Raw genomic sequence first — 57,671 nt, 5'->3', positions numbered from 1 at the left:
AAAGAGATTCTTCAGGCCACGCTGTCGGCGGATTACCGCGCGATCGTGGCCCAGCTTTGAGGTTGTGACAGCGCAATGACCAGTTTGCATGCCGATGAGGCCTTTCTCGACCATTACCAGTTGAGCCACGATCCGTTCGCGCCCCGTGTGCCCGGCTTCAAGTTCTTCCCGGCCCAGCGCAAGCCCGTGCTTGGCCAACTGCACCACCTGGCGCGCTACAGCCAGCTGATGCTGGTGGTCAGCGGCCCGCTGGGCAGCGGCAAGTCGCTGCTGCGCCAGGCCCTGGTGGCCAGCACCAACAAGCAGGCTGTGCAGAGTGTGGTGGTGTCTGCCCGCAGTGCCAGCGATGCTTCCAGCATGCTTGCCCAGGTCGCGCAGGACCTGGGTGTGGCCCAGCCCGAAGTGCAGGCGATCCTGTCCAAGGTGGTGCAGCTGGCACTGACCGGGCAGGAAGTGTATTTGCTGGTGGACGATGCGGAACAACTCGACGAGTCGGCACTCCAAGCGTTGCTGGAGTTGGCGGCGGGGGTACCGGAAGGGCGCCCGCACGTGTTCCTGTTCGGTGAGCCTTCACTGATTGCCGGGCTGGACGAGCTCAATGTCGAGGAAGAACGCTTCCACATCATCGAGCTTGCCCCCTACAGTGAAGAAGAAACCCGCGAGTACCTGGAGCAGCGCCTGGAAGGGGCTGGCCGGGGCATCGAGGTGTTCAGCCGTGAACAGATCGTCGATATCCATGAACACTCCGACGGCTGGCCTGGCAACATCAACCAGGTCGCCCGTGACACTTTGATCGAAGCCATGATCGCCAGCCGTTCGACGGTCAAGCGACCATCCATGGGGTTCAAGATGCCTAAAAAACATGTGCTCGCGCTGTCCGCTGTGGTCGTGGTCGCTGTTGCGGCCGCAGTGTTGATGCCCAAGAAAGGCGACAAGCCACCCGCTGAGGCGCCAGCCGCCCAGGCCCAGTTGCCGCTTGGCGACGGCAAGCAGGGTGCCAATATCGAGTTCTCCGGCTCTTCCCAGCCGATGCCGTTGCCACTGGTTGGCCAGTCCCAGCCTGTAATGCGCGAACCGCTGGCCCAGGCCGCGGGCATGGGTGAGGGTGAAGAAGGCAGCCCGGCGGGTGACACTGCCCTGCAGCCTGGCAACCCGCCGCCAACCGTGACCACCATTGCGCCGCCGCAAGGCGTGCCCGCTGGCCCGGCACCTGTGCCTGCACAGCCTGTGGCTACTGCGCCGGTACAGCCGGTTGCGCCTGCGCCCAAGCCTGTTGCAACCCAGCCTGCGAAGCCGGTTGCACCTGCCAAGCCTGCACCCGCGCCTACCCAGGTCGCCGTGGCCAAGCCGGCCGCCAAGCCTGCCGAAAAACCTGCCGCCAGTGGCAGCGGCAACAGCGGCTGGTACTCCGCGCAGAAACCGGGCAATTACGTGGTGCAGATCCTGGGCACCAGCTCCGAGGCCTCGGCCCAGGCGTTCGTCAAGAGCCAGGGTGGCGACTATCGCTACTTCAAGAAAAACCTGCAGGGCAAGCCGCTGTACGTAGTCACCTATGGCAGCTTCGCCAACCGCGATGCAGCGGTTGCGGCAATCAAGAACTTGCCAGAGAAGGTCCAGGCTGGTAAACCTTGGCCACGTACCGTCGGCAGCGTCCAACAAGAGCTGGCCACGGCCCGCTGATACCTTCCGGGCGGCATCACCCCGCCGCCCAGTTGCTGAGCGATTACTGACTTTCGAATAGCCTGCTGCGTTTGAACGCGGCAGGCTTTTCTGTCCCAGACTGCCGGCCACAAGCCCCTAGTTGCAGTCATGGCTGAAACGCTTCAGACTCGAGCCAAGCCGTTATCACGGCGCATGGCGCAAAAACATTCAAAATTGCGACATAAATTTTCAATGGTGAGACATGAAAATTTGTGGGCATCGCTGTCGCTGTGCAACAATGGTTTTCCATGACCACCGCAAAAAAGCTGGCGTTTGATCGGCGTGGATGGTAAGTGGTTGTTAAAAAAAGAGATTTGCCTCCGTTGAGAGGTGAACCTGGTGAGAATGTGTCTATGAAAACAGGTCTGTACCATCCCGAAGAATTCAAGGACAACTGTGGTTTTGGCCTGATCGCCCATATGACGGGCGTACCGAGCCACCACCTTCTGCAAACCGCCATGCAGGCGCTGACTTGCATGACTCACCGCGGCGGTATCAACGCCGACGGCAAGACCGGCGACGGTTGCGGTCTGCTCATGCAGAAGCCCGATCAATTCCTGCGAGCCGTGGCCCAGCAACACTTCGCCGTCGAACTGCCCAAGCAGTACGCCGTCGGCATGGTGTTCTTCAACCAGGACCCGGTCAAAGCCGAAGCTGCCCGCGCCAACATGGACCGCGAAATCCTCGCCGCTGGCCTGAAACTGGTCGGCTGGCGCAAGGTACCGATCGACACCAGCGTACTCGGCCGCCTGGCCCTGGAGCGCCTGCCGCAGATCGAGCAGGTGTTCATCGGCGGTGAAGGCCTGAGCGACCAGGAATTTGCTATCAAGCTGTTCAGTGCCCGTCGCCGTTCGTCGGTGGCTAACGCCCACGACAGCGACCACTACATCTGCAGCTTCTCGCACAAGACCATCATCTACAAAGGCCTGATGATGCCGCGCGATCTCGCGGCGTTTTATCCAGACCTGGGTGACGAGCGTCTGCAAACCGCGATCTGCGTGTTCCACCAGCGCTTCTCCACCAACACCCTGCCGAAATGGCCGCTGGCTCAGCCATTCCGCTTCCTCGCCCACAACGGCGAGATCAACACCATCACCGGCAACCGCAACTGGGCCATGGCCCGTCGCACCAAGTTCGCCAATGACCAGATCCCCGACCTCGAGGAGCTCGGCCCGCTGGTCAACCGCGTCGGTTCCGACTCGTCGAGCATGGACAACATGCTGGAGCTGATGGTGACCGGTGGCATCGACCTGTTCCGCGGCGTGCGCATGCTGGTGCCGCCAGCCTGGCAGAACGTCGAGACCATGGACGCCGACCTGCGCGCCTTCTACGAATACAACTCCATGCACATGGAGCCGTGGGATGGCCCGGCCGGTATCGTCATGACCGAAGGCCGCCACGCGGTGTGCCTGCTCGACCGTAACGGCCTGCGCCCGGCGCGCTGGGTGACTACCACCAATGGCTACATCACCATCGCCTCGGAAATCGGCGTATGGGGTTACCAGCCTGAGGAAGTGCTGGCCAAGGGCCGTGTCGGCCCGGGTCAGATCCTCGCCGTGGACACTGAAACCGGCCAGATCCTCGACACCGACGCCATCGACAACCGCCTGAAGTCGCGCCACCCTTACAAGCGCTGGCTGCGTCAGCACGCTACCCGCATTCAGGCGACGCTGACCGACGACCAGGGCGCGGCCAGCTACGACGCTGACCAGCTCAAGCAATACATGAAGATGTTCCAGGTCACCTTCGAAGAGCGTGACCAGGTGCTGCGCCCGCTGGGTGAGCAGGGCCAGGAAGCCGTTGGCTCGATGGGTGACGACACGCCGATGGCCGTGCTGTCGCAGCGTGTGCGTTCGCCTTTCGACTTCTTCCGCCAGCAGTTCGCCCAAGTGACCAACCCACCGATCGACCCGCTGCGCGAAGCCATCGTGATGTCGCTGGAGATCTGCCTGGGCGCCGAGCGCAACATCTTCCAGGAGTCCCCGGAGCACGCTTCGCGGGTCATCCTCAGCTCGCCGGTCATCTCGCCCGCCAAGTGGCGTTCGCTGATGAACCTGGAGCGCGAAGGTTTTGACCGTCAGCTGATCGACCTCAACTATGAGCAGAGCGTCGGCCTGGAAGCGGCCATTCGCAACATTGCCGACCAGGCTGAAGAAGCCGTGCGCGCTGGCAAGACCCAGCTGGTGCTGAGCGACCGCTACATCGCCCCGGGCAAGCTGCCGGTGCACGCTTCGCTGGCCGTTGGCGCGGTACACCACCGCCTGACCGAACAGGGCCTGCGTTGCGACAGCAACATCCTGGTAGAAACCGCTACTGCCCGCGACCCGCACCACTTCGCCGTGCTGCTGGGCTTCGGTGCCTCGGCCGTTTACCCGTACCTGGCGTATGAAGTACTGGCTGACCTGATTCGTACCGGCGAAGTGCTGGGCGACCTGGACGAAGTGTTCAAGTACTACCGCAAGGGCATCTCCAAGGGCCTGCTGAAGATCCTGTCGAAGATGGGTATCTCCACCATCGCCTCTTACCGCGGTGCGCAACTGTTCGAAGCCATCGGCCTGGCCGAGGAAGTGGTCGGCCTGAGCTTCAAGGGCGTGTCCAGCCGCATCAAGGGCGCGCGCTTCGTAGACCTGGAAAGCGACCAGAAGCTGCTGGCGGCCGAAGCCTGGAGCGCGCGCAAGCCGATCCAGCAAGGTGGCCTGCTGAAGTTCGTCCACGGTGGCGAGTACCACGCCTACAACCCGGACGTGGTCAACACCCTGCAAGCCGCCGTGCAGCAGGGCGACTACTCCAAGTTCAAGGAATACACTACGCTGGTCGACCAGCGCCCGGTGTCGATGATCCGTGACCTGCTCAAGGTGAAAGTGGCCGACCAGCCACTGGCGCTGGAGCAGATCGAGCCGCTGGAGGCCATCCTCAAGCGCTTCGACTCCGCTGGTATCTCGCTGGGCGCACTGTCGCCAGAGGCTCACGAAGCGCTGGCCGAGGCCATGAACCGCCTGGGCGCGCGTTCCAACTCCGGTGAAGGCGGTGAAGACCCGTCGCGCTACGGCACCATCAAGAGCTCCAAGATCAAGCAGGTGGCCACTGGCCGCTTTGGTGTGACCCCGGAATACCTGGTCAACGCCGAAGTGCTGCAGATCAAGGTTGCCCAGGGCGCCAAGCCGGGTGAAGGCGGCCAGCTGCCGGGCGGCAAGGTCAACGGCCTGATCGCCAAGCTGCGTTATGCGGTACCGGGCGTGACCCTGATCTCGCCGCCGCCGCACCACGATATCTACTCGATCGAAGACCTGGCGCAGCTGATCTACGACCTCAAGCAGGTCAACCCGCAGGCGCTGGTATCGGTCAAGCTGGTGGCGGAAGCCGGCGTCGGCACCATTGCCGCTGGCGTTGCCAAGGCCTATGCCGACCTGATCACCATCTCCGGTTATGACGGTGGTACCGGTGCTTCGCCGCTGACCTCGATCAAGTACGCCGGCGCCCCGTGGGAACTGGGCCTGGCCGAAACCCACCAGACCCTGCGCGGCAACGACCTGCGCGGCAAGGTACGGGTACAGACCGACGGCGGCCTGAAAACCGGCCTGGACGTGATCAAGGCGGCCATCCTCGGCGCCGAAAGCTTCGGCTTCGGTACCGCGCCAATGATCGCCCTGGGCTGCAAGTACCTGCGCATCTGCCACCTGAACAACTGCGCCACCGGCGTGGCCACCCAGAACGACAAGCTGCGCAAGGACCACTACATCGGCACCGTCGACATGGTGATCAACTTCTTCACCTTCGTCGCTGAAGAAACCCGTGAGTGGCTGGCCAAGCTGGGCGTACGCAGCCTGGGCGAGCTGATCGGCCGTACCGACCTGCTCGAAATGCTGCCAGGCGATACCGAGCGCCAGCAGTACCTGGACCTGTCGCCGCTGCTGGGCAGTTCGCACATTCCGGCAGACAAGCCGCAATTCTGTGAAGTCGACAAGAACCCACCGTTCGACAAGGGCGAGCTGGCCGAGAAGATGGTGGAAATGGCCCTGCCGGCGATCCGCGATCAGGCCGGTGGCGAGTTCAGCCTCGACATCTGCAACTGCGACCGCTCCATCGGCGCCCGTATCTCTGGCGAAATCGCCAAGCTGTACGGCAACCAGGGCATGGCCGCCAACCCGATCACCTTCCGCTTCAAGGGTACTGCGGGCCAGAGCTTCGGCGTGTGGAACGCCGGTGGCTTGAACCTGCACCTGCAAGGCGATGCCAACGACTACGTTGGCAAGGGCATGACCGGTGGCAAGGTCACCATTGTGCCGCCAGCCGGCAGCCCGTTCGAAACCCAGCACAGCGCCATCGTCGGCAATACCTGCCTGTACGGTGCCACTGGCGGCAAGCTGTTTGCCGCGGGCACTGCGGGCGAGCGCTTCGCTGTGCGTAACTCCGGCGCCCACGCTGTTGTCGAGGGCACTGGCGATCACTGCTGTGAGTACATGACCGGCGGCTTTGTCTGCGTCCTCGGCAAGACCGGTTACAACTTCGGTTCTGGCATGACTGGCGGCTTCGCCTACGTGCTCGACATGGACAATAGCTTCGTCGACAAGCTCAACCACGAGCTGGTGGAAATCCAGCGTATCAGTGGTGAAGCGATGGAGGCCTACCGCAGCCACCTGGCGCGCGTCCTTGGCGAGTATGTGGAAGAAACCGGCAGCGAGTGGGGGCGTGAGCTCTCGGAGAACCTGGACGACTACGTGCGGCGCTTCTGGCTGGTGAAGCCGAAGGCAGCCAACCTGAAGCAACTGTTGTCCAGCACCCGTGCCAACCCGCAGTAAAAACAGCTGCAAGTGGCAAGCCTCAAGCTGCACGTAAAGGCAGTACGAGGTTTGCCCGGCTTAAGTGATCGTCTTGCGGCTTGCAGCGTGTAGCTTGCAGCTGCTGTAAAGAGGTTTTGAAAAATGGCTGAACGTCTGAATAACGACTTCCAGTTCATCGAAGTGGGCCGCAAGGACCCGAAGAAAAAGCTGCTGCGCCAGCGCAAGAAGGAGTTCGTGGAAATCTACGAACCGTTCAAGCCGCAGCAGTCCGTAGAGCAGGCGCACCGCTGCCTGGGTTGCGGTAACCCGTATTGCGAATGGAAGTGCCCGGTGCACAACTTCATCCCCAACTGGTTGAAGCTGGTGTCCGAAGGCAACATCCTGGCTGCGGCCGAGCTGTCGCACCAGACCAACACCCTGCCGGAAGTGTGTGGCCGCGTGTGCCCGCAAGACCGTCTGTGTGAAGGTGCCTGCACCCTGAACGACGGCTTCGGCGCGGTGACCATTGGTTCGGTGGAGAAATACATCACCGACACCGCCTTCGCCATGGGCTGGCGCCCGGACATGTCCAAGGTCAAGCCAACCGGCAAGCGCGTCGCCATCATCGGTGCCGGCCCGGCTGGCCTGGGCTGCGCCGACGTGCTGGTACGCGCTGGGGTAACCCCGGTGGTCTTCGACAAGAACCCGGAAATCGGCGGCCTGCTGACCTTTGGCATCCCTGAGTTCAAGCTGGAAAAGACCGTGCTCAGCAACCGCCGTGAAGTGTTCACCGGCATGGGCATCGAGTTCCGCCTGAACACCGAGGTGGGCACCGACATCACCATGGAGCAGCTGCTCGCCGAGTACGACGCAGTCTTCATGGGCATGGGTACCTACACCTACATGAAGGGCGGCTTTCCGGGGGAGGACCTGCCGGGCGTGCATGACGCGCTGGACTTCCTGATCGCCAACGTCAACCGCAACCTGGGCTTCGAGAAGTCGCCGGAAGACTTCGTCGACATGCGGGGCAAGAAGGTTGTGGTGCTGGGCGGTGGTGACACCGCAATGGACTGCAACCGCACGTCGATCCGCCAGGGCGCGCAAGCGGTCACCTGCGCCTATCGCCGTGACGAGGCCAACATGCCGGGTTCGCGCAAAGAGGTGAAAAACGCCAAGGAAGAGGGCGTGAAGTTCCTCTACAACCGCCAGCCCATCGCTATCGTCGGTGAGGACAAGGTGGAAGGCGTGAAGGTGGTCGAGACCCGTCTCGGCGAGCCGGATGCCCGTGGCCGCCGCAGCCCTGAGCCGATACCGGGTTCCGAGGAGATCCTGCCGGCCGATGCCGTGGTGATCGCCTTCGGCTTCCGCCCAAGCCCGGCGCCGTGGTTCGAGCAGCATGGCATCCAGCTGGACAGCCAGGGCCGCGTGGTAGCCCCGGAGAAGGGCAAGTTCAAGCACCAGACCAGTAACCCGAAAGTGTTTGCCGGTGGCGACATGGTGCGCGGTTCGGACCTGGTGGTAACCGCCATCTTCGAAGGGCGTACGGCTGCCGAAGGTATCCTGGACTATCTGGAAGTCTGATCCATTGTTGGGGCCGCTTTGCGGCCCATCGCGGCACAAGGCCGCTCCTACAGGAGATATGCGATTCCCTGTAGGAGCGGCCTTGTGCCGCGAATAGGGCTGCAAAGCAGCCCCCAGGGCATTTTTGTATACAAAAACGCTTGATCTGTGGCATCCAATAGACAAAACGCATGGCCATGGCCGTGCCTTTTGCGCTGGCGTCTGAGAAAATGCCCGCACTATTTTTCCGGATGCCGACATGACTGCCCTGAAGAACGACCGTTTCCTGCGTGCACTGCTCAAGCAACCTGTAGACGTCACCCCGGTGTGGATGATGCGCCAGGCCGGGCGCTACCTGCCGGAGTACCGCGCCAGCCGCGCCAAGGCCGGTGACTTCATGAGCCTGTGCATGAACCCGCAGTTTGCCTGCGAGGTCACCCTGCAGCCGCTGGAGCGCTACCCGCTGGACGCGGCGATCCTGTTCTCGGACATCCTCACCATCCCCGATGCCATGGGCCTGGGCCTGTACTTCGAAACCGGCGAAGGCCCGCGTTTCAAGAAGGTCATCAGCACCCCGGCCGACATCGAAGCGTTGCCGATCCCCGACCCGCAGAAAGATCTGGGCTATGTGATGGACGCGGTCAGCACCATCCGCCGTGAGCTCAATGGCCGCGTGCCGTTGATCGGCTTCTCCGGCAGCCCGTGGACCTTGGCCACCTACATGGTCGAAGGTGGCTCGTCGAAGGACTTCCGCAAGACCAAGGCCATGGCCTACGACAACCCGCAAGCCCTGCACCTGCTGCTGGACAAACTGGCCCAGTCGGTCACCAGCTACCTCAACGGCCAGATCCTCGCCGGCGCCCAGGCTGTGCAGATCTTCGACACCTGGGGCGGCAACCTGTCTGCGGCGGCCTATCAGGAATTCTCCCTCGCCTACATGCGCAAGATCGTCAGCGGCCTGATCCGCGAGCACGAAGGACGCAAGGTGCCGGTGATCCTGTTCACCAAGAACGGCGGCCTGTGGCTGGAAAGTATTGCTGAAGCCGGTGCCGACGCACTGGGCCTGGACTGGACTTGCGAAATCGGCGATGCCCGCCGCCGCGTGGGCGACAAAGTAGCCTTGCAAGGCAACATGGACCCGACCGTTCTATACGCCAAGCCGGAAGCCATCCGCCAGGAAGTGGCGCGCATCCTGGCCAGCTACGGCCATGGCACCGGTCATGTGTTCAACCTTGGCCACGGCATTACCCCGGAAGTCGACCCGGAGCATGCTGGCGTGTTTATCAATGCCGTTCACGAGCTGTCGGCGCAGTACCACCAGTGAGTTGAATGCTGAAAACAAAAAGCCCGGCCCTGTGCCGGGCTTTTTGTTGCATTAAGTTTTGATTCAGCGAACGTCGTTAATCTGGTCCCATCGAAACCGAAACAGGACCCGATCCTCATGAAAGCACATTACTTCGCCCTGATCCTCGCCCCTCTGTTCAGCACCGCTGCACTGGCCGCAAGCTATACCGGCCCCGGCGCCCAGTCGGTCACCACCGTGGCAGCTGCCAACGACGCTGCCGATGACACGCCTGTGGTGCTGCAGGGGTATGTGAGCAAGAAGATCAACAACGACGACAAGTACGAGTTCAAGGACAACACCGGCACCATCACCGTTGAAATCGACGACGAAGACCTGCCACCGACGCCCTTCAACGACAAGACCAAGGTGAAGCTGACCGGTGAGGTGGAAAAGCACCTGATGAGCCGGGAAGTGGATGTGGATATTGTCGAGATCATCAACTGATCTGAGGGCCCAATCGCCGGCAAGCCAGCTCCCAAAGGTACTCCACAGGTCATGAGCCTTGTGGGTTCCTGTGGGAGCTGGCTTGCCGGCGTTTGGGCTGCAAAGCAGCCCCATGCTCAGGCTGTCTTGGGTGGTAACTTGCTCAGGTGCAACGCCACCAGCAACGCTACGGCCAACAAGCTGCCAATGAACAGCCCGATCCCGTTCCACCCCCATTGATGCCAGAACACCCCGCCCGCCGTACCCGCCACGCTGGACCCTGCGTAATAGCTGAACAGGTACAGCGACGATGCCTGCCCCTTGGCCTTCAACGCCCGGCGGCCAATCCAGCTGCTGGCCACCGAGTGCGCGCCAAAGAAGCCGAAGGTGAACACCAGCATGCCCACGATCACCATCGCCAGCGGGCTGGCCAGGGTCATCAGCAAGCCACCCGCCATCACCACGATACTGGCCCAGAACACCTTGCGCCGGCCCAGCTTGTCCGCCAGCGCGCCGACTTGTGCCGAGCTGTAGATACCGGACAGGTAGACCACCGACAGCAAGCCCACCAGCGCCTGGTTCATGTGGTAAGGCTCGGCCAGCAAGCGGTAGCCGATGTAGTTGAACAGGGTGACGAAGGCGCCCATCAGCAGGAAGGCTTCAAGGAACAGCCAAGGCAGCCCTGCATCCTTGAAGTGCATGACAAAACCGTCCAGCAGGCTGCGCGGGCTCATCATCTGCGGGCGGAAGTTGCGCGATTCGGGCAGCACCTTCCAGAACACCAGTGCGGCGACCAAGGCCAGGCCACCGATGGTCAGCATGGCCGTGTGCCAGCTGACGAAGTCGATCAGCACACCGGTAATCAGCCGGCCGCTCATGCCGCCAATGGCGTTGCCGCCGATGTACAGGCCCATGGCCAGGCCGATGTGCTGTGGGTGGATTTCTTCGCTCAGGTAGGTCATGGCCACAGCAGCCAGGCCGCTCAGTGACAGGCCAACCAGTGCGCGGGTGGCCAGTACCAGTTCCCAGCTTGGCATCACCGCGCTGGCCAGAGTGGAGAGGGCGGCGCAAACCAGGGCAAAGACCATCACCGGCTTGCGCCCGATGCGGTCAGAAATGGGGCCGGTGATCAACAGGCCGAACGCCAGCATGGCGGTGGACACCGACAGTACCAGGCTGCTCTGGGCCGCGTTGATGGAAAACTCCTTTGACAGCAGCGGCATCATCGGCTGCACGCAGTACAGCAGGGCGAAGGTGGCGAAGCCGCCGCTGAACAGGGCCAGCACGGTCTTCATGAAGGCGGGGGTGCCTTTTTCGATCCACATTTCGTTCAGTAGAGCAGGTTCTGGCTCGGCGGGAAGGGGGGCTACAGCAGTTTTCACGGGCGAGTACCTCTGGCGCAATGAAAAAAGCATATAGCTGGCTAATGATTAGATCCAATATATTGTTCGACCTATTTAAGACTTTTTTCGAATCATTCGGAGCTGATCATGGAGCTGCGTCATCTGCGTTACTTCATCGCCGTGGCCGAAGAACTGCACTTTGGTCGTGCCGCCCAGCAACTGGGTATTTCCCAGCCGCCCCTGAGCCAGCAGATCCAGGCCCTGGAACAGGAACTGGGTGCCAGGCTGTTCGAGCGTACCAACCGTCGGGTGGAACTGAGCGAGGCAGGGCGGCTGTTCCTCGAAGAGGCCCGTCAGGTGCTGGCGCAGGTGGAGAAGGCCGCCGACGTGGCTCGGCGCGCGCAGTTGGGTGAGCTGGGCGAGATGAAGATCGGCTTTACCTCGTCGGCCCCGTTCACCTCGAAGATTCCCAAGGCCATTCATGCCTTCCGCCAGCGCTTCCCGGCGGTGCACCTGAACCTCAAGGAAATGAGCAGCCGCGATGTGGCCGAAGGGGTGTTCGACGAATCCATCGAAGTGGGGCTGATGCGGCCGATGCCGTTGCCGGAAGGGTTGGTGGCCACCGAGTTGTTCCGCGAGCCGCTGGTGGCGGTCATCAACGCATCGCATCCGCTGGCTGAAAGCACTGAGCAAGGGGTGCACATGGCGGCGCTGGCCCACGAGCCGTTCGTATTCTTCCCGCGCAGTTATGGCAGCGGCCTGCATGCCCAGTTGCTCAGCCTGGCGCGGCAGGCAGGCTTCAGCCCGCACTTTGCCCAGGAGGCCGGGGAGGCGATGACCATCATCGGCCTGGTGTCGGCGGGGCTGGGGGTGTCGGTGTTGCCGGCGTCGTTCCAGCGTATGCGCATCGAAGGCGTGGTGTACCGCACGCTGCTGGATGAGGGGGCGATGTCGGCGGTGTGGCTGGTGCAGCGCGAGCGCGGCAATTCGGTGATGGCCAAGGCGTTTGCCGAGCTGTTGACGGGGCAGGTGGTCGGCCAGGGGTAATGCAGGCCAAATGGCGCTGGCCATTGCCGCAGTGCCGCCACATACTCGGGCATTCGTTGAAACACGGAGGTCAATCATGCGGCGCGTGGTGTTCAATCAGAAAGGTGGCGTGGGCAAGTCGAGCATCGCCTGCAACCTGGCGGCGGTCAGTGCCAATGAAGGCTATCGGACCTTGTTGATCGACCTGGATGCCCAGGCCAACTCGACCCAGTACCTCACCGGCCTGACCGGCGAGGACATCCCCATGGGTATCGCCGACTTCTTCAAGCAAAGCCTGTCCAGCGGGCCGTTCAGCAAGAAGAACAAGGTCGATATCTACGAAACCCCGTTCGACAACCTGCACGTGGTCACGGCCACTGCCGAGTTGGCTGACCTGCAGCCCAAGCTTGAGGCCAAGCACAAGATCAACAAGCTGCGTAAGTTGCTCGACGAGCTGGACGAGGACTACGAGCGTATCTACATCGATACCCCGCCGGCGCTTAACTTCTACGCGGTTTCCGCGTTGATCGCCGCTGATCGTGTGCTGATCCCCTTTGACTGCGACAGCTTCTCGCGCCAGGCCCTGTACGGCCTGCTGGCCGAGATCGAAGACCTCAAGGAAGACCATAACGAAGACCTGATGGTCGAAGGCATTGTGGTCAACCAGTTCCAGTCGCGTGCCAGCCTGCCGCAGCAGATGCTCGACGAACTGCTGGCCGAAGGCCTGCCGGTGCTTCCGGTGTACCTGGGCAGCTCGGTGAAGATGCGCGAATCGCACCACGCCAGCCTGCCGCTGATTCACCTGGAGCCGCGGCACAAGCTGACACAGCAGTTTGTCGAGTTGCATTCGTTGCTCGAAGAGAACGCTTAAACCCCTTGGCTACGCACCCACTCCAGCAACGACTGGAGTGGAAACGCCCCGGCCTGGCGGCTGATTTCGCGCCCGTTCTTGAACAGCAGCAGGCTGGGGATCGAGCGGATGCCCAGTTGCCCGGCGAGGTTGCGGTTGGCTTCGCTGTCGAGCTTGGCCAGGCGGCAGCGGCCGGCAAGTTGGCGGGCAGCCTGTTCGAAGGTGGGGGCGAAGGATTTGCACGGGCCGCACCAGTCGGCCCAGATGTCGACCAGCAGCGGCAGGTCGCCTTTGATCTGGCTGGCGTAGCTGGTTTCGGTGAGCTCGAAGGGGGTGCTCAACAGCACCTCCTGTTTGCAGCGGCCGCATTTCGGGGCATCGCCCAGGCGCTCGGCGGGCAGGCGGTTGAGGCCGTTGCAGTGGGGGCAGGGGATTACCAGTGGGTCGGACATATCAATTCCTTGTGTTGTTTGTTCGGGCCCTATCGCCGGAAAGCCAGCTCCCACAGGGGGACCGCTTGCCTCAAGTCTGGCACTTTACCTGTGGGCGCTGGCTTGCCGGCGATAGGGCCGGTAGAGCAATCATCAATCAGGAAGAGCAGCTGATTTCCAGGTGCTTGCCCCATTCCGGCGGCCGCTCGGCGTAGGCCTGCATCCCGGGCTGTTCCTCGAAGGGTCTGGTCAGTACCTGGTGCAATCGCCGCACTTCACTGTAGTCCCCCGCTTCAGCCGCTTCGATGGCTTTTTGCGCCAGGTAGTTGCGCAGCACATACAGCGGGTTCACCGCATGCATCCGTTCACGGCGGCCTTCGGCATTGCCGGGTTCACGTTCACAGCGGGCCAGGTAATCTGCACCCCAGGCATCGAAGCCGGCCAGGTCGATGAAGTCGTCGCGCACCACTTTCAGCGCATCGGCCACCGGCTGCTCACCGAGTTTTCGGAAGAACAGGTTGTAGTCCACGCCGCCACGCTGCATGCACTGCAGCAGGCGTTCGACCAGCGCCATGTCGTCGTCATCGGCAGTGGTCAGGCCCAGACGCCGGCGCATCAGGTCCAGATAATGGGCCTGGTACAGCGGCAGGAACAGCCCCAACGCTTCCTTCAACGGCTCAACTTCGATCACGGTGGTCAGGGCCTGGGCCAGCGCGCTGAGGTTCCAGTGGGCGACGGGAACCTGGTTGGCGTAGCTGTAGCGGCCACGGTCGTCGGAGTGGTTGCAGATGAAGTTGGCGTCGAAGTCGTCGAGGAAGGCGTACGGGCCGAAGTCGAAGGTGATGCCCAGGATCGACATGTTGTCGGTGTTCATCACCCCGTGGCAGAAGCCATAGGCCTGCCAGCGGGCAATCAGTTCGGCGTTGCGCTCGACGATGGTGTGAAACATGGCCAGGTACGGTTGTTCGGCGTCACGGCATTCGGGGTAGTGTTGCTCCAGTACATGGTCGATCAGCACGCGCTGCTGCTCGGGCTGCTTGGTGTAGTAGAAATACTCGAAATGGCCGAAACGCACATGGCTCTGCGCCAGGCGCGTGAGCATGGCGGCGCTTTCGCGGGTTTCACGCCACACCGCGGTGCTGGAGCCGATCACGCACAGCGCCCGGCTGCTTGGGATGCCCAGTGCGTGCAAGGCTTCCGAGGCAAGGAATTCGCGTATCGACGAGCGCAGCACGGCGCGGCCATCGCCCATGCGTGAGTAAGGGGTCTGGCCGGCGCCCTTGAGGTGCAGGTCCCAGTGCTCGCCTTTGTCGTTGAGTACTTCGGCCAGCAGCAGGCCGCGGCCATCGCCCAACCGTGGGTTGTACGAGCCGAACTGGTGGCCGGAATAGACCATCGCCCGTGGGTCGGCTTCTTCCCACAGCTTGTGGCCGCTGAACAGCTCGGCGAACACCGGCTGGTCGGCCTGGGCGGGGTCGAGCTCAAGCAAGGCCATGGCGGACTCGCTGGCTACCACCAGGCGTGGGTCTGCAATGGGCTCGGGCAGCACCTGGGTGGAGAACGCATCGCCCAGGCGGGCGAAGCGGTTGTCGAAGGTGAGTTGGTCGAGGGCTTTCACGGGCTGCTCCTGAGATTCAGCACAGAATAAAGCATTCGAGCCCACTCAGGCCTGTGCAGTGCCATCCGGTTTAGGTTGCTCCAGCGGAATCAGCTGCTGCTTGCCGCCCTTCTGGTCCATCAGGAACACCTCGACCTGGCGTACCGAGATCTTGATGTTGTGGGCCTTGAACTCGCGGTTGATGTAGCGGTTGATCTCGTCCAGCGTCGGGTTGCGGTCGCCCAGGTCGCGCACGTGCATGCGCAACTCGTGGTCCAGCGAGCTTTCACCAAAGTTGAGGAAGTACACGATCGGTTCCGGGTCCTTGAGCACGCGCGGGTTTTCGTGTGCGCCCTTGAGCAGCAGGTCGCGTACAAGGTCCAGGTCCGAGCCGTAGTCGATGCCCAGCTTCAGCGTTACCCGGGTGACCGTGTCGGTCAGCGACCAGTTGATCAGTTGGCCGGTGATGAAGGTCTTGTTGGGGACGATGATGTCCTTGCGGTCGAAGTCGGTGATGGTGGTGGCGCGGATGCGGATCTTGCTCACCGTGCCCGACAGGTTGCCGATGGTGATGGTGTCGCCAATGCGTACCGGGCGCTCGAACAGGATCATGATGCCGGAGATGAAGTTGGCGAAGATTTCCTGCATGCCGAAGCCCAGGCCCACCGACAACGCGGCCACCAGCCATTGCAGCTTGTCCCAGCTCACCCCCAGGGTCGACAGGGTGCTGACGATACCGATGCCGACAATGGTGTACGACAGCAGCGTGGTGGTGGCATAGGCGCTGCCCTGGGCCAGGTTCAGGCGTGACAGCACCAGCACTTCCAGCAGGCCCGGCAAGTTACCGGCCAGGGCGAAGGTGATGCCGACGATCACCAGCGCACCCAGCAGGTCGCCAAGGCTTATCGGCACCATGCTGGCGGCGGCGCCGGTGCCGCTGGTGTATTCGTACAGGACGAAGTTGTTGAGGTAGGCGAACACCGAGATCAGGTCTGCCCACACCCAGTACAGGCCGGCGATGAAGCCGCCGAGCAGGGCCAGGCGGATCAGGCGCAGCGACTGCTGGTTGACCTGCTCGATGTCCAGCGTCGGCTCTTCGGTGATGACTTCGCCATCCAGCCCTTCCTTGGCCGCTGCCCGTTTGCTGAGCGCGCGCTGGTAAGCCAGGCGCCGTGCCGCCACCGACAGCCCGCGCACGAACGCCGCCTCGATCACCAGCCAGAACAGCAGCAGGTACAGGGTGTAGATCAGTCGGTCGGTGAGCTTCAAGGCGGTGTAGTAGTAGCCGAAACACACGGCGACGAACAGGGCGATGGGCAGTGCGGTGAACGCTACGCCCACGGCCCTGCGGAACAGCGAGGTGTCGCGGTGCGCGGGGCTGCTGAGCAGCAGGCGGCTGAGCAGCCAGGCCATCAGTGCGTAGCAGGTCAGCACCACGCCGATACCCAGCACATCGTCGGCCAGCGCCGAAGGCTGGTGCTCGGCCACCGCCACCACGCCCACCAGCGCCAGCACCACGGTGCCCAGGCGGCGTACCCAGCCACGCAGGAACTCGACCTGCGGCTTGTGCCAGCGGAAGTGGATTTCGGCCACGCCACCGGGGGCCAGGATGCGGTAGGCGGTGTAGAACACCAGCCAGGCCTGGGCCAGTTGCCAGAGGGCGGCGCCGAGGTTGGCGTTTTGCCCGCGGGCGTCGATCTGCAGGGCGTAGCTGCACAGCGCCAGGCCAAGGCTGACCGGCATCGCCAGGAGGATGTTGATAAGGATCGCCTGGGGCGTGTGCCACTGGCTGTCACGGCGGAAGTGGCCGATGTCCTGGTGCACCTTGCCCAGCCGTTGGTACAGGTACTTGCGCCGCCACAACAGGGCGCCGATTACCAGCAACAGCGGCAGGAACAGCAGCGGGCGCTGGCTCAGGCCGTCGGCCAGCTCTTTCAGGCCCGAACCCCACGGCAGGTTGGCGACCTGGTCGGCCAGGCGCTGGGGTACATAGCTCAGCCAGTCCCAGTCCAGCGGCTTGTTGCTGGGGATCCAGAACATCTGTTCGTCGAGGGTGGTGCGCAGGCTCTGCGCGGTGCCCAGCAGCTGCTTCTGGTTGAGTTGCAGGGTGATCGACTCGTTGAGCAGTGCCGACAGTTCGCGGTTCAGGCGCTCGAGCAGATCGCTGCGGGTGATCGCCACCTCCAGCAGGGCTTTGCGCAAGGCCGGGGTGACGTCTGCCTGCGGCTGGGTGGCCAGCAGTTTGTCGACGTAGGTGACCGGGCTGCTCATTTGTTCGCGTTGCTGGTTGATCTCGAACTGGTACAGGCGGATATCGGCGATCTGATCGGCCAGGTCACGGTCGAGCTTGAGGTGCGGTAGCGCCTGCTTCTGTTTGTAGAGGATCTTCGACAGCAACAGGCTGCCCTTGAGTACGCTGATCTGCTCGTCCAGCGCCTGATCGGCCTGGGTCAGGCTGTCGAGTTGCTGCTTGGTGCGCAAGTTCTGTTGGGTCAGCTCGTTGAGGCGGTCGGTGCTTTTGAGCAGGTAGTCGGAAAGCTTGAGGTTGGCCGCGCTCTCGCTGGCCAGCAGGCTGCTGCCGCCGGCTTTCTGGGCCTCGATTGATTGCTGGGTGACCGCCTCTTGCGACTGGGCCAGCCGTTTATCGTTGATCAGCGTCTGCAGGTCCTGGATTTCCTGCTCCAGGCGCGCGGCACGCTCGATCAGCAGGTCGTGGCGGGCGTTGCCCAGGTCTTGCAGCAGGCTGTTGCCAGCCAGTTCCTGGCGGCGCAGCAGGGTAAGCGCGTTGAGCGAGGCCAGTTCGGCGTTCAGCTGGTTGCGCTGGTCGGCGTTGATCGATTTGCCGCCATCCTTGCCGGTTTTGAGGATGCTGTTGATCTGCTGGGTACGGGCCTGGCTGTTGCTGATTTCGGCCTGGGCGCGTTCCGGGCGGGTTTGCGAGTTGATGATCAGGCTGTTGGCTTCGGACAGCGCTTTCTGCAGCTCGCCCTGCAGGGTGTTGCGTTCGCTGAGCATTTGCTCGAGCTGTGGCACGCTGAGGGCGGCGTAGCGTTGAGCGACAGGCTGCGCCTTGCTTTCCTTGAGCCTGGCGAGCTCCTTCTGGCTGTCACTGGTTTCCTTGGGGGCACTGGTCAGCTGCTGCTTGAGCGCGGCGAGCTTCCTTTCGTTGTCTTCCTTGCTGGCAAGCAGGCTCAATGTCTGTTCGAGCACTTGCTGCAGGGCCTTCTGGTCAGCCTCGGGCAGTTTGCGCTCGGCGATCTTGTCGAGGCTGTTCTGGATGCTGGCGGTGGTCGGGGCCTCTGCCGCGGTGGCCGCAAAGGAAAGGGACAGGCACAGCCCGAGCAGGGCTGTGCGAAGGTACACGCGCAGGGACATAGGCAGACTACTTGTGGATCCGGCTGAAACGAAGTTTAGAGGAACAATCCTGGTCCGGGTCGCGTTCCTTCGGGGAATCTGACGCCTACTTTCTGGATCTTGTTCCCGTCCATGGTTGCCACGGTCCAGATCGTGCCATGCCAATCGACCTGGTCACCTACTACTGGAGCGCCTCCGACCTTCTGTCGGATGAACTGCGCCAGCGGCATTTTCGCGTCCAGGCCATCGAGTTTCAGGCCGTAAAGCGCTGCCACGGCACCCAGTTCGGCATCGCCTTCGAGCACGAAGTCGCCAAAGAACCGCAGGTCCAGGCCACGCTGTGGCGCCTGGCTGAACAGCTTGCCCAGGGCCGGCAGGTTGTGCTCGTGGCCGATCACGCAGAGCATGTCGCCTACTTCCAGCACGGTACTGCCTGATGGGTGCAGCAGTTGCTCGCCACGGAACAGGGCGGCAATCCGCGTGCCTTCGGGCATCTTCAGCTCGCGCAGGGCGGCACCGATGCACCATTTTTCGGCGCCCAGGCGGTAGACGAACATTTCCCACTCGCTGGTGATGTGCACTTCCAGGGCTGAGCGGGAGATCGGTGCCGGGTCTGGCGGCACGGTCACTTTCAGCAGTTTGGCCATCCACGGCAGGCTGGTGCCTTGCACCAACAGCGACACCAGCACGATGAAGAACGCCAGGTTGAAGAACAGCTGGGCGTCTGGCAGGCCGGCCATCAGCGGGAACACCGCCAGAATGATCGGTACCGCGCCGCGCAGGCCTACCCAGGAGATAAAGCCCTTTTCGCGGCCATGGAAGGCCTTGAACGGCAGCAGTGCAGCGACCACCGACAGCGGCCGCGCCACCAGAATCATCCACAATGCCAGGCCTAGCGCCGGCAAGGCGATGGGCAGCAGGTCGTGGGGCGTGACCAGCAGCCCCAGCACCAGGAACATGCCGATCTGGGCCAGCCACGCCATGCCGTCGAGCATGTGCAGGATACCGTGGCGGCTGCGGATAGGCTTGTTGCCCAGCACCAGGCCGCACAGGTACACGGCGAGGAAGCCGCTACCGTGCAGGGCGTTGGTCAGCGAAAACACCACCAGCCCGCCGGCTACCACCAGGATCGGGTACAGGCCACCGGCCAGGTTGATGCGGTTGACCAGCTGCAGCATCACCCAGCCGCCACCCAGGCCCAGCAGCCCGCCAATGCCGAACTCGCGCAACAGGTGGCCCAGCAAGCTCCAGTGCAGGCCGGTCTGGCCGCTGGCGATCATGTCGATCAGGGTGACCGTGAGGAAAACCGCCATCGGGTCATTGCTGCCCGACTCGATCTCCAGGGTGGCGGTAACCCGCTCGTTCAGGCCTTTGCCGCCCAGCAGCGAGAACACCGCAGCGGCGTCGGTTGAGCCGACGATGGCGCCGATCAGCAGGCCCTGGATCAGGCTCAGGTTGAATAGCCAGGCGGCGACCAGGCCGGTGAGGGCGGTGGTGATCATTACCCCGACCGTGGCCAGCGACAGCGCTGGCCACAGCGCCACGCGGAAGCTTGCTACCCGCGTGCGCAAGCCACCGTCGAGCAGGATCACGGCCAGTGCCAGGTTGCCCACCAGGTAGGCGGTCGGGTAGTTGTTGAAGATGATGCCGCCACCATCGACACCGGCGACCATGCCGACGGCGAGGATGATGACCAGAATGGGGATGCCCAGCCGCGACGACAGCGAACTGACCAGGATACTTGCACCCACCAGCAATGCGCCGATCAAGAACAGGCTGTTGATGGTGCTTGCATCCAAAGGCAGGTACTCCGAGACAGCGGCGGGAAGGGACGTGGTAGCGCGTTTTTCAGCAAAAGCTAGCAGGTCGCGTGCCAATCGATTCTAACCCGAGGCCAGCGCAGGCTGTAAAGCGATACCGCATCGTCGCTGCAGCTTGCGGCTGCAATGGTGCGCCCACTATGAGGCAGCCGCGTAACATGAACGTCAAAGCACCCATTTCTCTCGCCCAGGTGGCCCAGCGCCTGCTCGGGCAATTTCCTGATTTGCACAACTTGGCGCGCCAGGCGGCGGGCCATGTGCTTCGCCGCCAGCTAGGTTACTGGCTGGATCCGGACGGGCTTTACTGGCACGAGTTCCAGTCGGCGGCCAGCAGTTCGTCGAGCTTCACTGGCTGGTGCCACAACGGGCCGCCACTGCGGTCCTTGAGCCTGACCGAGCTGGTCATCCAGCGATTCAGCCCGCAGCAGCAGGCCAGTGCTGACGAGCTGAGTATTTACGGTGGCTTCTACCGGGTCGATGCCAGCCACAGGGTCTATGACGAGCGCAACGAGGTGCGGCTCGACCCACAGGAGGTCTTGGCGGCGTTCTGGCGGTTGGATTTCGCGGGGCGCTACACCGAGGCACTGCGCCAGTTTCGCTCGCGCCATGGCGAAGACTATTGTGTCTTGGCCCGCGCCCGCTTCCTTGCCGCTGTGGGCCGATCTACGTTGAGCGAACCTGAGCGCCAGGAGCTGGTAGTGGCAACGGTCGCTGTACCCGGTTTGCCGAGTACCGTGCAAGGCTTGCGACAGGACCAGCAAGCGAATGCCCAACATGGATGGAGCGCACTGGCCATCGGCGATATCAGCGCCAGGATGCTGTTCCTGCATAAGCTGAAGACTGGCAGGTTGTGCCTCTATCTTGCCGATGCACAGGATGTCGTGCAGGTATTCGACGATCGCCACGCGTTTCAGGAATGGATGGCTGACCAGGCAGCCACGGATGCGGGGCGAGAGCGGCTGGTCAGGTTGTTCGTCGGGGACGGGGTACTGGCGCAGTCGTTGCGCCCGCGTTTACGCAATTACTTCAAGTTGCTCGCGCAGTCGCGGGGCGACACCATGCTTTCCGGGTCGGCCATTGCAGGGGACCTTTTCGTCCATCTGCGCGATGCGGTCATGGATGATCTGGCCAGCGATGCTCATGAGCGGCTGACCACCAACGCCCAACTGCGCAAGGCCGATTGGCTGGCGGGCTTGCAAGCAGCGAGTTTTATAATCGCGCCGATGACGCCGCTTGGCTGGCCAGTGATATTGGCATCGCTCGGTCTGGGCACCGCAAGTCTGGCTCTGCACCTGGACCGAGCAATCAATGGCAAGCAGGCCTGGCGCACAGCAGCATGGTGGTCAGTACTGACGGATATTCTGTTCATTCTGCTTGATATAGCCATGATGCGTGCCAGCGAGCTGTTCACCGATGGCCACGTCCCCCCGCGTGTGGCAGGTCAGGCGCAAGCCTCTGCCGCCAAGGTCGACTGGGGGACTTACATGGCCCCGGCGGCAGACGAAATGCTGGCTACGTCGGATAAGGCGCTGGCGCGGCAGAAAGCCCTGTTGGGCGCGGTGCCGTGCGCTGATCTCGATGCCGTGGGGGCCAATGGCGAGTATCTGGATGCATTCAGTGAGCCGTACCCCGTCTATCGCGATGAGCAGGGCTTTGGTTCGCCCGCCATTGCCGAGTACACCAGCTCGCCGGAGCGCTACAACAACCTGTGGCGGGGCATGCCGCTAGAGGGCAGTCGCGCCGAAAATATCCAGCGCAGCCACGACCTTGCCCGCGCACTGGGGCAAATTGGCGTCAGTAATCAGGTGAGGCTGTACCGGGCGGCTTCCAGCCTGCGGGGCGGGGGGGTTCAGGTATCCGGTGAGGGTGCCATTGAAGTGGGTGATGTGCTGGTGACCACCGACTTCACGTCATTCACGGAAAACCCCTATGCCCTCTGGGAGGTTTTCAACGACCCTCAGACCCAGGTCAGTGGCCGGAGTGCTTTTGATGAAAATGCGTTGGTGTATGTATTGGAACCGGGCGAGGACATGCAGGCGACGCCGATCGGGCCCTTTTCAAGGCGGCCAGATGAGGCAGAGTCTTTGATGATGCCCGGGCGCTACCTGCAAGTGGAAAAGGTGACGGCTGTTCAAGGGCACAACTATCGCTTTACGGAGGTGTGCCTGAAGGCACTGGCGCAGGCGCCAAGCGGGAATACCGTGCGTGAGATGCGCACCGGAATGTTGTTCGACCGCCAGGCACTGGCTGTGCGACTGGGCAGTGGGGATGACTCGTTGATGCGCACCTTCTTTGCGGTGCCCACCTGAGCAAAAGTGAAAGGGGCCGCTGTGCGGCCCCTGATCAAGGTTTCAACCCTGCTTCACTTCACGCATCGGCTTGCCTTTCACCGGCGCATCACCTGCCACATAGTACTTGGCAGTGCTGCGCGGCAGCGGCTTGCGGCCACGGATCTTGTCCGAGATCTTTTCGGCAATCATGATCGTGGTGGCGTTGAGGTTGCCGGTGATGATCAGCGGCATGATCGAGGCATCGACCACACGCAGGCCTTTCATGCCATGCACGCGGCCTTCGCCGTCGACCACTGCCATGTCGTCGGTGCCCATCTTGCACGAGCAGGACGGGTGGAAGGCGGTTTCGGCGTGCTCGCGGATGAACTTGTCCAGCTGCTCGTCGGTTTGCACGTCGGCGCCCGGGCTGATCTCGCGGCCACGGTACGGGTCCAGCGCCGGCTGGGCCATGATCTCGCGGGTCAGGCGGATGCCGTCGCGGAATTCCTGCCAGTCCTGCTCGGTGGACATGTAGTTGAACAGGATGCTCGGGTGCTGGCGCGGGTCTTTCGACTTGGCCTGGATGCGACCACGGGCAGGCGAACGCATGGAACCCATGTGCGCCTGGAAGCCGTGTTCCTTCACGCCGTTGGAGCCGTTGTAGTTAATGGCCACCGGCAGGAAGTGGTACTGAATGTTCGGCCACTTGAATTCAGGGCGGGTACGGATGAAACCGCCAGCCTCGAACTGGTTGCTGGCGCCGATGCCGGTGCCGTTGAACAGCCACTCGGCACCGATGGCCGGCTGGTTCCACCACAGCAGCGATGGGTACAGCGATACCGGCTGGGTGCAGGCGTACTGCAGGTACAGCTCAAGGTGGTCCTGCAGGTTTTCACCAACACCCGGCAGGTCGTGTACAACCGGGATGTCGAGGCTTTCCAGCAGGTGACGCGGGCCGACGCCGGAGCGCTGCAGCAGCTGCGGCGAAGCGATGGCGCCGGAGCTGACGATCACTTCCTTGCGGGCACGGGCTTCAACACGCTCTTCGCTGTCGCCAACCAGGTAGGTCACGCCAACGGCGCGCTTGCCGTCGAACAGGATACGGTCGCTCAGGGCATGGGTGACGATGGTCAGGTTCGGGCGCTTCTTGGCCTGGTCCAGGTAGCCACGGGCGGTGCTGGAGCGGCGGCCGTTCTTGGTGACCGAACGGTCCATCGGGCCGAAGCCTTCCTGCTGGTAGCCGTTGAGGTCTTCGGTGCGCGGGTAACCAGCCTGCACGCCGGCCTCGACCATGGCGTGGAACAGCGGGTTGTTGCCGGCCTTTGGCGTGGCAACGCTGACCGGGCCTTCGCCACCGTGGTAATCGTTCGGGCCGATGTCGCGGGTTTCGGCTTTACGGAAGTACGGCAGGCAATCCAGGTAAGTCCAGTCTTCCAGGCCTGGCAGCTCTGCCCAGCCGTCGAAGTCCATGGCGTTGCCGCGGATGTAGCACATGCCGTTGATCAGCGACGAGCCACCCAGGCCCTTGCCACGGCCACATTCCATGCGGCGGCCGTCCATGTGCGGCTCCGGGTCGGTCTCGTAGGCCCAGTTGTAGCGGCGGCCCTGCAGCGGGAAGGCCAGGGCGGCTGGCATCTGGGTACGGAAGTCGAAGCGGTAGTCGGGGCCACCGGCTTCCAGCAGCAGTACGGTGACGCCGGCGTCTTCGGTCAGGCGGGTAGCCAGGGTGTTACCGGCCGAACCGGCACCGACGATGATGTAATCGAATTCTTGGGACATGAAAGTACCCTCGTGTTGGCGGTGATCAGGGAGCGGGAACGCCCGTGCACAGCGGCACGGGCGTGGCTAGACAGGGCTTAGAAAACCGAGTTGTAGCCGCCCAGCTCTACCTGGACCGACTTGATGCGAGTGTATTGAGCCAGCGAGCTGACGCCGTTCTCACGGCCGACGCCCGACTGCTTGTAGCCACCGACCGGCATTTCGGCCGGCGATTCACCCCAGGCGTTGATCCAGCAGATGCCGGCTTCCAGCTTGTGGATGATGCGGTGTGCGCGGGTGATGTCGTTGGTGCACACACCGGCGGCCAGGCCGTACTCGGTGTCGTTGGCACGACGGATCACTTCTTCTTCGGTCTCGTAGGACAGAATGCTCATGACCGGGCCGAAGATCTCTTCCTTGACGATGGTCATGTCGTCGGTGCAGTCGGTGAACACGGTCGGGGCCACGAAGGCGCCCTTGGCGAAGTCACCTTCGGTCAGACGCTCGCCGCCGCACAGTACGCGGGCGCCTTCTTCTTTACCCTTGGCGATGTAGCCCAGCACGTTTTCCATGTGGGCGAAGCTGACCAGCGGGCCGAAGTTGGTGTTTTCGTCTTCCGGGTTGCCAACACGGATGCGGGCAACGCGCTCGGCGATCTTGGCTTCGAAAGCAGCTTTCATTTCAGCCGGGATGAACACGCGGGTGCCGTTGGTGCACACCTGGCCCGAGCTGTAGAAGTTGGCCATCATGGCGATGTCGGCGGCCTTGTCCAGGTCGGCGTCGGCGCAGATGATCAGTGGCGACTTGCCACCCAGTTCCATGGTGACTTCCTTCAGCGAGGAGCTGGAGGCGCTGGCCATGACTTTCTTGCCGGTGGTGGTGCCGCCGGTGAAGGAGACTTTTTCGATGCGCGGGTGCTCGGTCAGCCAGGTGCCGACTTCGCGGCCGCTGCCGGTCAGAACGTTGAACACGCCATTTGGCAGGCCGGCTTCGGTGTAGATCTCGGCCAGTTTCAGAGTGGTCAGCGAGGTGACTTCCGACGGCTTGAAGATCATCGCGTTGCCGGCGGCCAGGGCCGGGGCGGATTTCCACAGGGCGATCTGGATCGGGTAGTTCCAGGCGCCGATACCCACGGTCACGCCCAGCGGCTCGCGGCGGGTGTAGACGAAGGACGATTCGCGCAGCGGGATCTGCTCGCCTTCGATGGCCGGCACCAGGCCTGCATAGTATTCCAGCACGTCGGCGCCGGTGACGATGTCGACGTAGCGGGTTTCGGAGTACGACTTGCCGGTGTCCAGGGTTTCCAGCTGGGCCAGCTCATCGTTGCGCTCGCGCAGGATGTCGACGGCGCGGCGCAGGATGCGCGAACGCTGCATGGCGGTCATCGCAGCCCAGACTTTCTGGCCACGCTCGGCGCTTTCGACAGCTTTCTCGACGTCAGCCTCGGTGGCACGTTGCACGTGGGCGAGGACTTCGCCGGTAGCCGGGTTGATGGCTTCGAAAGTGGCATCGCTGCCAGCGTCGACGTAAGCGCCATCAATGTAGAGTTTTTGCGTTCCGAAACGGGCCATAGTGTCCTCGCAAGTGCAGTGTGTGGTTTGGCTTGCGCGTCACGCTCCTGCTGGGTTGGCAAGGGCCGTGCGTGCTTGTTCAGCGGCCTGGTCGTTTGTGCCCAGGGTGTGCTGTTTAGCCAGTTGTAGATCCATGTATTCGTAAGCAATCCGTATCGCCTGGCCGGTGTCGAATGCATCACCCGACAGGGCGCCACGCAGCCACAGGCCGTCGATCAGGGCTGCCAGGCCGCGGGCTGCCTTACGCGCATGGTAGAGCGGCAGGGCGCGGCGGAACTGGCAGCACAGGTTGGAATACAAGCGGTGGTCGTTGATCCGCTGCAACCTGTGCAAATCGGGCTGGTGCATGCTGGAAGCCCAGAAGGCCAACCAGGTTTTCATTGCCGGGCCGTTCACCTGGCTGGCATCGAAGTTGCCCTCGATGATCACTTTCAGGTGAGCGCGCGGGCTGTCGTCCGTCAGGGCCTGACGGCGTGCTCTGACGCCTTCGTTGAGCATGCTCATGATGTAACCCATCGTCGCTGCTATCAGGCCGTTCTTGTCCCGAAAGTAGTGACTGATGATGCCGTTCGACACACCGGCCAAACGGGCAATCAGCGCAATGCTGGCGTCCCCCAGACCGACCTGATCGACCGCCTGCAACGTGGCTTCGATCAACTGCTGGCGGCGGATGGGTTGCATACCGACCTTGGGCATCTTGCTATCTCCTCAGGCCTGCGAGCAGACGACGGGCGGCTGACTCGGCGAAGGCCAGTCTATTTTGTTTTGATTGAACGTTCAATCAATAAAGAATAAGCTCTGCGACAATTTGTGCCATTGACAGTTTTTCAGGCGGTCAAGAAGGCACGGATTGACACCCCAGGAAATCGCGTAACCCCCGGAATACAAGGCGTTGACGGGCATGAGCGATGCGAAATGCAGATTCTGCCGTACGGCCACTGGCCCTGCGACAGGCCCTTGGAGCGGGCTGGGTGATCTGTGACGAATGCGCGCACCTCTGCGGATGCGTGGGCATTTTCAGCAGGTCACCTGTCTGTTTTTTTGCAACGTATCGATTCGGGATCACGGTTTCCAGGGTGCTTTTATAACACCTGACGCAGTGGGGATATTCCACCAATTGCTCGGGAAAGAATGATTAGCCTCCACAAAGCCGTACTGCCCGGAGCATTCGTGCAATGAGTTCTGCCTCACTTACCAAGCCCCCCGCCGAGAGGGTACGGGTCAACCGCGTAGTGTTCTTCACCTCCGCGCTGATGATCCTTGTTCTGACTGCCTTGCTGATCGCTGTACCCGATACCGCCGGCCAGGTGCTGGGCGTGGCCCAGAAATGGCTGACGCGTACCTTTGGCTGGTACTACATGCTGGTGATCTGCGGTTACCTGCTGTTTGTCGTCTACCTGGCCTTCTCCGATTACGGCAAGCTCAAGCTGGGTGGCAAGGACGACCAGCCTGACTTCAGCTACGGCGCCTGGGCCGGCATGCTGTTCTCTTCCGGCATCGGCATCTCGCTGCTGTACTTCGGCGCTTCCGAGCCGCTGGACCACTACTTCAACCCACCGGAAGGTACCCCGGCCAGCCTCGAAGCTGCGCGCCAGGGCCTGCAGCTGACCTTCCTGCACTGGGGCCTGCATGGCTGGGCGATCTACGCCCTGGTCGGCCTGGCCGTGGGTTACTTTGCCTACCGTCACAACCAGCCGCTGGCACTGCGCTCGGCGCTGTACCCGCTGGTGGGTGAGCGTTGGGTCAAGGGTGCTGCCGGCAACGCGGTGGACATCTTCGGCATGTTCGTGACCCTGCTGGGCCTGGTGACCAACCTGGGGATCGGCTCGATGCAGGTGTCCTCGGGCCTTGAATACCTGTTCGGCATGGAGCACAGCCAGACCAACCTGTTGGTGGTGATCCTGGTCATGGCGGGCGTGGCTACCGTAGCGGCGGTATCGGGCGTGGAAAACGGCATTCGCCGGCTGTCCAACCTGAACATCCTGCTGTTCAGCGGCTTGCTGCTCTTCGTGCTGCTGGCGGGCAACACCCTGCACCTGTTCAACGGCTTTGTGCAGAACGTTGGCGACTACCTCAACGGCATCGTGCTGAAAACCTTCGACCTGTACGTGTACGAAGGCGAAGCCGGCAAGTCCGAGCGCTGGCTGGGCCTGTGGACCGTGTTCTACTGGGCCTGGTGGATCTCCTGGGGCCCGTTCGTCGGCATGTTCATTGCCCGTATCTCCAAGGGCCGGACCGTTCGCCAACTGGTCAGCGGCGTGCTGTTGATCCCGCTGGGCTTCACCTTGGCCTGGCTGTCGATCTTCGGCAACACCGCACTGGACCTGGTGATCAACCAGGGGGCGGTGGAGCTGGGCAAGACAGCGCTGGAACAGCCGTCAATGTCGATCTACCAGCTGCTGGAATACTTCCCGGCGGCGAAGATCGTGATTGGTGTGGCGGTATTTGTCGGCTTTGTGCTGTTCCTTACCCCGGCCGACTCCGGTGCGGTGATGATGGCCAACCTGTCGTGCAAAGGCGGCAAGGTCGACGAAGACGCCCCGCACTGGATGGTGGTGTTCTGGTCGGTGGTCATCACCCTGGTCACCATCGGCCTGCTGTTTGCCGGCAACTTCGAAGCCATGCAGACCATGGTCGTGCTGGCGGGCCTGCCGTTCTCGGTGGTGCTGGTGCTGTTCATGTTCGGCCTGTACAAGGCCATGAAGCAGGACGTTGCAGTAGAAAGCGAACGCGCCGAGCTGGCCGCCCGTGGCCGTCGCGGTTTCAGCGAGCGCCTGACCCAGCTGGAGCTGCAACCGACCCAGGCTGTGGTGCAGCGCTTCATGGACAAGCAGGTCAGCCCGGCGCTGAAAGAAGCGGCCGCGCAGTTGCAGACCCTTGGCTTCGAGGTGGAAACCCGCGTTGGCCAGTCGCGCAACATGATGGGCCTGCGGGTGATAATGGACGAGGGTAACCCGTTCGTTTACGAAGTGAGCCTGGACGGCTATATGGCCGCGCCGAGCGAGGCGCCGGTTGAAGGCGAACCGGAAGTGCGTCAGCGCTACTACCGTGCCGAGGTGTACCTGCACGATGGCAGCCAGGAGTATGACCTGATGGGCTTTGCGCCAGAGCAGATCGTGCGTGATGTGCTGGATCAGTTCGAAAGCCACCGCCAGGTGCTGGGGCGTGTGTACAGCTGATTGCTGTTGATGCAAACAAAACCCCGCTCACTGAGCGGGGTTTTTTATTGGGGCTGCAAAGCAGCCCCAGCTTCTCAGCGATTGGTGTAGCGGCCATTCTTGCCATGCCCAGGCATCGCCAGGTTGCTGCGCAAGGCGATCATCTGGCTGAGCCTGATCAGTTCGATGCCCTGGCCCTTGAGCTGTGGCAGTGCCCGTTCCAGCACTTCGAGGGTTTGTGGGTAAGGATGCCCGATCAATACTGCCGACCCTTGCTTGCGCGCCAGGGCGATGCCTTGCTGCAACTGCCCAGTGATCGCCTCGGTAGTGCGCACATCGTCGAGGAACACATCACGCGAAACGTGGGCCAGGCCAATGCGCTGGGCCTCGGCTGCGGCCACGGTGGCGGCGCTGGTGCGGCTGTCGACGAAGAACAGGTGGCGTTGCTGCAGTTCACCCATCAACCAGGCCATCGGTTCGCGCTGCGCCGTCATGCGGCTGCCCATGTGGTTGTTGATGCCGGCGGCGTAGGGCACCTTCGCCAAGGCAGCCTCCAGGCGGCGGGCCAGTTCGTCGATGGTGATGCCCGGGTGCCAGGCATAGGGCCCGGTGGCCGGGTCCATGGGCATGTGCAGGATCACCGTCTTGCCGGCCTTGTGGGCTTGGCGGGCGAAGTCGCTGGCGTGCGGGGTGTCGGGCATGATCGCCATGGTCACCGGCCCAGGCAGGGCAAGGGTTCGGCTGTCACGGTCGGGGCTCTGGCCCAGGTCGTCGATGATGATGCTCATGTAGGCCTTGCCGGCCGGCGCCGCTTGCGCGACCCCGGCCAACAGGCAGAACAACAGACACAGCAGGTAACGCATCGTGTGGATCATTTGCCCGAGGTGATGTTCAGCCCTTTGAGCAGGCTCAGGGCCTGGCTCAGCTGGAAGTCATCGTCCTGCGGGCGTTCTTTGCGCTTGCTGCTGCCGGTCGGTCGGTCGGCGCCGCCGTTGCCGTTGCCCAAGTGGCCCTGCAGGTCGGCTTCCTTGAAGTTTTCGCTGTCGACTTCGGCGGTGAGCTTGGCCGGGCGCACTTCGATGTCCGGCACGATGCCCTGGGCCTGGATCGAGCGGCCGTTGGGGGTGTAGTACAGCGCGGTGGTGAGCTTCAGGGCGCGGTCGTTGGCCAGCGGCAGCACGGTCTGCACCGAGCCTTTGCCGAAGCTGTCGGTACCCATCAGCACGGCGCGCTTCTGATCCTGCAGGGCACCGGCGACGATCTCGGAGGCCGAGGCACTGCCGCCGTTGATCAGCACCACCAGTGGCACGCCTTCGCTGGCGTCGGCCGGGTCGGCCGAGAAGCGCAATTCGGAGTTGGCGATACGGCCCTTGGTGTAGACGATCAGGCCCTTGGTCAGGAAGTGGTCGGCCACTTCTACCGCCGACTGCAGCACGCCGCCCGGGTTGTTGCGCAGGTCCAGCACTACCCCGCGCAACTTCTTGCCGTTGTCCTTGCGCAGCTTGGCCAGCGCCTTGCCCACTTCGTCGCCGGTCTTGACCTGGAACTGGGTGATGCGGATGTAGCCGTAGTCGTTCTCCAGCAACTGGCTCTTCACGCTCTTGACCTGGATGACCGCGCGGGCCAGCGTCACGTCGAACGGATTGCCGCCGTCGCGCACCAGGGTCAGGGTGATCTTCTCGCCGATCTTGCCGCGCATCTTGTCGACCGCTTCGGTCATGGTCTGGCCACGGGTCGGGGCGCCGTTGATCTTGACGATCAGGTCGCCCGCCTGCACACCGGCACGCGAAGCCGGGGTGTCGTCGATTGGCGAGACCACCTTGATGAAGCCGTCTTCCTGGCCCACCTCGATGCCCAGCCCGCCGAACTCGCCGCTGGTGCTTTCCTGCAGCTCCTGGAAGTCCTCGGGGCCGAGGTAGGCGGAGTGCGGGTCGAGGTTGCTGAGCATGCCCTTGATGGCGTTTTCCAGCAGGGTCTTGTCATCCACCGGTTCGACGTAGGCAGCCTTGATGCGGTCCATGACCTCGGCGAAGGTGCGCAGCTCTTCCAGCGGCAGCGGCGCCTTGGCGGTCACCTCGGTGGCTGGCACCGCGGCGGCCTTGGCCGGCTCTGCGGCGGTGGCCAGGGGCGCGCCGACCGCCAGGGCGATGGACAGGGCCAGCTGGGTGAGACGAGGCGAGTGCAGCATGTCGAACGAACTCCTGATCCTGTAAGCGCTCCCTGGGGAGCATCGGCGCAGCATTCAGGCTACGCCGTAGAAATTTGACTAGCCCCGGCACCACTGCGAAGGGTCGGTAGGCCGACCCTGCTGGCGGATGGCGAAGTACAAGCCTGCCGCGTCCTGGCCACCGCTGTCGCCAACGGTGGAAATGGCTTCACCGGCCTTGACGATATCACCGGCGCTCTTGAGCAGGCTCTGGTTGTGGCCGTACAGGCTCAGGTAACCGTTGCCATGGTCGAGAATGACCAGAAGCCCGGCGCCGCGCAACCAGTCGGCGAACACCACGCGCCCGCCGTGCACCGCACGTACCTGGGTGCCCGGGTTGGCGCTGATCATCACCCCGTCCCACTTTGCACGGGCGTCGCTGCCGCGGGCATCACCGAAGCGTGCCAGCAATCGACCGTTCACAGGCCATGGAAGTTTTCCCCGCGCCGAAGAAAATGCGCCGCCGTAGCTTGCGCCGTCGGTGGAAACCATCGGGCCGAGGGTGGTGCGGGCCTTTTTCGGTGGTTCCACGGGTTCCTTTGCCTGTTCGCGGGCAGCAGCGGCGGCCAGGGCTTCCTGCTGGCGGCGTTTTTCCGCTTCCTGCTGGGCCAGCAAGGCTTTCTTGCGCGCTTCTTCAGCTTCGCGGGCCTGCCGGGCCAGGGTTTCCTCAATGGTCTTGAGGACTTTGGACAGGTCGGCCTGGTCCTGCTCGCGGGCCTGCAACTTCTGGTCGCGGTCCTTCATGTCGCCATTGAGCTTGGCCAGCACCTGCTGGCGCTTGCCTCGCTCGGCTTCCAGGGCCTGGCGGCGGCTGTCGAGGTCGGCGCGCTGGGCCAGCAACTGTTGCTGCTGGCCGGCAATGTCCTGTTCGACGTTGGCCAGCTGGCGCAAGGTCTCGTTGAAGGTGCGCAATTGCTCCAGGCGCGCCTTGCTCAGGTAATCGTAGTAGGTGAGGGTGCGCGCGAACTTCTCGGGGTTCTGCTGGTTGAGCAGCAGCTTGAGGTATTCCTCGCGGCCGTTGTTCTGGTAGGCCGACCGGGCCTGAATGGCGATCAGTCGCTGTTGTTCAACGCGGGCGCTCTGGAGTTTTTTTTTCTCGGTTTCAAGGCGCTCCAGATCGCCCTCGGTCTTTTTTAGTTCTTGCTGCAGAGCCTCCACCTGCTTTTCGAGGTTGCCGATGTCGGTCTCGGTGGCTTTGAGGTCCTTTTGCACACCGGCCTTTTCTTCCTGGAGCTTGCCCAGCGTCTTCTTGAGCTCGGCAATATCCTGGCGGGTGGCGTCCAGTTGCTGCTGGGTCTGCGCACGCTCATCGGCGAAGGCCGGGCTGAGCAGGCAAGACAGGGCGAGTAGGATCAGGGCGCGAAGCATGGGGTTTGGCGTACCAAGGATGGAGACTGGCCTAGTATGCCCGCCCGGGCAGGCAAAAAAAACGCCTCGCTGCGGGTGCAGGGGGGCGTTGGTCTGGAATTCATGTGCAATCGGGGCCGCGAAGCGGCCCCGATACACCGGATCAGGCGTCGACCAGGATCGACGTACCGGTCATTTCCACCGGCTTTTCCAGCCCCAGCAGCTTCAGCATGGTCGGCGCCACGTCGGCCAGCACACCACCATCGCGTACCGTGACGTTGCGCTTGCCCACATAAATGAACGGCACCGGCTCGGTGGTGTGCGCGGTGTGCGCCTGGCCGGTGCATTCGTCTTCCATCTGCTCGACGTTGCCGTGATCGGCGGTAATCAGCGCTTCGCCGTCTACCTTTTCCAGCGCTTCGACAATGCGCCCTACACAGGTATCCAGCGCTTCGACTGCCTTGACCGCAGCCTCGAACACGCCTGTGTGGCCAACCATGTCGCCGTTGGCGTAGTTGACCACGATCACGTCGTACCGCTGCTGTTCGATAGCTTCGACAATGCGATCGGTCACCTGCGGTGCGTTCATTTCCGGCTGCAGGTCGTAGGTGGCGACCTTCGGCGACGGGATCAGGATGCGTTCTTCGCCTTCGAACGGCTCTTCACGCCCGCCCGAGAAGAAGAAGGTAACGTGGGCGTACTTCTCGGTCTCGGCGATGCGCAGCTGGGTCTTGCCGTTCTTGGCCAGGTACTCGCCCAGCACATTGTTCAGGCTGGAAGGTGCAAAGGCCGCCGGGGCCGGGATCTTGGCCGAGTACTGGGTCAGGCCGATATAGGCCGCCAGTTTTGGCAGGCGGGCACGTGGGAACTCGTTGAAATCGGTTTCGACGAACGCACGCGACAGCTCGCGAGCGCGGTCGGCGCGGAAGTTCATGAAGATCACGGCATCGCCGTCTTCAACCTTGACCGCTTCCCCAATGCGCGTGGCCTTGACGAACTCGTCGCTCTCGTCACGGGCGTAGGCCGCTTCCAGGCCGGCCTGGGCGGTGTCGGCGGTGTACTCGGCGGCGCTGTCGACGATCAGGTTGTAGGCGGCGCTGACGCGGTCCCAGCGGTTGTCGCGGTCCATGGCAAAGTAGCGGCCGATCAGGGTGGCGATGCGGCCCTTGCCCAGCTTGGCGAAGGTGCCGTCGAGCAGTTCGATGGACGACTGCGCGCTGCGTGGCGGGGTGTCGCGGCCGTCGAGGAAGGCGTGCAGGTAGATCTTTTCTGCGCCGCGCTGCGCAGCCAGTTCGGCCATGGCTACCAAGTGGTCCTGGTGGCTGTGCACGCCACCATCAGACAGCAGGCCGAGGATGTGCACGGCCTTGCCGGCATTGGTTGCATGGTCCACGGCGCCGGTGAGCACCGGGTTTTCGAAAAACTCGCCATCGCGGATCGCTTTGGTGACGCGGGTGAAGTCCTGGTAGACGACGCGGCCGGCCCCCAGGTTCATGTGACCGACTTCGGAGTTGCCCATCTGCCCGTCCGGCAGGCCGACATCCATGCCCGAGCCGGAAATGAGGCCATGCGGCCGGGTGGCGCGCAGGCGATCATAGACCGGTGTGTTGGCGGCAAAGATGGCGTTGTGTTCGGGGATATCGCTGTGGCCGAAGCCATCCAGGATGATCAGGACCAGGGGTTTGGGTGTACTCGTCATCAATCAAACTCACGGTTGTTCAAAGATGATAAAGACACGCATTTTAGGGCAAATACGCCAGCTGCGGCGAATAATCGTCCTGTTCCCTGACCAGCGCGGCCCGTGCGGCAAGATGAAGGTACTTTTGCGGCCGGCCCGTCGGGCTTTGGTGGTACTGGGGGGCTGTGTATACTGGCCGGCATTTTCAATCGCCTGGAACACCGCTGATGGTTGCTCACCTGATTCAATTCGCGACAGATCACTACATCCTGGTTGCGATCTTCGTTGTTCTGCTGGTCCTGCTGCTGCTCAATGAAATCCGCCGTGGCGGCCAGAGCCTGAGCAATGGCCAACTGACCGCACTGGTCAACGCCGACAAGGGTCTGGTCATCGACATCCGTACTGCCAAGGAATACGCCGCCGGCCACATCGTCGGTGCCATCAACATTCCGCAGGACAAGCTGGCCGCCCGCATGAGCGAGCTGGACAAGCACAAAGAGAAGACCCTGATCGTCGTCGACGCGATGGGCCAGCAGTCCGGCACCCACTGCCGCGAACTGCTCAAGGCTGGTTACACCGCCGCCAAACTGAGCGGTGGCGTTTCCAGCTGGAAAGCCGATAACCTGCCCCTGGTGAAGTGATATGAAGCCCGTCATCGTCTATTCCAGCGACTACTGCCCCTACTGCATGCGCGCCAAGTACCTGCTCGAGAGCAAGGGCGTGGCCTTCGAGGAAATCAAGGTCGACGGCAAGCCGCAGGTTCGTGCCGAGATGAGCCAGAAGGCCGGCCGTACGTCGGTGCCGCAGATCTGGATCGGCAGCACCCATGTCGGTGGATGCGATGACCTCTATGCCCTGGAGCGCGCCGGCAAGCTCGACGCGCTGCTGGCGGCCTGATTTGCACTGCATTCAAAAACATTAGGATAAGGACCTGCCATGACTGACCAACAGACCAACGGCGCTGCTGCAGAAGACAACAGCCCTCAGTTCTCCCTGCAGCGCATCTATGTGCGCGACCTGTCGTTCGAGGCCCCGAAAAGCCCGCAGATCTTCCGTCAGACCTGGGAGCCTAGCGTTGCGCTGGACCTGAACACCAAGCAGAAAGCCCTGGAAGGTGACTTCCACGAAGTGGTGCTGACCCTGTCGGTAACCGTCAAGAACGGTGACGAAGTGGCTTTCATTGCTGAAGTGCAGCAGGCCGGTATCTTCCTGATCGCCAACCTGGATGCGGCTTCGATGAGCCACACCCTGGGTGCGTTCTGCCCGAACATCCTGTTCCCGTACGCCCGCGAGACCCTGGACAGCCTGGTGACCCGTGGTTCGTTCCCGGCCCTGATGCTGTCGCCGGTCAACTTCGACGCCCTGTACGCGCAGGAAATGCAGCGCATGCAGGAAGCCGGCGAAGTGCCGACTGTGCAGTAATCACTGCCGGTATCAAGAAAGCGCCTCTCGGGGCGCTTTTTTGTTGCCCGCGAAAGGGCCCTTGCAGGCAAAGATCAGCTACCGGCAAACCCGTTTTGCCGCCAGGCCTCATACACTGTCACTGCCACAGTATTGGACAGGTTCAGGCTGCGGCACCCCGGCCGCATCGGCAGGCGCAAGCGTTGTTCGGCCGGCAGGCTGTCCAGCACCTCGGCCGGCAACCCGCGGCTCTCTGGCCCGAACAGAAAGGCGTCGCCCGGCTGATAGGCCACTTCATGGAACGGGTGCGAGCCCTTGGTGGTAAAGGCGAACAGCCTTGGATTACCGAGGCTTTCCAGGCATCCGGCCAGGCTCTCATGGCGCTTGAGCGTGGCATACTCATGGTAATCCAGCCCAGCGCGACGCAGGCGCTTGTCATCCAGTTCGAAGCTGATGGGTTCGATCAGGTGCAGGTCGCAGCCGCTGTTGGCGCACAGGCGAATGATGTTGCCGGTATTCGGCGGAATTTCTGGTTGAAAAAGGATGACGTGAAACATGCACGGCTCCAAGCGTGAAGATGACGGGCATTCTACTCCTGAACCGGACGTGCGTTCGAAGGCCTTCCCTCGGGTAATGCTGTCACTGGCGATTGTCGGTTTGATGGTAGGGCTGATGATTGGCCGCCTGACCGCGCCCGACGAGCGTGAGCTCCAGCAGGTGGAGGTGGTGCAGGATGGCCTGACGTTGTGGTTCAACGAAGAACCCAAGCTGCATGGCGAGAATGTGGAAGGCACGGTTGCGCTGCTGTTCCAGGCCCAGGGCAAGAGCCAGCAAGGGCAATTGAGCCTGGAAGGCAAACCGGTCAGCTGGCGGGTGCAGAAGAGTGACGAAGGGTTGCTGCTGACGGTGATTGCCGCGCGTCCCCTGCACGGCGAGTGGGCCGGTGCAGAGGACGATGGGCGTTGGCGGGTGCAGGTGAAACTGCACGAATAAAAGAGGGGATATCCCGGCCTGCCTGTACCAGGGTCCCCAAAAGGGGTTACTGCGTATAAAGGGGGGATGACCCGGCCTGCCTGTACCGAGGTCCCCAAAACGGGCGGTGCTGCGAATAAAAGAGGGGTTCACCCGGCCTGCCTGTACCAGGGCCCCCGAAACTGGGTATGTATTAGCTATTGCAGGGGGCGTGCCAATTTTGCAAAGCCCGTGAATGTTGGGCTTTGAGGGGGATTTGGCCGGGTTTTGAGGGGATTTGTGCCTTCCAGAGGTGCATCGGGCACAGGATCGGTGCATCGGGGGCTGAAATAGCTGGGGCCGCTTTGCGGCCCTTTCGCGGCACAAGGCCGCTCCTACAGGAGAAAGCGAACCCCTGTAGGAGCGGCCTTGTGCCGCGAAAGGGCTGCAAAGCAGCCCCAGGAGATTACGGGTTTACCGATAAGTCAGTGCTCGTCACCTTCCTCGTCATCCCCACCCGCCACATTCATGCCCAGCTCCTTGATCTTGCGCGTCAAGGTATTACGCCCCCAACCCAGCAACAGCGCCGCATCCCGGCGCCGTCCGGCGGTGTGCTTGAGCGCCGTCTCGATCATGATCCGTTCAAAACTCGGCACCGCGCTGTCCAGCAGGCTCGACTGCCCGCGTGCCAGCGCCTGGTCGGCCCACTGGCGCAGGGCCTGCTCCCAGTTGGTTACCGGTGCGGCATCCTGTGGCAGGTTCAGCAGCTCGGGCGGCAGGTCGCCGATCAGCACCTCGCGGCTGGAGGCCATCACGGTGATCCAGCGGCAGGTGTTTTCCATCTGCCGCACATTGCCTGGCCACGGCAGGTTGCGGATGAACTCTTCGGTTTCCGGCTTGAGGATCTTCGGCTCGACTGCCAGCTCTTGCGCGGCGCGGGCGAGGAAGTGGCGGGCGAGGGCAGGGATGTCCTCGCGGCGGTCGGCCAGCCGCGGAATGTGGATGCGGATCACGTTCAGGCGGTGGAACAAGTCCTCACGGAACTTGCCCGCCTGCACCAGCGACTCCAGGTTCTGGTGGGTCGCAGCGATGATGCGCACGTCGACCTTGACCGGCACATGGCCGCCAACGCGGTAGAACTCGCCATCGGCCAGCACCCGCAGCAGGCGGGTCTGGGTGTCGGCGGGCATGTCACCGATTTCGTCGAGGAACAAGGTGCCGCCATCCGCCTGTTCGAAGCGGCCCCGGCGCAGGTTGGCAGCACCGGTGAAAGCACCTTTCTCATGGCCGAACAGCTCGGACTCCATCAAATCCTTCGGGATGGCCGCCATGTTCAGGGCAATGAACGGCGACGCTGCACGCGGGCTGTGACGGTGCAAGGCGTGGGCGACCAGCTCTTTGCCGGTACCGGACTCGCCGTTGATCAGTACGGTGATGTTGGAATGGCTGAGGCGGCCGATGGCGCGGAACACCTCCTGCATCGCCGGGGCTTCGCCGATGATTTCCGGTGTGCGCGCCAGGTTCTGCGGCACATCCAGGCCTTGCTGTTCCTGGGCGTGCTGGTTGGCGCGCTTGACCAGCGAGACGGCTTCGTCCACATCGAACGGCTTGGGCAGGTACTCGAAGGCACCGCCTTGGTACGACGCCACGGCGCTGTCGAGGTCGGAATGGGCGGTCATGATGATGACCGGCAGGCGCGGGTGGTGTTCGCGGATCTGTGCCAGCAGGTCGAGGCCACTGGCGCCCGGCATGCGGATATCGGAAATGATCACGTCCGGCTGCTGGCGTGCCAGGCGGCCCATCACGCCATCTGCGCTGTCGAAGCTCTGGGTGGTCATGCCTTCTTGTTGCAGGGCTTTTTCCAGGACCCAGCGGATGGAGCGATCATCGTCGACGATCCATACGGTTTCACTTCGGCTCATGAGGCGTTGGCTCCTTGTTCCAGGGGCAGGTAGATCGAGAAGGCGGTGTGGCCTGCGTGGCTTTCGCACTCGATCAGGCCCTGGTGCTGGCTGATGATGTTCTGGGTAATGGCCAGGCCCAGCCCGGTACCGTCCGGGCGGCCGCTGACCATGGGATAGAAGAGGGTGTCTTGCAGTTCCGGCGGAATGCCCGGGCCGTTATCGATGATCTCCACCCGCGCGACCAGGCGATGGCGAACATGGCCGATGGTGAACTGGCGCAAGGCGCGGCTGCGCAGGGTGATGCGGCCCAGGCGCAGTTCGTTCTGCGAACTGATCGCCTGCATGGCGTTACGCACGATGTTGAGCATGGCCTGGATCATCTGCTCGCGGTCGATCAGCACGTCCGGCAGGCTTGGGTCGTAATCGCGCACCAAAGTGATGCAGCCCTGGCTTTCGGCGTCGACAAGGCTGCAGACCCGCTCCAGCACTTCGTGGATGTTGGTCATGGCCAGCGATGGCAGCTTGTTCGAACCGAGCATGCGGTCGACCAGGTTACGCAGGCGGTCGGCCTCTTCGATGATCACGTTGGTGTAATCGCGCAGGCCTTCTTCGGGTAACTCGCGGGCCAGCAGCTGGGCCGCGCCGCGAATGCCGCCGAGCGGGTTCTTGATTTCGTGGGCCAGGCCGCGCACCAGCATCTTGGTGGTTTCCTGTTTGCTCAGCTGGGCCTCTTCCTTGGTGATGCGCAGCAGCCGGTCGCGTGGGTGCACCTCCAGCAACAGCAGGGTCTGGCCCTGGTTCAGGATGGGCGTTACCGCGTAGTCGACGGTGATGGTCTGCCCGGTCAGCGAGGTGAGCTGCGCTTCGCGCTTGGTGAACGGGTGCGCCTGCTCCACCGCCTGGCGCAACGAGCTGAGCGCTTCGGTCGATTCGGTAAACAGTTCGCTGATGAACTGCCCATGGCTACGTTGACCACTAACGGCCAGTAGCATTTCCGCGGCCGGATTCATGTACTCCAGGCGCAGCTCGGCGTTGAGCAGCAACGTGGCGGTGGTCAGGTTGTCCAGAAGCAGACGGTGCTGCGCATCGCTGATGGTCATAAGGCGTCGTTGACCTCTTTTGGCGCTTGCCTGGCACTTATTTGGCCAGGTCCGGGCTCGGGGTGCATCTGCTGATGCCAGTCTCTCTACAGAAAAATGCAAGAAACAAACCAAAGCTCCGAAAAGAAGCGGGATTTGCCGATAAAGGCCTGGATCTGCGCAAATTCGGATCAGAAAGTCTTGATGAAACGTTTAATGTGAACCAGATTGGGGAGCAAATCGGGGCACTGTACTCAATCTTGCACCAAGATAGAGCATAGCGTGGGCGGCGAGGGTTCTGCGTGGGGCGCAAACGAAAACGGCCTCCCGAAGGAGGCCGTCGTGATCATTTCACCGGCGCGAGGCGCCGATCAGATCAGCAGCTGTAGTACAGCTCATATTCCAGCGGGTGCACGAAGGTACGGACCTTGATCTCTTCTTCCGACTTCAGCTCGATGAAAGCATCGATGAAGTCATCGGAGAACACGCCGCCCTTGGTCAGGAACGCACGGCCTTTGTCCAGCTCTTCCAGGGCTTCTTTCAGGCTGCCGCACACTTGCGGAATGTCCTTGGCCTCTTCTGGTGGCAGGTCGTACAGGTTCTTGTCGGCAGCATCGCCTGGGTGGATCTTGTTCTGAATGCCGTCCAGGCCAGCCATCAGCAGGGCCGCGAAGGCCAGGTACGGGTTGGCCGATGGGTCCGGGAAGCGTGCTTCGATACGGCGGGCTTTCGGGCTGCCGACGTAAGGAATACGGATCGAGGCGGAACGGTTGCGAGCCGAGTAGGCCAGCATTACCGGGGCTTCGAAGCCTGGGACCAGACGCTTGTAGGAGTTGGTCGACGGGTTGGTGAAGCCGTTCAGGGCCTTACCGTGCTTGATGATACCGCCGATGAAGTACAGGGCGGTGTCGGACAGGCCGGCATAACCTTCACCCGAGAAGGTGTTCTTGCCGTCTTTCCAGATCGACATGTGCACGTGCATGCCCGAGCCGTTGTCGCCGTACAGTGGCTTCGGCATGAAGGTAGCGGTACGGCCGTAAGCGTCGGCAACGTTGTGCACGACGTATTTCAGGGCCTGTACTTCGTCAGCTTTCTTCACCAGGGTGTTGAACTTGACGCCGATTTCGTTCTGGCCGGCAGTCGCCACTTCGTGGTGGTGAACTTCAACGGTCTGGCCCATTTCTTCCAGCGCGTTGCACATGGCAGTACGGATTTCGTGGTCGTGGTCGAACGGCGGAACCGGGAAGTAGCCGCCTTTCACGCCTGGACGGTGGCCTTTGTTGCCGCCTTCCACGTCAGCGCCGGTCATCCACGAGCCTTGCTCGGAGAAGATCTTGAACATCGAACCGGAGATGTCCGAGTGGAACTTCACTTCGTCGAAGATGAAGAACTCTGGCTCCGGGCCTGCGAATACGGTGTCACCGATGCCGGTGCTCTTCAGGTACTCTTCGGCGCGCTTGGCGATCGCACGTGGGTCGCGATCGTAGCCCTGCATGCTCGACGGGTCGACGATGTCGCAGGTGATGATCAGGGTAGGTTCTTCGGTGAACGGGTCCAGGACGGCAGTGTCGTCAACCGGCATCAGGATCATGTCGGAAGCTTCGATGCCTTTCCAGCCAGCAATGGAGGAACCGTCGAACATCTTGCCGACTTCGAAGAAGTCTTCGTCCAGCGCATCACGCGACGGCATGGTCACGTGGTGCTGAATGCCTTTGGTGTCCGTGAAACGCAGATCAATCCACTTGACGTCATGATCTTTGATGAGTTGAACCGACTTCGACATGTTGTCCTCCGGAGGGTCTAGAGCGCGGTGGGCCGCTGCCCTGGAAAAAGGGTGTTGCCGGGCGCGGATAGTCGGCCAAGCTTACCTGCCTCACAAGGGAGCAAATTGCATGCCAGTGCCCGAAAATGGCGAGGGTGGGATAAAAGCAGGCGTTTGCGGGCATTTGGCGGCGGGTTGGCGGGGAAAAGTGCACCCTTACGATGCGGTTTTTGGTGGGTGCGCACTATTATGGTGCGCCTGGTGAGTCTTGTGCCTTTTTCGAGGGCCTCTTCGCGGGTAAACCCGCTCCCACAGGGACCCCGCGGATTTCGAGGACTGTCCAAACCCCTTTAGGAGCGGGTTTACCCGCGAAAGGGCCGGAACAGGCGCCACAAAACCCCAGTCTTGCATTTATCTCAAAGCTTCTGATCAAAAGTTGGTCAAATCCTGAGCAGTTTCCGCTATAATTCGCGCCCCACATTTTCGGCAGGCCCTGCGCGCGCTGTTAACCAATGAAACTTATCGTCAAAGTCTTCCCAGAAATCACCATCAAGAGCCGGCCGGTGCGCAAGCGCTTCATCCGCCAGCTCGCCAAGAACATCCGCAACGTGCTCAAGGACCTCGATCCTGAGCTCGCGGTCGATGGTGTCTGGGACAATCTCGAAGTGGTCACCCGCATCGAGGACGAAAAGGTCCAGCGCGAGATCATCGAGCGCCTCACCTGCACACCGGGTATCACCCACTTCCTGCAGGTTGAGGAATACCCGCTGGGTGACTTCGACGACATCGTTGCCAAGTGCAAGCACCACTTCGGCCACCTGCTGGCCGGCAAGCACTTCGCCGTGCGCTGCAAGCGCGGTGGCCACCATGACTTCACCTCGATGGACGTCGACCGTTACGTCGGCAGCCAGCTGCGCCAGCAGTGTGGCGCCGCCGGCATCGAGCTGAAGAAGCCTGAAGTGCTGGTGCGCATCGAAATCCGCAACCAGCGCCTGTACGTGATCCACAACCAGCACCAGGGCATCGGCGGCTACCCGCTGGGCGCCCTGGAGCAGACCCTGGTGCTGATGTCCGGTGGCTTCGACTCCACCGTGGCGGCCTACCAGATGATGCGCCGTGGCCTGATGACCCACTTCTGCTTCTTCAACCTCGGCGGCCGTGCCCACGAGCTGGGCGTGATGGAAGTGGCCCACTACCTGTGGAAGAAGTACGGCAGCAGCCAGCGCGTGCTGTTCATCAGTGTGCCGTTCGAAGAAGTGGTCGGCGAGATCCTCAACAAGGTCGACAACAGCTACATGGGCGTGACCCTCAAGCGCATGATGCTGCGCGGTGCCGCGCACATGGCTGACCGCCTGGAGATCGACGCCCTGGTAACTGGCGAAGCCATTTCCCAGGTGTCCAGCCAGACTCTGCCGAATCTGTCGATCATCGACTCGGCCACCGACAAGCTGGTGCTGCGCCCTTTGCTGGCCAGCCACAAGCAGGACATCATCGACCAGGCCAACGAAATCGGCACCGCCGACTTCGCCAAGCACATGCCAGAATACTGCGGCGTGATTTCTGTAAACCCGACCACTCACGCCAAGCGCCACCGCATGGAGCATGAAGAAAAGCAGTTCGACATGGCCGTGCTGGAGCGCGCCCTGGAGCGCGCCAAGCTGATCTCCATCGACCATGTGATCGACGAGCTGGGCAAGGATATCGAAATCGAGGAAGTGACCGAGGCACTGTCGGGCCAGATCGTCATCGACATTCGTCACCCCGATGCCCAGGAAGACGAACCCCTGGTGCTGGACGGTATCGAAGTCCAGACCATGTCGTTTTATGCCATCAACAGCAAGTTCAAGCATCTGGATCCGACGCGCCAGTACTTGCTGTATTGCGACAAGGGTGTGATGAGCCGTTTGCACGCACACCATCTGCTCAGTGAGGGACATGCCAATGTGCGTGTTTATCGTCCGACATAAGACGCCGGGGCTGTTTGGCGGCAGTATCCGCCATCGCCCTCCCGACCGCCGGGCCCGCTGAGCCTTAAACAGTACATATTGGCCGCCTACACTGGCGGCAACCGAATCCTCTGATCGAGATACACTTGTGATCGAAAATCTGCGTAACATCGCCATCATCGCCCACGTTGACCATGGTAAAACCACCCTGGTCGACAAACTCCTGCGTCAGTCCGGCACTCTGGAGCGTAACGAGCTCAACGACGAGCGCGTCATGGACTCCAACGACCAGGAAAAAGAGCGCGGTATTACCATTCTGGCGAAAAACACCGCCATCAACTGGAACGGCTACCACATCAACATCGTCGACACCCCCGGCCACGCCGACTTCGGTGGCGAGGTTGAGCGTGTAATGTCGATGGTCGACTCCGTGCTGCTGCTGGTCGACGCTCAAGACGGCCCTATGCCGCAAACCCGCTTCGTGACCAAGAAGGCCTTCGAAGCCGGCCTGAAGCCAATCGTCGTGATCAACAAGGTTGACCGTCCGGGTGCGCGTCCTGACTGGGTTCTGGACCAGATCTTCGACCTGTTCGACAACCTCGGCGCTACCGACGAGCAGCTGGACTTCAAAGTGGTCTACGCCTCGGCCCTGAACGGCATTGCCGGTCTGGACCACACCGAAATGGGCGAAGACATGACTGCCCTGTATCAGGCTGTCATCGACCACGTTCCAGCGCCAGCTGTTGACCGTGACGGCCCGTTCCAGATGCAGATCTCCGCACTGGACTACAACAGCTTCCTGGGTGTTATCGGCGTTGGCCGTATTGCCCGTGGTCGCATCAAGCCGAACACCCCGGTTGTTGCCATCGACGCTGACGGCAAGAAGCGTAACGGCCGTATCCTCAAGCTGATGGGCCACCACGGTCTGCACCGCGTTGACGTTGAAGAAGCCCAGGCTGGCGACATCGTCTGCATCAGCGGTTTCGACGAGCTGTTCATCTCCGACACCCTGTGCGACCCGACTGCCGTTGAGGCGATGAAGCCGCTGACCGTTGACGAGCCAACCGTTTCGATGACCTTCCAGGTCAACGACTCGCCGTTCTGCGGCAAGGAAGGCAAGTTCGTCACCAGCCGTAACATCAAGGACCGTCTGGACAAAGAGCTGCTGTACAACGTTGCCCTGCGCGTTGAAGAAACCGATTCCCCGGACAAGTTCAAGGTCTCGGGCCGTGGCGAGCTGCACCTGTCGGTACTGATCGAAACCATGCGTCGCGAAGGCTTCGAGCTGGCCCTGGGCCGCCCGGAAGTAATCATTCGTGAAGTAGACGGCGTCAAGCAAGAGCCGTTCGAAAACGTCACCATCGACATCCCTGAAGAAGCACAGGGCAAGGTGATGGAAGAAATGGGTCTGCGTAAAGGCGACCTGACCAACATGGTCCCGGATGGCAAGGGCCGTGTACGCCTGGAATACAACATCCCGGCGCGTGGTCTGATCGGTTTCCGTAACCAGTTCCTGACCCTGACCAACGGTGCAGGCATCCTGACTTCGATCTTCGACCGCTACGACGCGGTGAAGTCCGGTCACATGTCCGGCCGTCAGAACGGCGTACTGGTTTCGGTCGAAACCGGCAAGGCGCTGACCTACTCGCTGGAAACCCTGCAGGCGCGTGGCAAGCTGTTTGTCGAGCACGGTCAAGAGATCTACAACGGTCAGATCATCGGCCAGAACAGCCGCGACAACGACCTGGGCGTCAACCCTACCAAGGGCAAGAAGCTCGACAACATGCGTGCTTCGGGTAAAGACGAAGTCATCGCTCTGGTTCCGCCAGTTCGCTTCACCCTGGAACAGGCTCTGGAATACATCCAGGAAGACGAGCTGTGCGAAGTAACGCCGAAGTCCATCCGTCTTCGCAAGAAGATCCTGGACGAAAGCGAGCGTACCCGCGCTGCCAAGAAAGCCAAAAACAGCTGAGTTAGCTTTGGCTGAATGAAAACGCCCCCGGTCGAAAGGCCGGGGGCGTTTTTTTATGCCTTCAGGATTTGTGTTGGCCCCTTCGCGGGCTTGAGGTTGACGATCAGCGCCCGACTACCTTGGGCTTATAGGCGCAATACCCCGGCCGAGGCCCGACCTTGGGGTGGTTGCGGCAGGTGTCCGGGCGCTTGTCATAAATGGTGCACAGCCGGCTCTTACGATCCAGGTACATGCAGTCATCGTTGCTCATCCGGGTCAGGGTGAAGATTCCCGACTTCTGGTTGAAGCGCTCGATGATGCCTTCTTTTTGCAGGCGCTTGGCCACGTTCTTCGGGGGTTCGTCTTTCTCGAACTCGTCTACCACGCCGATACGGATCAGATCCTTGATCTTCACCTCCACTGGCAGGGTGCAGCAGGTCGAATGGCAGCCATGGCACATGTTGCTGGTATAGCGCTGCCAGGTCTCCAGGCGGTCGACTTCGGCCGCGGCGATCAGGGTCGTTTTCATCTTTATAGGGTGGATCACGGTCTTGGGGCGCGCGATGATACCGGAATTGTTCAATTTATGAACAACCTTTTGCCGGATTGGCAAAGTGGGCATGAAAACTGCGAACAGTAACTGTCACTCCCTGTCGAAGGGGCTAGTCTCATCAATCTCCCTCCGCTTTCGTCAACTTGCCAGAGGATGCCGCATGTCCCAGGAACCCGAAGCACGTGACGCCGAGGTGGCCGAATTTCGCGCCGCTGTACTGAACAAGCTGACCTACGCGGTCGGCAAGGACCCGGAGCATGCGTTCGACCACGACTGGTTCGAGGCCATTGCCCTGGCCGCTCGCGATCACATGGTCGACCACTGGATGGACCATACCCGTCTGGCCTACCGCCGTAGCCAGAAGCGGGTCTATTACCTTTCCCTCGAGTTCCTCATCGGGCGTTTGCTGTACGACAGCCTGAGCAACCTTGGGCTGCTGGACATCGCCCGTGATGCGCTGCAAGGGCTGGACGTGGACCTGGAGCGCATCCGCCTGCTTGAGCCCGACGCCGCGCTGGGTAATGGTGGCCTCGGACGGCTGGCGGCGTGCTTCATGGAAAGCATGTCCACCCTGGGTATTGCCGCCCATGGTTACGGTATCCGCTACGAGCATGGGTTGTTCCGTCAGGCCGTGGTCGATGGCTGGCAGCAGGAACAGACCGAAAACTGGCTGGACTTCGGTAACCCTTGGGAGTTCGAGCGTGCCGAGGTGATCTACCCGATCAGCTTCGGCGGTAGTGTCGAAACCGTGAACGACGCCAGTGGTACCCAGCGCCAGGTCTGGTCGCCTGGCGAAACGGTGCGGGCGGTGGCCTACGACACGCCCGTGGTGGGCTGGCGTGGGTCCAGCGTCAATACCTTGCGCCTGTGGCGTGCGCGGGCGCTGGAAGAGCTGCACTTGGAGCGCTTCAATGCCGGTGACCACCTGGGGGCGGTGGCCGAAGTGGCGCGGGCCGAGAGTATTTCCCGCGTGCTGTACCCGGCCGACAGCACCGAGGCCGGGCAGGAACTGCGCCTGCGCCAAGAGTACTTCTTTGTGTCGGCTTCGTTGCAGGATTTGCTGCGCCGGCACCTGAACATGCACAAGGACTTGCTCAACCTGCCCGACGCAGCCGCCATCCAGCTCAACGACACGCACCCGTCGATTGCCGTGGCAGAGCTGATGCGGCTGCTGGTGGACCAGCACGAGGTGCCGTGGGACAAGGCCTGGGAGCTGACCGTTGGCACGCTCGCCTACACCAACCACACCCTGCTGCCCGAAGCCCTGGAAACCTGGCCGGTAGCACTGATGGAGCGCATGCTGCCGCGGCACATGCAAATCATCTACCTGATCAACGCCTACCATATCGACGCATTGCGGGCCAAAGGCATGCACGATTTCGACGTGCTGCGCGCGGTGTCGCTGATCGAGGAAGACAACGGCCGCCGGGTCCGCATGGGTAACCTGGCGTTCCTCGGCTCGCACAGCGTCAACGGCGTATCGGCGCTGCACAGCAAGCTGATGAAGAGCACTGTGTTCTCCGAGCTGCACAAGCTCTACCCGCAACGAATCAACAACAAGACCAACGGCATTACCTTCCGCCGCTGGCTGTACCAGTCCAACCCACTGCTGACCGAGATGCTGGTCGAAGCGCTCGGGCCGGGGCTCAAGGATGACCCTGAAGGGCTTCTGGCTGGCCTTGTGCCATTCGCCGACGAGGCGGGTTTCCGCAAGCAGTTTGCCGCTCAGCGCCTGCACAGCAAGCGCGCCCTGGCCAGCATCATCCAGGACCGCATTGGTGTCACTGTGAACCCCGAGGCGCTGTTCGATGTGCAGGTCAAGCGGATCCACGAGTACAAGCGCCAGTTGCTCAACCTGCTGCACACCGTGGCGCTGTACCAGGCCATACGCAACGACCCCGGCACCAACTGGGTGCCGCGGGTGAAGATCTTCGCCGGCAAGGCTGCGGCCAGTTACCACCAGGCCAAGCTGATCATCAAGCTGGCCAACGACATCGCCCGGGTGGTGAACAACGACCCGACCGTGCGCGGCCTGCTGAAGGTGGTGTTCCTGCCCAACTACAACGTCAGCCTGGCCGAAAGCATCATCCCGGCGGCCGACTTGTCCGAGCAGATTTCCACGGCAGGTTATGAAGCCTCCGGTACCAGCAACATGAAGTTCGGCCTGAACGGTGCGCTGACCATCGGCACCCTGGACGGTGCCAACGTGGAAATGTGCGAGCAGGTGGGCACCGACAACATGTTCATCTTTGGCCTCACTGCGCAGCAGGTCGAGGCGCGCAAGCGTGCCGGTGACTTTGGTGCCAACGCCGCCATAGCCGCTTCCAACCGCTTGAGCGACGTGTTGCAGGCGATTCGCAGCGGTGTGTTCTCGCCAGACGACCCCTCACGCTACACCGGTTTGATCGACGGGCTGGTGGCCTATGACCGCTTCCTGGTGTGTGCCGACTTCGATGCCTACTGGGATGCCCAGCGGCGGGTCGAGGAACTGTGGCACACACCGCAGGAGTGGTGGCGCATGGCGGTGCTGAACACCGCACGGATGGGCTGGTTCTCGTCGGACCGCACCATTCGCGAATATGCCACCGAGATCTGGAGGGCACTCGACTGAGAGGCGAGCGCGGTCTTTGTGGGAGCCGCCTTGTGTCGCGATAGGGCTGCATAGCAGCCCTCGATTCTCGACTATGCGGCTGAAATCCTGGGGCCGCTTGGCGGCCCAATCGCGACACAAGGCCGCTCCCACAAAGCGCGTACAGGCTGCCTGGCCTGGTACGGCTCGAACCGACCACCGGCCTGGCGAAGGCTGAACTAGCGACCTATTGTGCCGTCTGAGAGCCGTGGCGAGTCTGATTGCTCGCTAGCCCGCCACTCTCCCTGTAAACTGCGGGGGTTTTTACTCCCCCAATCCTTTCGGAGCCATACATGTCCCGCGTTACCCTGAGTCGCTATCTGATTGAGCAGACCCGCAGCAACAATACCCCTGCCGATCTGCGCTTCCTGATCGAAGTGGTGGCGCGTGCGTGCAAGGAAATCAGCCATCACGTGTCCAAAGGCGCCCTCGGCGGCGTGCTGGGCAGCATGGGCACTGAAAACGTGCAGGGCGAAGTCCAGAAGAAACTGGACGTGATTTCCAACGATATCCTGCTGGAAGCCAACGAATGGGGCGGCCACCTGGCCGGCATGGCTTCCGAAGAAATGGACAACGCCTACCAGATCCCGGGCAAGTACCCGAAAGGCGCGTACCTGCTGGTCTTCGACCCACTGGACGGTTCGTCGAACATCGACGTCAACGTCTCGGTCGGCACCATCTTCTCGGTGCTGCGTTGCCCTAACCAGTACCTGAGCCAGAATGAAAGCCTGAACGAAGAAGCTTTCCTGCAGCCAGGCACCGAGCAGGTCGCCGCCGGTTACGCCATCTACGGCCCGCAGACCATGCTGATCCTGACCCTGGGCAACGGCGTCAAGGGCTTCACCCTGGACCGTGAACTGGGCAGCTTCGTCCTGACCCACGAAAACATCCAGGTGCCGGCGACCACCGCCGAATTCGCCATCAACATGTCCAACCAGCGTCACTGGGAAGCCCCGGTACAACGCTACGTGGGCGAACTGCTGGCCGGCGAAACCGGCCCGTTGAAAAAGAACTACAACATGCGCTGGATCGCCTCGATGGTGGCCGACGTGCACCGCATCCTGACCCGTGGCGGCCTGTTCATGTACCCACGTGACGCCCGCGAGCCAAGCAAGCCGGGCAAGCTGCGCCTGATGTACGAAGCCAACCCGATGTCGTTCATCATCGAACAGGCAGGCGGCGCCTCTACCAACGGTTACGATCGCATCCTCGACATCAAGCCAGAAAGCCTGCACCAGCGCGTGTCGGTGATCCTTGGCTCGAAGGAAGAGGTAGAGCGCGTCACCGCCTACCACAAGGAGTAAGTCATGCTCGCACCTTGGCAGCCGTTGCTGGAATGGTGGTTCGGTTGGGGCACCAGTGCCCAGGCCGTGGCTGACGAGAAGAGCACGCTGTGGTTCGGCAAGCATCACGATGCCGATGCCCATGCGCTGTTTGGCGACCTGGTCGAGCACGCCCTGGCGGGTGGGCTCGAAGAGTGGCAGCAAAGCCCGCAGGGCTGGCTGGGCCTGCTGATCTTGCTGGACCAGCTGCCGCGCATGATCTACCGCGACACGCCGCGCGCCTTCGAGGGCGACCGGCGTGCCCAGGTGGTGGCCATGCAGGGCCTGCAGAAGGGCTGGGACTACCAGTTGCTGCCGATCCAGCGTGTGTTCGTGCTGCTGGTGCTGGAGCATGCCGAGGTGCTGGACTGGCAGAACCTGTGTGTCGAGCGTTATCAGCTGTTGCTGGACGAGCAGCCCGAAGCTAGCCGGCGGCTGTTCGAAGGCTTCCTGGACTATGCCGAGCAGCACCAGCGGGTGATTGCCCGGTTTGGGCGCTTCCCGCACCGCAACCTGGTGCTGGAGCGGCCGAGCACCAGCGAAGAGATGGACTTTTTGCTGGAGCCTGGCTCCAGATTCTGATGCCCACGGGCCTGCTGCGCAGGCCGTCGCGACGTAAGGCCGCCCCTGAAAGGGGGCGGCCTTTTTATTGGCGCGTGATTAATGCTTTGTGATTAATCGCACAGTAATGGCCATCCGACCAATGGTGTAGGTGCAAAGGGGGTAGGGCAGGGAACCTGGGAGGGATTTTCCCGTCGAAGGTCACTGCAGGCCACTCGCCTGTTTCCCCTCTTCAGGAGTGTCCTTCATGTCGTTGCGTTCCCTCGCCCTGTTGTCGCTGTGCGTCGTCCTGACTGCCTGCAGCAAGATCAACCAGGAAAACTATTCCAAGATCAAGGCCGGTATGAACAAGGCCGAGGTCGAGCAGTTGCTCGGTACGCCGACCGAGTGCTCTGGCGCGCTGGGCATGAGCAGCTGCACCTGGGGGGACGAGAAGAGCTTCATCAGCGTGCAGTACGCGGCTGACAAGGTGCTGATGTATTCAGGGCAGGGCCTCAAATGAGGCGTCTGTACCTGCTGATGGGGGTATGCCTGGCGTTGCTGCTGGGTGGTTGCGCGGGCTCCGTGCACGACCCGCTGGCGCCGAAGACCGCTGGCAACGTCGACCTCAAGCGCTACCAGGGCAAATGGTTCGAACTGGCGCGCTTGCCCATGCGCTACCAGACCGGCTGCGAGCAGTCCGAGGCGCACTACAACCTCAAGCCTGATGGTACGTTTGGTGTGCTCAACCGCTGCCGCACCATGGGTGATGAGTGGCTGCGTGCCGAGGGGCACGCAAGCATCCAGGAGCCCGGGCACACCGATAAACTGTGGGTAGAGTTTGATAACTGGTTTACCAAGCTGGTGCCTGGCGTGGCTCGGGGCGAATACTGGATTCTGTACGTGGACGATCGCTACCGCACGGCAGTGGTCGGCAGCCCGGACCGCAAGTACCTGTGGATACTGTCACGCACGCCGACGCTGCCGGCTTGGGAGCGCGAGCACTTGCTGGCCAAGGCACGCCAGCAGGGGTATGACACCAGCCGGCTGATCTGGCGGGCGTCCGATCAGCAAATCGTTAAAATGCACTGATTTTTGGGGCCGCTTTGCGGCCCTTTCGCGGCACAAGGCCGCTCCTACAGGGGAACGCGTATCCCTGTAGGAGCGGCCTTGTGCCGCGAAAGGGCTGCAAAGCAGCCCCAATACGCTCAGCCCAAGAGCTGCCGCAGCACCCCGGCAAACGCCCCCGCACTTTCCTCTTCCTGCGCATGCCGCCCCTGGCGCACCACCCATTGCCCGTTCACCATCACATCGCGCACCTGGCGATCCCCGCCAGCAAACAGCCAGCGGTTGAGAATGGCATCGCCATCCGCCAGGGCGATGTAGGGGTCTTGTCCATCCAGTACCAGCCAGTCGGCGCGCTTGCCCACGGCCAGTTCCCCGACCGCTTGCCCCAGTGCCTGTGCACCGCCCGCGAGCGCGGCGTCGTACAGCGTGCGCCCGACCATCGGCTGATCCCCACGGTACAAGCGGTTGCGTCGCTGGTCACGCAGCCGCTGGCCATATTCCAGCCAGCGCAGTTCTTCCACCACGCTCAGCGACACATGGCTGTCCGAACCAATGCCCATACGCCCGCCCTGGGCCAGGAAGTCCACCGCCGGGAAAATCCCGTCGCCCAGGTTGGCCTCGGTGGTCAGGCACAACCCCGCCACCGCACCACTGCGGGCCATGGCGGTGACTTCATCCGGCTCGGCATGGGTGGCATGCACCAGGCACCAGCGGCGGTCCACATCCACATGCTCGTACAACCACTGCAGCGGGCGCAGGCCGCTCCAGGCCAGGCAGTCGTCCACTTCCTTCTGCTGCTCGGCGATATGGATATGCACCGGGCATTGCTTGTCGCTGGCCGCCAGCACTTCGGCAATCTGCCCCGGCGTCACCGCACGCAGCGAGTGGAAGCACAGGCCCAGTTGCTGCGTGGGTTGCGCGGCCAGTAGCGGGGCCAGTTGCGTTTGCAGTTGCAGGTACTGTTCGGTGGAGTTGATGAAGCGCCGCTGCCCGTCGTTCGGTGCCTGCCCGCCAAACCCGGCGTAGCTGTACAACACCGGCAACAAGGTCAGGCCAATGCCACTGTCGGCAGCGGCCGCGCTGATGCGGCGGGACAGCTCGGCCGGGTCGGCGTAGGCCTTGCCTGCCTGGTCGTGATGCACGTAATGGAATTCGGCCACCGAGGTGTAGCCAGCCTTGAGCATTTCGATATACAGCTGGCGGGCGATGACCTGCAGCTGCTCCGGGGTGATCTGCCCGACCAGGCGGTACATCAGGTCGCGCCAGGTCCAGAAGCTGTCGTTGGGGTTGCCGGCGACTTCCGCCAAACCCGCCATGGCGCGCTGGAAGGCATGCGAGTGCAGGTTGGGCATGCCGGGCAGCAATGGGCCGGCCAGGCGCTCGGCGCCTTCGGCAGAAGCGCCCGGCTCGATGCGGGTCACATGGCCATCGCTGGCGACCTCGATACGGACATGGCTGGCCCAGCCCGTAGGCAACAGAGCGCGTTCGGCGAAGTAGGCGGACATCGGTCAAATCCTGTTATTGTTAACTTGTATATACATATACAGGTGTTTGCCTGCCGGGTAAACTGCGGCAAGCTACCGCTCATTCCCTATGCACAAGGATCCAACGCCGTGCCGACACCTCCTGTCTCCGCGCTGGTTGCCCAGATGGGCGAGGGCCCGGCGCCGCTGTACGCCCGGGTCAAACAGATGATCATCCAGCAGATCGACAACGGCAGCTGGCCGCCGCATCACCGGGTCCCCTCGGAGAGCGAACTGGTCAGCGAGCTGGGCTTCAGCCGCATGACCATCAACCGTGCCCTGCGCGAACTCACGGCCGACGGCCTGCTGGTGCGCATGCAAGGGGTCGGCACGTTCGTAGCCGAGCCAAAGGGCCGTTCGGCGTTGTTCGAAGTCAACAACATTGCCGATGAAATTGCCGCACGCGGCCATCAGCATAGCTGCCAGGTGATCACGCTCACCGAGGAAGCAGCCGGTTCCGAACGGGCCCTGGCCCTGGACATGCGTGAAGGCCAGCGGGTGTTCCACTCGCTGATCGTGCATTTCGAGAACGGCGTGCCGGTGCAGATCGAGGACCGCTACGTCAACGCCGCTATCGCACCCGACTACCTCAAGCAGGATTTCACCCGGCAGACGCCATATGCCTACCTGTCCCAGGTAGCACCGCTGACCGAGGGTGAGCACGTGGTCGAAGCCATCCTGGCCGAGCCGGAAGAATGCCGCCTGCTGCAGATCGAGCGGGGCGAACCTTGCCTGCTGATCCGCCGTCGTACCTGGTCCGGCCGCCAGCCGGTAACCGCGGCGCGGCTGATCCACCCCGGTTCCCGTCATCGCCTGGAAGGACGTTTCAGCAAATGAGCCAGCTGCAGTTGTTGCGCGCACAGGATTACCCGCGCATGCCGTGGAAGAACGGTGGCGGTTTCACCGAAGAGATCACCCGCGACAGTGGAGAGGGCCTGGACGGCTTTGGCTGGCGCCTGTCGATTGCCGATATCGAAGAGTCTGGCGGCTTTTCCACCTTCGCCGGTTACCAGCGGATCATCACCGTGCTGCAGGGCGATGGCATGCGCCTGTTGGTCGATGGCCAGCCCAGCCGGCCGTTGCTGCCGTTCGATGCCTTTGCCTTCAGCGGCGAAAGCCAGGTCAGCTGCAAGCTGCTGGGTGGGGCGATCCGCGATTTCAACCTGATCTATGCGCCGCAGCGATACCGGGCCCGGTTGCAGTGGTTCGATGGCACGAGCCGTTTGTACAGCTCGGCGTCGACGGTGCTGTTGTTTGCTGCCAGCAGCCACGTGGAAGTGACCATGGCGGGGCGTGAGGTGCAGCGGTTGGGGTTGTATGACTGCCTGCGGCTGGAGGGCAACGATGAGTTGCTTGGGCTGGAGGTTCAGGGGCGATTCTGCCTGATCGAACTCGTTTCACGTTGATGGGGCCGGCGATAGGTTTTCATCGCCTGTGAGATCGACCGCCGCGCGGGCGGCGCTCGATCTATGCGCCGCCACAAAACTCAAGCCAGGAACGGCAAGGTCCAATTATTTTGGTTGTCCATGCTTGTACATACAAGTAAAGGTGTGTTTGTATATTGACCACGACATACCCGCCCGCGGACGACCGCAGAGGACCTTTCCCGTGACCGACAACAACAAATACCGTGACGTTGAAATCCGTGCCCCACGTGGCAACAAGCTGACCGCCAAAAGCTGGCTGACCGAAGCGCCACTGCGCATGCTGATGAACAACCTCGACCCACAGGTTGCGGAAAACCCGAAAGAACTGGTGGTGTATGGCGGTATCGGCCGCGCCGCCCGCAACTGGGAATGCTACGACAAGATCGTCGAAACCCTGACCCGCCTGGAAGACGACGAAACCCTGCTGGTGCAGTCGGGCAAGCCGGTCGGCGTGTTCAAGACCCACAGCAACGCCCCGCGCGTGCTGATCGCCAACTCCAACCTGGTGCCACACTGGGCCAACTGGGAGCACTTCAACGAACTGGACGCCAAGGGCCTGGCCATGTACGGCCAGATGACCGCCGGCAGCTGGATCTACATCGGCAGCCAGGGCATCGTCCAGGGCACTTATGAAACCTTCGTCGAAGCCGGTCGCCAGCACTACGGCGGCAGCCTGAAAGGCAAGTGGGTACTCACCGCAGGCCTCGGCGGCATGGGCGGCGCCCAGCCACTGGCTGCTACCCTGGCTGGCGCCTGCTCCCTGAACATCGAATGCCAGCAGAGCCGCATCGACTTCCGTCTGGAAACCCGCTACGTCGACGAGCAGGCTACCGACCTCGACGACGCGCTGGTGCGCATCGCCAAATACACCGCCGAAGGCAAGGCTATCTCCATCGCCCTGCATGGCAACGCTGCCGAGATCCTGCCAGAGCTGGTCAAGCGTGGCGTGCGCCCGGACATGGTCACCGACCAGACCAGCGCCCACGACCCGCTCAACGGCTACCTGCCTGCCGGCTGGACCTGGGAGCAGTACCGCGACCGCGCGCAGACCGAACCGGCTGCAGTGGTCAAGGCCGCCAAGCAGTCGATGGCCGTGCACGTGCAGGCCATGCTGGACTTCCAGAAGCAGGGCGTCCCGACCTTCGACTATGGCAACAACATCCGCCAGATGGCCAAGGAAGAGGGCGTGGCCAATGCCTTCGACTTCCCGGGCTTCGTCCCTGCCTATATCCGTCCGCTGTTCTGCCGCGGCGTAGGCCCGTTCCGCTGGGCGGCGCTGTCTGGCGAGGCCGAGGACATCTACAAGACCGACGCCAAGGTCAAGGAACTGATCCCCGACGACGCCCACCTGCACCGCTGGCTGGACATGGCCCGCGAGCGCATCAGCTTCCAGGGCCTGCCGGCACGTATCTGCTGGGTTGGCCTGGGCCTGCGCGCCAAGCTGGGCCTGGCCTTCAACGAAATGGTCCGCAGCGGCGAGCTGTCGGCACCGGTCGTGATCGGCCGTGACCACCTGGACTCGGGTTCGGTCTCCAGCCCCAACCGCGAAACCGAAGCCATGCGTGATGGCTCGGACGCTGTGTCCGACTGGCCGCTGCTCAACGCCCTGCTGAACACCGCAGGCGGCGCTACCTGGGTGTCGTTGCACCATGGTGGTGGCGTGGGCATGGGCTTCTCGCAGCACTCGGGCATGGTCATCGTCTGCGACGGCACCGATGAAGCCGCCGAGCGCATCGCCCGCGTACTGACCAACGACCCAGGGACTGGTGTCATGCGCCACGCCGATGCCGGTTATGACATCGCCATCGACTGCGCCAAGGAGCAGGGCCTGGACCTGCCGATGATCACTGGCTGATTGCCACGCTTTGGATCGCACCCCGCCAGGGGTGATACTGAACAACAAGAAGGAGCGCGCAGGCACCCACGAACGGGCCTGCGGCTCCACGCGATTTGGAGTAGTAACGTGACCGAACTCACCCTCAAGCCCGGCACCCTGACCCTGGCCCAGCTGCGCGCGATCTACGCCGCGCCCGTGCGCCTGCAACTGGATGCCAGCGCCGCGCCGGCCATCGACGCCAGCGTCGCCTGTGTCGAGCAGATCATTGCCGAAGACCGCACTGCCTACGGCATCAACACCGGTTTCGGCCTGCTGGCCTCGACCCGCATCGCCAGCCACGACCTGGAAAACCTGCAGCGCTCGCTGGTGCTGTCCCACGCCGCGGGCATTGGCGCGCCGCTGGATGACGACCTGGTGCGGTTGATCATGGTGCTGAAAATCAACAGCCTCAGCCGTGGCTTCTCCGGCATTCGCCGCAAAGTCATCGATGCGCTGATCGCCCTGGTCAACGCCGAAGTCTACCCGCACATCCCGCTGAAAGGCTCGGTGGGTGCTTCCGGCGACCTGGCGCCGCTGGCGCACATGTCGCTGGTGCTGCTGGGCGAAGGCAAAGCCCGCTACAAGGGTCAGTGGCTGTCGGCCACCGAAGCCCTGGCGGTTGCCGGCCTCGAACCGCTGACCCTGGCTGCCAAAGAGGGCCTGGCCCTGCTCAATGGCACCCAGGCGTCCACCGCCTATGCCCTGCGTGGCCTGTTCTATGCCGAAGACTTGTACGCTGCGGCTATCGCCTGCGGCGGCCTGAGCGTCGAAGCCGTACTGGGCTCGCGTTCGCCGTTCGATGCGCGTATTCACGAAGCGCGTGGCCAGCGCGGCCAGATCGACACTGCCGCGTGCTTCCGCGACCTGCTGGGCGATTCCAGCGAAGTGTCGCTGTCGCACAAGAACTGCGACAAGGTCCAGGACCCGTACTCGCTGCGCTGCCAGCCGCAGGTCATGGGCGCGTGCCTGACCCAGCTGCGCCAGGCTGCCGAGGTGCTGGGCATCGAAGCCAACGCCGTGTCGGACAACCCGCTGGTGTTCGCTGCCGAGGGTGACGTGATTTCCGGTGGCAACTTCCACGCAGAGCCGGTGGCCATGGCCGCCGACAACCTGGCCCTGGCCATCGCCGAAATCGGTTCGCTCAGCGAGCGCCGCATCTCGCTGATGATGGACAAGCACATGTCCCAGCTGCCGCCGTTCCTGGTGGAAAACGGTGGGGTGAACTCCGGCTTCATGATCGCCCAGGTCACCGCTGCCGCCCTGGCCAGCGAGAACAAGGCCCTGTCGCACCCGCACAGTGTCGACAGCCTGCCGACCTCGGCCAACCAGGAAGACCACGTGTCGATGGCCCCGGCTGCCGGCAAGCGCCTGTGGGAAATGGCCGAAAACACCCGTGGCGTGCTGGCCATCGAATGGCTGGGCGCATGCCAGGGCCTGGACCTGCGCAAAGGCCTGAAGACTTCGGCCAAGCTGGAGAAAGCACGCCAGGCGCTGCGCAGCGAAGTGGCGCACTACGACCGTGACCGTTTCTTCGCGCCGGA

General features: G+C 62.5%; 43 protein-coding genes (2 of these 43 running past the window's edge). 25 read left to right on the top strand and 18 right to left on the bottom strand.

The window, feature by feature from the left end; all coding sequences use genetic code 11:
- The 6 genes from aroB to SB765_RS06265 form a co-directional block, all read left to right on the top strand.
- Nucleotides 1–60, top strand: the end of a protein-coding gene (gene aroB, locus SB765_RS06290) for a 3-dehydroquinate synthase (RefSeq protein WP_234226551.1). Its footprint begins 1,038 nt before the window's first position; the window shows 60 of its 1,098 coding nt (coding positions 1,039–1,098); the start codon falls outside the window, past its left edge; its stop codon occupies nt 58–60.
- A gap of 15 nt (nt 61–75) precedes the next feature.
- Nucleotides 76–1,680: an SPOR domain-containing protein gene (locus SB765_RS06285; RefSeq protein WP_341797002.1), complete on the top strand. Its 1,605-nt coding sequence runs from the start codon at nt 76–78 to the stop codon at nt 1,678–1,680.
- A gap of 374 nt (nt 1,681–2,054) precedes the next feature.
- Nucleotides 2,055–6,500: a glutamate synthase large subunit gene (gltB, locus tag SB765_RS06280; protein WP_341797001.1), complete on the top strand. Its 4,446-nt coding sequence runs from the start codon at nt 2,055–2,057 to the stop codon at nt 6,498–6,500.
- A 123-nt stretch (nt 6,501–6,623) separates the two neighbouring features.
- Nucleotides 6,624–8,042 (top strand): FAD-dependent oxidoreductase, encoded by a 1,419-nt coding sequence (locus tag SB765_RS06275; protein ID WP_341797000.1) that lies wholly within the window; start codon nt 6,624–6,626, stop codon nt 8,040–8,042.
- Between the two features lie 238 nt (nt 8,043–8,280).
- Nucleotides 8,281–9,345, top strand: a complete 1,065-nt coding sequence (gene hemE, locus SB765_RS06270) for a uroporphyrinogen decarboxylase (RefSeq protein ID WP_174371093.1) — start codon at nt 8,281–8,283, stop codon at nt 9,343–9,345.
- Nucleotides 9,346–9,462: 117 nt separating this feature from the next.
- Nucleotides 9,463–9,810: a YgiW/YdeI family stress tolerance OB fold protein gene (locus SB765_RS06265; RefSeq protein ID WP_410931089.1), complete on the top strand. Its 348-nt coding sequence runs from the start codon at nt 9,463–9,465 to the stop codon at nt 9,808–9,810.
- 116 nt (nt 9,811–9,926) lie between these two features.
- Here the strand turns inward: SB765_RS06265 and SB765_RS06260 are convergent, their stop codons facing one another.
- Nucleotides 9,927–11,204: an MFS transporter gene (locus SB765_RS06260; RefSeq protein WP_410911014.1), complete on the bottom strand. Its 1,278-nt coding sequence runs from the start codon at nt 11,202–11,204 to the stop codon at nt 9,927–9,929.
- Nucleotides 11,205–11,279: 75 nt separating this feature from the next.
- Between SB765_RS06260 and SB765_RS06255 the strand changes: the two genes are divergently transcribed.
- Nucleotides 11,280–12,179, top strand: a complete 900-nt coding sequence (locus tag SB765_RS06255; RefSeq protein WP_016502034.1) for a LysR family transcriptional regulator — start codon at nt 11,280–11,282, stop codon at nt 12,177–12,179.
- A gap of 76 nt (nt 12,180–12,255) precedes the next feature.
- A complete protein-coding gene (locus SB765_RS06250; RefSeq protein WP_049274624.1) occupies nt 12,256–13,029 on the top strand; it encodes a ParA family protein in 774 nt (257 codons plus the stop codon).
- Here SB765_RS06250 and trxC read toward each other — a convergent pair.
- The 4 genes from trxC to SB765_RS06230 form a co-directional block, all read right to left on the bottom strand.
- On the bottom strand, nt 13,026–13,460 hold the full coding sequence (trxC, locus tag SB765_RS06245) for a thioredoxin TrxC (RefSeq protein WP_341796997.1): 435 nt from the start codon (nt 13,458–13,460) through the stop codon (nt 13,026–13,028). The genes SB765_RS06250 and trxC overlap by 4 nt on opposite strands.
- A gap of 136 nt (nt 13,461–13,596) precedes the next feature.
- On the bottom strand, nt 13,597–15,057 hold the full coding sequence (gene selO, locus SB765_RS06240; protein ID WP_410931088.1) for a protein adenylyltransferase SelO: 1,461 nt from the start codon (nt 15,055–15,057) through the stop codon (nt 13,597–13,599).
- A 45-nt stretch (nt 15,058–15,102) separates the two neighbouring features.
- On the bottom strand, nt 15,103–18,411 hold the full coding sequence (mscK, locus tag SB765_RS06235; RefSeq protein ID WP_410931087.1) for a mechanosensitive channel MscK: 3,309 nt from the start codon (nt 18,409–18,411) through the stop codon (nt 15,103–15,105).
- Nucleotides 18,412–18,446: 35 nt separating this feature from the next.
- Nucleotides 18,447–20,189 carry a potassium/proton antiporter gene (locus tag SB765_RS06230; protein WP_041167927.1) on the bottom strand — a complete coding sequence of 581 codons (1,743 nt, stop codon included), beginning with the start codon at nt 20,187–20,189 and terminating at the stop codon, nt 18,447–18,449.
- 179 nt (nt 20,190–20,368) lie between these two features.
- On the opposite strand from SB765_RS06230, the gene SB765_RS06225 reads away from it, so the two are divergent.
- Nucleotides 20,369–22,519, top strand: coding sequence for a dermonecrotic toxin domain-containing protein (locus SB765_RS06225; RefSeq protein ID WP_410931086.1), 2,151 nt, complete (start codon nt 20,369–20,371; stop codon nt 22,517–22,519).
- Nucleotides 22,520–22,561: 42 nt separating this feature from the next.
- On the opposite strand, the gene betA is transcribed toward SB765_RS06225, so the two are convergent.
- The 3 genes from betA to betI form a co-directional block, all read right to left on the bottom strand.
- On the bottom strand, nt 22,562–24,259 hold the full coding sequence (betA, locus tag SB765_RS06220) for a choline dehydrogenase (protein ID WP_341796993.1): 1,698 nt from the start codon (nt 24,257–24,259) through the stop codon (nt 22,562–22,564).
- Nucleotides 24,260–24,336: 77 nt separating this feature from the next.
- Nucleotides 24,337–25,809 (bottom strand): betaine-aldehyde dehydrogenase, encoded by a 1,473-nt coding sequence (gene betB / locus SB765_RS06215; RefSeq protein WP_016502024.1) that lies wholly within the window; start codon nt 25,807–25,809, stop codon nt 24,337–24,339.
- 39 nt (nt 25,810–25,848) lie between these two features.
- A complete protein-coding gene (gene betI, locus SB765_RS06210) occupies nt 25,849–26,505 on the bottom strand; it encodes a transcriptional regulator BetI (protein ID WP_016502023.1) in 657 nt (218 codons plus the stop codon).
- 536 nt (nt 26,506–27,041) lie between these two features.
- Here betI and SB765_RS06205 point away from each other — a divergent pair.
- Complete coding sequence (locus SB765_RS06205) at nt 27,042–28,988, top strand: BCCT family transporter (RefSeq protein WP_410931184.1); 1,947 nt, start codon at nt 27,042–27,044, stop codon at nt 28,986–28,988.
- Between the two features lie 74 nt (nt 28,989–29,062).
- Here the strand turns inward: SB765_RS06205 and SB765_RS06200 are convergent, their stop codons facing one another.
- From SB765_RS06200 to gpmI, 4 genes are all read right to left on the bottom strand, one after another.
- Entirely contained in the window at nt 29,063–29,830 is a 768-nt protein-coding gene (locus SB765_RS06200; RefSeq protein ID WP_410931085.1) for a divergent polysaccharide deacetylase family protein, read from the bottom strand.
- Nucleotides 29,831–29,838: 8 nt separating this feature from the next.
- Nucleotides 29,839–31,155 (bottom strand): S41 family peptidase, encoded by a 1,317-nt coding sequence (locus tag SB765_RS06195; protein WP_410931084.1) that lies wholly within the window; start codon nt 31,153–31,155, stop codon nt 29,839–29,841.
- Between the two features lie 78 nt (nt 31,156–31,233).
- Nucleotides 31,234–32,541, bottom strand: a complete 1,308-nt coding sequence (locus tag SB765_RS06190; RefSeq protein ID WP_410911017.1) for a murein hydrolase activator EnvC family protein — start codon at nt 32,539–32,541, stop codon at nt 31,234–31,236.
- Nucleotides 32,542–32,683: 142 nt separating this feature from the next.
- A complete protein-coding gene (gene gpmI / locus SB765_RS06185) occupies nt 32,684–34,219 on the bottom strand; it encodes a 2,3-bisphosphoglycerate-independent phosphoglycerate mutase (RefSeq protein WP_341796990.1) in 1,536 nt (511 codons plus the stop codon).
- Between the two features lie 206 nt (nt 34,220–34,425).
- Between gpmI and SB765_RS06180 the strand changes: the two genes are divergently transcribed.
- From SB765_RS06180 to secB, 3 genes are read left to right on the top strand one after another with little or no spacing between them, the layout of a single operon-like run.
- Nucleotides 34,426–34,839: a rhodanese-like domain-containing protein gene (locus SB765_RS06180; protein ID WP_016502017.1), complete on the top strand. Its 414-nt coding sequence runs from the start codon at nt 34,426–34,428 to the stop codon at nt 34,837–34,839.
- 1 nt (nt 34,840) lies between these two features.
- Complete coding sequence (gene grxC, locus SB765_RS06175; protein ID WP_003249204.1) at nt 34,841–35,095, top strand: glutaredoxin 3; 255 nt, start codon at nt 34,841–34,843, stop codon at nt 35,093–35,095.
- Between the two features lie 39 nt (nt 35,096–35,134).
- Nucleotides 35,135–35,620, top strand: coding sequence for a protein-export chaperone SecB (secB, locus tag SB765_RS06170; protein WP_016489596.1), 486 nt, complete (start codon nt 35,135–35,137; stop codon nt 35,618–35,620).
- 74 nt (nt 35,621–35,694) lie between these two features.
- Here the strand turns inward: secB and trmL are convergent, their stop codons facing one another.
- Nucleotides 35,695–36,156, bottom strand: a complete 462-nt coding sequence (gene trmL / locus SB765_RS06165; RefSeq protein WP_013974580.1) for a tRNA (uridine(34)/cytosine(34)/5-carboxymethylaminomethyluridine(34)-2'-O)-methyltransferase TrmL — start codon at nt 36,154–36,156, stop codon at nt 35,695–35,697.
- Here trmL and SB765_RS06160 point away from each other — a divergent pair.
- Nucleotides 36,155–36,592, top strand: coding sequence for a hypothetical protein (locus SB765_RS06160; protein ID WP_341796989.1), 438 nt, complete (start codon nt 36,155–36,157; stop codon nt 36,590–36,592). The genes trmL and SB765_RS06160 overlap by 2 nt on opposite strands.
- A 443-nt stretch (nt 36,593–37,035) precedes the next feature.
- Here the strand turns inward: SB765_RS06160 and ntrC are convergent, their stop codons facing one another.
- The 3 genes from ntrC to glnA form a co-directional block, all read right to left on the bottom strand.
- A complete protein-coding gene (gene ntrC, locus SB765_RS06155; RefSeq protein ID WP_341796988.1) occupies nt 37,036–38,472 on the bottom strand; it encodes a nitrogen regulation protein NR(I) in 1,437 nt (478 codons plus the stop codon).
- Complete coding sequence (glnL, locus tag SB765_RS06150) at nt 38,469–39,554, bottom strand: nitrogen regulation protein NR(II) (RefSeq protein WP_341796987.1); 1,086 nt, start codon at nt 39,552–39,554, stop codon at nt 38,469–38,471. The genes ntrC and glnL overlap by 4 nt, the downstream gene beginning before the upstream one ends.
- 355 nt (nt 39,555–39,909) lie before the next feature.
- On the bottom strand, nt 39,910–41,316 hold the full coding sequence (gene glnA, locus SB765_RS06145) for a type I glutamate--ammonia ligase (protein WP_016489592.1): 1,407 nt from the start codon (nt 41,314–41,316) through the stop codon (nt 39,910–39,912).
- Between the two features lie 491 nt (nt 41,317–41,807).
- Between glnA and thiI the strand changes: the two genes are divergently transcribed.
- Nucleotides 41,808–43,262: a tRNA uracil 4-sulfurtransferase ThiI gene (gene thiI / locus SB765_RS06140; RefSeq protein ID WP_410931083.1), complete on the top strand. Its 1,455-nt coding sequence runs from the start codon at nt 41,808–41,810 to the stop codon at nt 43,260–43,262.
- Nucleotides 43,263–43,389: 127 nt separating this feature from the next.
- On the top strand, nt 43,390–45,213 hold the full coding sequence (gene typA / locus SB765_RS06135; protein ID WP_016502013.1) for a translational GTPase TypA: 1,824 nt from the start codon (nt 43,390–43,392) through the stop codon (nt 45,211–45,213).
- 103 nt (nt 45,214–45,316) lie between these two features.
- On the opposite strand, the gene SB765_RS06130 is transcribed toward typA, so the two are convergent.
- Nucleotides 45,317–45,721: a YkgJ family cysteine cluster protein gene (locus tag SB765_RS06130; protein ID WP_003249225.1), complete on the bottom strand. Its 405-nt coding sequence runs from the start codon at nt 45,719–45,721 to the stop codon at nt 45,317–45,319.
- A gap of 184 nt (nt 45,722–45,905) precedes the next feature.
- Between SB765_RS06130 and SB765_RS06125 the strand changes: the two genes are divergently transcribed.
- The 5 genes from SB765_RS06125 (at nt 45,906) to SB765_RS06105 (ending at nt 51,328) form a co-directional block, all read left to right on the top strand.
- Nucleotides 45,906–48,356, top strand: coding sequence for a glycogen/starch/alpha-glucan phosphorylase (locus SB765_RS06125; protein WP_410931082.1), 2,451 nt, complete (start codon nt 45,906–45,908; stop codon nt 48,354–48,356).
- Between the two features lie 311 nt (nt 48,357–48,667).
- A complete protein-coding gene (locus tag SB765_RS06120; protein WP_012274595.1) occupies nt 48,668–49,678 on the top strand; it encodes a class 1 fructose-bisphosphatase in 1,011 nt (336 codons plus the stop codon).
- 3 nt (nt 49,679–49,681) lie between these two features.
- Nucleotides 49,682–50,278, top strand: a complete 597-nt coding sequence (locus SB765_RS06115; protein ID WP_019472569.1) for a DUF924 family protein — start codon at nt 49,682–49,684, stop codon at nt 50,276–50,278.
- 226 nt (nt 50,279–50,504) lie between these two features.
- Complete coding sequence (bamE, locus tag SB765_RS06110) at nt 50,505–50,759, top strand: outer membrane protein assembly factor BamE (protein WP_003249234.1); 255 nt, start codon at nt 50,505–50,507, stop codon at nt 50,757–50,759.
- Nucleotides 50,756–51,328 carry a lipocalin family protein gene (locus SB765_RS06105; protein ID WP_016489586.1) on the top strand — a complete coding sequence of 191 codons (573 nt, stop codon included), beginning with the start codon at nt 50,756–50,758 and terminating at the stop codon, nt 51,326–51,328. Before bamE ends, SB765_RS06105 begins: the two co-directional genes overlap by 4 nt.
- A gap of 116 nt (nt 51,329–51,444) precedes the next feature.
- Here the strand turns inward: SB765_RS06105 and SB765_RS06100 are convergent, their stop codons facing one another.
- On the bottom strand, nt 51,445–52,809 hold the full coding sequence (locus tag SB765_RS06100) for a formimidoylglutamate deiminase (RefSeq protein ID WP_410931081.1): 1,365 nt from the start codon (nt 52,807–52,809) through the stop codon (nt 51,445–51,447).
- Between the two features lie 144 nt (nt 52,810–52,953).
- Between SB765_RS06100 and hutC the strand changes: the two genes are divergently transcribed.
- From hutC to hutH, 4 genes are all read left to right on the top strand, one after another.
- Entirely contained in the window at nt 52,954–53,664 is a 711-nt protein-coding gene (gene hutC / locus SB765_RS06095; RefSeq protein ID WP_341798931.1) for a histidine utilization repressor, read from the top strand.
- Nucleotides 53,661–54,233, top strand: a complete 573-nt coding sequence (locus tag SB765_RS06090) for a HutD family protein (protein ID WP_341796981.1) — start codon at nt 53,661–53,663, stop codon at nt 54,231–54,233. Before hutC ends, SB765_RS06090 begins: the two co-directional genes overlap by 4 nt.
- Before the next feature lie 202 nt (nt 54,234–54,435).
- A complete protein-coding gene (gene hutU, locus SB765_RS06085) occupies nt 54,436–56,109 on the top strand; it encodes a urocanate hydratase (protein WP_016502006.1) in 1,674 nt (557 codons plus the stop codon).
- A 108-nt stretch (nt 56,110–56,217) separates the two neighbouring features.
- Nucleotides 56,218–57,671 carry the 5' portion of a histidine ammonia-lyase gene (gene hutH, locus SB765_RS06080; RefSeq protein WP_086978649.1) on the top strand. 79 nt of this gene lie beyond the right edge of the window, so 1,454 of the gene's 1,533 nt are visible here — the first part of the coding sequence; the start codon lies at nt 56,218–56,220; its stop codon lies off the right edge, out of view.

This window comes from Pseudomonas sp. SIMBA_067, assembly GCF_046534675.1.
In the GTDB taxonomy this organism is placed as follows: domain Bacteria; phylum Pseudomonadota; class Gammaproteobacteria; order Pseudomonadales; family Pseudomonadaceae; genus Aquipseudomonas; species Aquipseudomonas putida.
Note: the sequence above shows the minus strand (reverse complement) of the source record. Positions and strands in the feature narration are given on the sequence as shown.

Coding starts and splice junctions, on each gene's coding strand:
- gltB (WP_341797001.1), top strand. CDS start 2,055: ATGAAAACAGGTCTGTACCATCCCGAAGAATTCAAGGACAACTGTGGT.
- SB765_RS06190 (WP_410911017.1), bottom strand. CDS start 32,541: ATGCTTCGCGCCCTGATCCTACTCGCCCTGTCTTGCCTGCTCAGCCCG.
- trmL (WP_013974580.1), bottom strand. CDS start 36,156: ATGTTTCACGTCATCCTTTTTCAACCAGAAATTCCGCCGAATACCGGC.
- betA (WP_341796993.1), bottom strand. CDS start 24,259: ATGTCCCAAGAATTCGATTACATCATCGTCGGTGCCGGTTCGGCCGGT.
- gpmI (WP_341796990.1), bottom strand. CDS start 34,219: ATGACGAGTACACCCAAACCCCTGGTCCTGATCATCCTGGATGGCTTC.
- SB765_RS06130 (WP_003249225.1), bottom strand. CDS start 45,721: ATGAAAACGACCCTGATCGCCGCGGCCGAAGTCGACCGCCTGGAGACC.
- SB765_RS06115 (WP_019472569.1), top strand. CDS start 49,682: ATGCTCGCACCTTGGCAGCCGTTGCTGGAATGGTGGTTCGGTTGGGGC.
- betB (WP_016502024.1), bottom strand. CDS start 25,809: ATGGCCCGTTTCGGAACGCAAAAACTCTACATTGATGGCGCTTACGTC.
- SB765_RS06105 (WP_016489586.1), top strand. CDS start 50,756: ATGAGGCGTCTGTACCTGCTGATGGGGGTATGCCTGGCGTTGCTGCTG.
- trxC (WP_341796997.1), bottom strand. CDS start 13,460: ATGTCCGACCCACTGGTAATCCCCTGCCCCCACTGCAACGGCCTCAAC.
- thiI (WP_410931083.1), top strand. CDS start 41,808: ATGAAACTTATCGTCAAAGTCTTCCCAGAAATCACCATCAAGAGCCGG.
- SB765_RS06285 (WP_341797002.1), top strand. CDS start 76: ATGACCAGTTTGCATGCCGATGAGGCCTTTCTCGACCATTACCAGTTG.
- glnA (WP_016489592.1), bottom strand. CDS start 41,316: ATGTCGAAGTCGGTTCAACTCATCAAAGATCATGACGTCAAGTGGATT.
- SB765_RS06275 (WP_341797000.1), top strand. CDS start 6,624: ATGGCTGAACGTCTGAATAACGACTTCCAGTTCATCGAAGTGGGCCGC.
- betI (WP_016502023.1), bottom strand. CDS start 26,505: ATGCCCAAGGTCGGTATGCAACCCATCCGCCGCCAGCAGTTGATCGAA.
- SB765_RS06225 (WP_410931086.1), top strand. CDS start 20,369: ATGAACGTCAAAGCACCCATTTCTCTCGCCCAGGTGGCCCAGCGCCTG.
- SB765_RS06255 (WP_016502034.1), top strand. CDS start 11,280: ATGGAGCTGCGTCATCTGCGTTACTTCATCGCCGTGGCCGAAGAACTG.
- mscK (WP_410931087.1), bottom strand. CDS start 18,411: ATGTCCCTGCGCGTGTACCTTCGCACAGCCCTGCTCGGGCTGTGCCTG.
- SB765_RS06160 (WP_341796989.1), top strand. CDS start 36,155: ATGCACGGCTCCAAGCGTGAAGATGACGGGCATTCTACTCCTGAACCG.
- glnL (WP_341796987.1), bottom strand. CDS start 39,554: ATGACCATCAGCGATGCGCAGCACCGTCTGCTTCTGGACAACCTGACC.
- SB765_RS06090 (WP_341796981.1), top strand. CDS start 53,661: ATGAGCCAGCTGCAGTTGTTGCGCGCACAGGATTACCCGCGCATGCCG.
- hutC (WP_341798931.1), top strand. CDS start 52,954: ATGGGCGAGGGCCCGGCGCCGCTGTACGCCCGGGTCAAACAGATGATC.
- SB765_RS06120 (WP_012274595.1), top strand. CDS start 48,668: ATGTCCCGCGTTACCCTGAGTCGCTATCTGATTGAGCAGACCCGCAGC.
- SB765_RS06265 (WP_410931089.1), top strand. CDS start 9,463: ATGAAAGCACATTACTTCGCCCTGATCCTCGCCCCTCTGTTCAGCACC.
- SB765_RS06260 (WP_410911014.1), bottom strand. CDS start 11,204: ATGCTTTTTTCATTGCGCCAGAGGTACTCGCCCGTGAAAACTGCTGTA.
- grxC (WP_003249204.1), top strand. CDS start 34,841: ATGAAGCCCGTCATCGTCTATTCCAGCGACTACTGCCCCTACTGCATG.
- SB765_RS06180 (WP_016502017.1), top strand. CDS start 34,426: ATGGTTGCTCACCTGATTCAATTCGCGACAGATCACTACATCCTGGTT.
- SB765_RS06125 (WP_410931082.1), top strand. CDS start 45,906: ATGTCCCAGGAACCCGAAGCACGTGACGCCGAGGTGGCCGAATTTCGC.
- bamE (WP_003249234.1), top strand. CDS start 50,505: ATGTCGTTGCGTTCCCTCGCCCTGTTGTCGCTGTGCGTCGTCCTGACT.
- SB765_RS06250 (WP_049274624.1), top strand. CDS start 12,256: ATGCGGCGCGTGGTGTTCAATCAGAAAGGTGGCGTGGGCAAGTCGAGC.
- hemE (WP_174371093.1), top strand. CDS start 8,281: ATGACTGCCCTGAAGAACGACCGTTTCCTGCGTGCACTGCTCAAGCAA.
- ntrC (WP_341796988.1), bottom strand. CDS start 38,472: ATGAGCCGAAGTGAAACCGTATGGATCGTCGACGATGATCGCTCCATC.
- SB765_RS06200 (WP_410931085.1), bottom strand. CDS start 29,830: ATGCGTTACCTGCTGTGTCTGTTGTTCTGCCTGTTGGCCGGGGTCGCG.
- SB765_RS06100 (WP_410931081.1), bottom strand. CDS start 52,809: ATGTCCGCCTACTTCGCCGAACGCGCTCTGTTGCCTACGGGCTGGGCC.
- SB765_RS06195 (WP_410931084.1), bottom strand. CDS start 31,155: ATGCTGCACTCGCCTCGTCTCACCCAGCTGGCCCTGTCCATCGCCCTG.
- secB (WP_016489596.1), top strand. CDS start 35,135: ATGACTGACCAACAGACCAACGGCGCTGCTGCAGAAGACAACAGCCCT.